Origin of the sequence: Paucibacter sp. KBW04, assembly GCF_003852425.1 — a bacterium.
Classification (GTDB): domain Bacteria; phylum Pseudomonadota; class Gammaproteobacteria; order Burkholderiales; family Burkholderiaceae_C; genus Paucibacter_A.
Map to the genome: position 1 here is coordinate 57,342 of NZ_QAJN01000002.1, position 56,246 is coordinate 113,587.

Annotated in this window: 53 protein-coding genes and 1 tRNA gene (2 of these 54 cut by a window edge); 14 read left to right on the forward strand and 40 right to left on the reverse strand. The window is 63.9% G+C overall.

The genetic code is table 11. The annotated features are described in order from the left end of the window. From DBR47_RS03810 to secA, 3 genes are all read right to left on the reverse strand, one after another. Nucleotides 1-368, reverse strand: partial view of a PEP-CTERM sorting domain-containing protein gene (locus tag DBR47_RS03810; RefSeq protein ID WP_231512119.1) — the 5' portion only. The gene continues 307 nt to the left of window position 1, outside the view; the window shows 368 of its 675 coding nt (coding positions 1-368); the start codon lies at nt 366-368; its stop codon lies off the left edge, out of view. A gap of 63 nt (nt 369-431) precedes the next feature. Beyond that, entirely contained in the window at nt 432-968 is a 537-nt protein-coding gene (locus DBR47_RS03815) for a hypothetical protein (protein ID WP_124447113.1), read from the reverse strand. 292 nt (nt 969-1,260) lie between these two features. After that, nucleotides 1,261-4,005, reverse strand: a complete 2,745-nt coding sequence (gene secA, locus DBR47_RS03820; RefSeq protein WP_124447115.1) for a preprotein translocase subunit SecA — start codon at nt 4,003-4,005, stop codon at nt 1,261-1,263. A 424-nt stretch (nt 4,006-4,429) separates the two neighbouring features. Here secA and DBR47_RS03825 point away from each other — a divergent pair, with 424 nt between their 5' ends. Then, on the forward strand, nt 4,430-4,717 hold the full coding sequence (locus DBR47_RS03825) for a hypothetical protein (RefSeq protein WP_124447117.1): 288 nt from the start codon (nt 4,430-4,432) through the stop codon (nt 4,715-4,717). A 67-nt stretch (nt 4,718-4,784) separates the two neighbouring features. On the opposite strand, the gene DBR47_RS03830 is transcribed toward DBR47_RS03825, so the two are convergent. From DBR47_RS03830 to petA, 6 genes are all read right to left on the reverse strand, one after another. Next, nucleotides 4,785-4,860 (reverse strand) — tRNA-Thr (locus tag DBR47_RS03830). 40 nt (nt 4,861-4,900) lie between these two features. Beyond that, nucleotides 4,901-5,542, reverse strand: coding sequence for a ClpXP protease specificity-enhancing factor (locus DBR47_RS03835; protein WP_124447119.1), 642 nt, complete (start codon nt 5,540-5,542; stop codon nt 4,901-4,903). A 10-nt stretch (nt 5,543-5,552) separates the two neighbouring features. Continuing rightward, on the reverse strand, nt 5,553-6,170 hold the full coding sequence (locus tag DBR47_RS03840; protein ID WP_124447121.1) for a glutathione S-transferase N-terminal domain-containing protein: 618 nt from the start codon (nt 6,168-6,170) through the stop codon (nt 5,553-5,555). Between the two features lie 154 nt (nt 6,171-6,324). Further along, nucleotides 6,325-7,095, reverse strand: a complete 771-nt coding sequence (locus tag DBR47_RS03845) for a cytochrome c1 (protein WP_124447123.1) — start codon at nt 7,093-7,095, stop codon at nt 6,325-6,327. Nucleotides 7,096-7,115: 20 nt separating this feature from the next. Beyond that, nucleotides 7,116-8,525, reverse strand: coding sequence for a cytochrome bc complex cytochrome b subunit (locus DBR47_RS03850; protein ID WP_124447125.1), 1,410 nt, complete (start codon nt 8,523-8,525; stop codon nt 7,116-7,118). Nucleotides 8,526-8,586: 61 nt separating this feature from the next. Continuing rightward, nucleotides 8,587-9,183: a ubiquinol-cytochrome c reductase iron-sulfur subunit gene (petA, locus tag DBR47_RS03855; protein ID WP_124447127.1), complete on the reverse strand. Its 597-nt coding sequence runs from the start codon at nt 9,181-9,183 to the stop codon at nt 8,587-8,589. A gap of 227 nt (nt 9,184-9,410) precedes the next feature. On the opposite strand from petA, the gene mscL reads away from it, so the two are divergent. Together mscL and DBR47_RS03865 are read left to right on the forward strand one after the other, a co-directional pair. Next, on the forward strand, nt 9,411-9,848 hold the full coding sequence (gene mscL / locus DBR47_RS03860; protein ID WP_124447129.1) for a large conductance mechanosensitive channel protein MscL: 438 nt from the start codon (nt 9,411-9,413) through the stop codon (nt 9,846-9,848). A gap of 226 nt (nt 9,849-10,074) precedes the next feature. Continuing rightward, a complete protein-coding gene (locus DBR47_RS03865; RefSeq protein WP_124447131.1) occupies nt 10,075-12,522 on the forward strand; it encodes a DUF1631 family protein in 2,448 nt (815 codons plus the stop codon). On the opposite strand, the gene pdxA is transcribed toward DBR47_RS03865, so the two are convergent. Next, on the reverse strand, nt 12,519-13,544 hold the full coding sequence (pdxA, locus tag DBR47_RS03870; RefSeq protein WP_124447133.1) for a 4-hydroxythreonine-4-phosphate dehydrogenase PdxA: 1,026 nt from the start codon (nt 13,542-13,544) through the stop codon (nt 12,519-12,521). The two genes, DBR47_RS03865 and pdxA, sit on opposite strands and share 4 nt — an antisense overlap. After that, nucleotides 13,541-14,290, reverse strand: coding sequence for a Nif3-like dinuclear metal center hexameric protein (locus tag DBR47_RS03875; protein ID WP_124447135.1), 750 nt, complete (start codon nt 14,288-14,290; stop codon nt 13,541-13,543). The genes pdxA and DBR47_RS03875 overlap by 4 nt, the downstream gene beginning before the upstream one ends. A gap of 44 nt (nt 14,291-14,334) precedes the next feature. On the opposite strand from DBR47_RS03875, the gene DBR47_RS03880 reads away from it, so the two are divergent. Further along, on the forward strand, nt 14,335-15,528 hold the full coding sequence (locus DBR47_RS03880) for a trypsin-like peptidase domain-containing protein (protein WP_124447137.1): 1,194 nt from the start codon (nt 14,335-14,337) through the stop codon (nt 15,526-15,528). Nucleotides 15,529-15,586: 58 nt separating this feature from the next. On the opposite strand, the gene tatC is transcribed toward DBR47_RS03880, so the two are convergent. The 13 genes from tatC to argB form a co-directional block, all read right to left on the reverse strand. After that, complete coding sequence (gene tatC / locus DBR47_RS03885; protein WP_124447139.1) at nt 15,587-16,384, reverse strand: twin-arginine translocase subunit TatC; 798 nt, start codon at nt 16,382-16,384, stop codon at nt 15,587-15,589. A 6-nt stretch (nt 16,385-16,390) separates the two neighbouring features. Then, nucleotides 16,391-16,900 carry a Sec-independent protein translocase protein TatB gene (gene tatB / locus DBR47_RS03890; protein WP_124447141.1) on the reverse strand — a complete coding sequence of 170 codons (510 nt, stop codon included), beginning with the start codon at nt 16,898-16,900 and terminating at the stop codon, nt 16,391-16,393. Between the two features lie 51 nt (nt 16,901-16,951). Continuing rightward, complete coding sequence (gene tatA, locus DBR47_RS03895; RefSeq protein WP_124447143.1) at nt 16,952-17,182, reverse strand: Sec-independent protein translocase subunit TatA; 231 nt, start codon at nt 17,180-17,182, stop codon at nt 16,952-16,954. Between the two features lie 101 nt (nt 17,183-17,283). Next, nucleotides 17,284-17,634, reverse strand: a complete 351-nt coding sequence (locus DBR47_RS03900; RefSeq protein WP_124447145.1) for a histidine triad nucleotide-binding protein — start codon at nt 17,632-17,634, stop codon at nt 17,284-17,286. A 36-nt stretch (nt 17,635-17,670) separates the two neighbouring features. Next, entirely contained in the window at nt 17,671-18,060 is a 390-nt protein-coding gene (locus DBR47_RS03905; RefSeq protein WP_124447147.1) for a hypothetical protein, read from the reverse strand. Continuing rightward, entirely contained in the window at nt 18,053-18,421 is a 369-nt protein-coding gene (locus tag DBR47_RS03910; protein WP_124447149.1) for a phosphoribosyl-ATP diphosphatase, read from the reverse strand. Before DBR47_RS03910 ends, DBR47_RS03905 begins: the two co-directional genes overlap by 8 nt. 13 nt (nt 18,422-18,434) lie before the next feature. Then, nucleotides 18,435-18,824: a phosphoribosyl-AMP cyclohydrolase gene (gene hisI, locus DBR47_RS03915; RefSeq protein ID WP_124447151.1), complete on the reverse strand. Its 390-nt coding sequence runs from the start codon at nt 18,822-18,824 to the stop codon at nt 18,435-18,437. A gap of 30 nt (nt 18,825-18,854) precedes the next feature. Further along, complete coding sequence (locus tag DBR47_RS03920) at nt 18,855-19,349, reverse strand: NUDIX domain-containing protein (RefSeq protein WP_124447153.1); 495 nt, start codon at nt 19,347-19,349, stop codon at nt 18,855-18,857. Beyond that, the gene (locus DBR47_RS03925) at nt 19,342-20,277 is read right to left on the reverse strand and encodes an ATP-binding protein (protein WP_124447155.1); all 936 of its coding nucleotides are present in this window, start codon (nt 20,275-20,277) and stop codon (nt 19,342-19,344) included. Before DBR47_RS03925 ends, DBR47_RS03920 begins: the two co-directional genes overlap by 8 nt. 76 nt (nt 20,278-20,353) lie before the next feature. Further along, the gene (gene slmA / locus DBR47_RS03930) at nt 20,354-21,040 is read right to left on the reverse strand and encodes a nucleoid occlusion factor SlmA (RefSeq protein WP_124447698.1); all 687 of its coding nucleotides are present in this window, start codon (nt 21,038-21,040) and stop codon (nt 20,354-20,356) included. A 165-nt stretch (nt 21,041-21,205) separates the two neighbouring features. Next, the gene (locus DBR47_RS03935) at nt 21,206-21,895 is read right to left on the reverse strand and encodes a response regulator transcription factor (protein WP_124447157.1); all 690 of its coding nucleotides are present in this window, start codon (nt 21,893-21,895) and stop codon (nt 21,206-21,208) included. Nucleotides 21,896-22,118: 223 nt separating this feature from the next. Further along, nucleotides 22,119-22,802 (reverse strand): pyrimidine 5'-nucleotidase, encoded by a 684-nt coding sequence (locus tag DBR47_RS03940; protein ID WP_124447159.1) that lies wholly within the window; start codon nt 22,800-22,802, stop codon nt 22,119-22,121. A gap of 73 nt (nt 22,803-22,875) precedes the next feature. Beyond that, nucleotides 22,876-23,796 carry an acetylglutamate kinase gene (argB, locus tag DBR47_RS03945; RefSeq protein ID WP_124447161.1) on the reverse strand — a complete coding sequence of 307 codons (921 nt, stop codon included), beginning with the start codon at nt 23,794-23,796 and terminating at the stop codon, nt 22,876-22,878. Between the two features lie 110 nt (nt 23,797-23,906). On the opposite strand from argB, the gene dtd reads away from it, so the two are divergent. Then, nucleotides 23,907-24,347, forward strand: a complete 441-nt coding sequence (gene dtd, locus DBR47_RS03950; RefSeq protein WP_124447163.1) for a D-aminoacyl-tRNA deacylase — start codon at nt 23,907-23,909, stop codon at nt 24,345-24,347. Between the two features lie 11 nt (nt 24,348-24,358). Here dtd and DBR47_RS03955 read toward each other — a convergent pair whose 3' ends face one another. The 9 genes from DBR47_RS03955 to DBR47_RS03995 form a co-directional block, all read right to left on the reverse strand. After that, on the reverse strand, nt 24,359-25,363 hold the full coding sequence (locus tag DBR47_RS03955; protein ID WP_370454862.1) for a tripartite tricarboxylate transporter substrate-binding protein: 1,005 nt from the start codon (nt 25,361-25,363) through the stop codon (nt 24,359-24,361). 124 nt (nt 25,364-25,487) lie between these two features. After that, entirely contained in the window at nt 25,488-26,762 is a 1,275-nt protein-coding gene (locus tag DBR47_RS03960) for a phenylacetate--CoA ligase family protein (protein ID WP_124447165.1), read from the reverse strand. Next, complete coding sequence (locus DBR47_RS03965; protein WP_124447168.1) at nt 26,759-27,061, reverse strand: hypothetical protein; 303 nt, start codon at nt 27,059-27,061, stop codon at nt 26,759-26,761. Before DBR47_RS03965 ends, DBR47_RS03960 begins: the two co-directional genes overlap by 4 nt. Next, nucleotides 27,058-27,870 carry an ABC transporter ATP-binding protein gene (locus DBR47_RS03970; RefSeq protein ID WP_124447170.1) on the reverse strand — a complete coding sequence of 271 codons (813 nt, stop codon included), beginning with the start codon at nt 27,868-27,870 and terminating at the stop codon, nt 27,058-27,060. Before DBR47_RS03970 ends, DBR47_RS03965 begins: the two co-directional genes overlap by 4 nt. 124 nt (nt 27,871-27,994) lie before the next feature. Next, nucleotides 27,995-29,320, reverse strand: coding sequence for an ABC transporter substrate-binding protein (locus DBR47_RS03975; RefSeq protein ID WP_124447172.1), 1,326 nt, complete (start codon nt 29,318-29,320; stop codon nt 27,995-27,997). A 68-nt stretch (nt 29,321-29,388) separates the two neighbouring features. Continuing rightward, nucleotides 29,389-30,453, reverse strand: coding sequence for a branched-chain amino acid ABC transporter permease (locus DBR47_RS03980; RefSeq protein ID WP_124447174.1), 1,065 nt, complete (start codon nt 30,451-30,453; stop codon nt 29,389-29,391). A 98-nt stretch (nt 30,454-30,551) separates the two neighbouring features. Further along, complete coding sequence (locus tag DBR47_RS03985) at nt 30,552-31,481, reverse strand: branched-chain amino acid ABC transporter permease (protein WP_124447176.1); 930 nt, start codon at nt 31,479-31,481, stop codon at nt 30,552-30,554. Between the two features lie 10 nt (nt 31,482-31,491). Then, nucleotides 31,492-32,277 (reverse strand): ABC transporter ATP-binding protein, encoded by a 786-nt coding sequence (locus tag DBR47_RS03990; RefSeq protein ID WP_124447178.1) that lies wholly within the window; start codon nt 32,275-32,277, stop codon nt 31,492-31,494. Further along, a complete protein-coding gene (locus tag DBR47_RS03995; RefSeq protein ID WP_124447180.1) occupies nt 32,274-34,283 on the reverse strand; it encodes a long-chain fatty acid--CoA ligase in 2,010 nt (669 codons plus the stop codon). The genes DBR47_RS03990 and DBR47_RS03995 overlap by 4 nt, the downstream gene beginning before the upstream one ends. A gap of 165 nt (nt 34,284-34,448) precedes the next feature. Between DBR47_RS03995 and DBR47_RS04000 the strand changes: the two genes are divergently transcribed. The 3 genes from DBR47_RS04000 (at nt 34,449) to DBR47_RS04010 (ending at nt 39,861) form a co-directional block, all read left to right on the forward strand. Further along, entirely contained in the window at nt 34,449-35,174 is a 726-nt protein-coding gene (locus tag DBR47_RS04000) for a Crp/Fnr family transcriptional regulator (protein ID WP_124447182.1), read from the forward strand. Between the two features lie 116 nt (nt 35,175-35,290). Then, nucleotides 35,291-36,382, forward strand: a complete 1,092-nt coding sequence (locus DBR47_RS04005; RefSeq protein ID WP_124447184.1) for a tripartite tricarboxylate transporter substrate binding protein — start codon at nt 35,291-35,293, stop codon at nt 36,380-36,382. A gap of 80 nt (nt 36,383-36,462) precedes the next feature. Further along, entirely contained in the window at nt 36,463-39,861 is a 3,399-nt protein-coding gene (locus DBR47_RS04010; protein WP_124447186.1) for a response regulator, read from the forward strand. Nucleotides 39,862-39,897: 36 nt separating this feature from the next. On the opposite strand, the gene DBR47_RS04015 is transcribed toward DBR47_RS04010, so the two are convergent. Both DBR47_RS04015 and DBR47_RS04020 read right to left on the reverse strand, forming a co-directional pair. Then, the gene (locus DBR47_RS04015; protein WP_124447188.1) at nt 39,898-41,274 is read right to left on the reverse strand and encodes an amidohydrolase family protein; all 1,377 of its coding nucleotides are present in this window, start codon (nt 41,272-41,274) and stop codon (nt 39,898-39,900) included. An 84-nt stretch (nt 41,275-41,358) separates the two neighbouring features. Further along, nucleotides 41,359-41,946: a GNAT family N-acetyltransferase gene (locus DBR47_RS04020; protein WP_124447190.1), complete on the reverse strand. Its 588-nt coding sequence runs from the start codon at nt 41,944-41,946 to the stop codon at nt 41,359-41,361. Between the two features lie 210 nt (nt 41,947-42,156). Here DBR47_RS04020 and imuA point away from each other — a divergent pair, with 210 nt between their 5' ends. The 3 genes from imuA to DBR47_RS04035 are packed head-to-tail and all read left to right on the forward strand — an operon-like array spanning nt 42,157 to nt 47,415. After that, nucleotides 42,157-42,966: a translesion DNA synthesis-associated protein ImuA gene (gene imuA / locus DBR47_RS04025; RefSeq protein ID WP_124447192.1), complete on the forward strand. Its 810-nt coding sequence runs from the start codon at nt 42,157-42,159 to the stop codon at nt 42,964-42,966. Beyond that, the gene (locus DBR47_RS04030; protein WP_124447194.1) at nt 42,920-44,251 is read left to right on the forward strand and encodes a DNA polymerase Y family protein; all 1,332 of its coding nucleotides are present in this window, start codon (nt 42,920-42,922) and stop codon (nt 44,249-44,251) included. Before imuA ends, DBR47_RS04030 begins: the two co-directional genes overlap by 47 nt. Further along, nucleotides 44,248-47,415 (forward strand): error-prone DNA polymerase, encoded by a 3,168-nt coding sequence (locus tag DBR47_RS04035; protein ID WP_124447196.1) that lies wholly within the window; start codon nt 44,248-44,250, stop codon nt 47,413-47,415. The genes DBR47_RS04030 and DBR47_RS04035 overlap by 4 nt, the downstream gene beginning before the upstream one ends. 13 nt (nt 47,416-47,428) lie before the next feature. On the opposite strand, the gene DBR47_RS04040 is transcribed toward DBR47_RS04035, so the two are convergent. Beyond that, on the reverse strand, nt 47,429-48,211 hold the full coding sequence (locus DBR47_RS04040) for a hypothetical protein (RefSeq protein ID WP_124447198.1): 783 nt from the start codon (nt 48,209-48,211) through the stop codon (nt 47,429-47,431). 98 nt (nt 48,212-48,309) lie between these two features. Beyond that, nucleotides 48,310-49,044 (reverse strand): HTH-type transcriptional repressor FabR, encoded by a 735-nt coding sequence (fabR, locus tag DBR47_RS04045; protein ID WP_124447200.1) that lies wholly within the window; start codon nt 49,042-49,044, stop codon nt 48,310-48,312. Between the two features lie 134 nt (nt 49,045-49,178). Here fabR and DBR47_RS04050 point away from each other — a divergent pair, with 134 nt between their 5' ends. After that, nucleotides 49,179-50,282, forward strand: a complete 1,104-nt coding sequence (locus DBR47_RS04050) for a ferredoxin reductase (RefSeq protein WP_124447202.1) — start codon at nt 49,179-49,181, stop codon at nt 50,280-50,282. A 3-nt stretch (nt 50,283-50,285) separates the two neighbouring features. Further along, entirely contained in the window at nt 50,286-51,395 is a 1,110-nt protein-coding gene (locus tag DBR47_RS04055; RefSeq protein ID WP_124447204.1) for an acyl-CoA desaturase, read from the forward strand. A 100-nt stretch (nt 51,396-51,495) separates the two neighbouring features. Here DBR47_RS04055 and DBR47_RS04060 read toward each other — a convergent pair whose 3' ends face one another. The 3 genes from DBR47_RS04060 to DBR47_RS04070 all read right to left on the reverse strand — a co-directional run bounded on the left by DBR47_RS04060 (nt 51,496) and on the right by DBR47_RS04070 (nt 55,779). Beyond that, nucleotides 51,496-53,889, reverse strand: coding sequence for a M4 family metallopeptidase (locus tag DBR47_RS04060; protein ID WP_197046857.1), 2,394 nt, complete (start codon nt 53,887-53,889; stop codon nt 51,496-51,498). 81 nt (nt 53,890-53,970) lie between these two features. After that, on the reverse strand, nt 53,971-54,585 hold the full coding sequence (locus DBR47_RS04065; protein WP_124447208.1) for a PEP-CTERM sorting domain-containing protein: 615 nt from the start codon (nt 54,583-54,585) through the stop codon (nt 53,971-53,973). Between the two features lie 219 nt (nt 54,586-54,804). After that, a complete protein-coding gene (locus DBR47_RS04070; RefSeq protein WP_124447210.1) occupies nt 54,805-55,779 on the reverse strand; it encodes a helix-turn-helix domain-containing protein in 975 nt (324 codons plus the stop codon). Between the two features lie 101 nt (nt 55,780-55,880). Between DBR47_RS04070 and DBR47_RS04075 the strand changes: the two genes are divergently transcribed. Beyond that, nucleotides 55,881-56,246, forward strand: the 5' portion of a protein-coding gene (locus DBR47_RS04075) for a cysteine hydrolase family protein (RefSeq protein WP_124447212.1). It continues 159 nt past the right edge of the window; 366 of the gene's 525 nt are visible here — the first part of the coding sequence; its start codon is at nt 55,881-55,883; the stop codon falls past the right edge of the window.

Genomic DNA, 56,246 nt, shown 5'->3' on the forward strand with positions numbered 1-56,246 from the left:
CAGACCGCAGTTTGGAAAGCTGCCTGCTGGAAGGCATTGCTCAGCCCGGCATAGCTGGTGGAAAACAAACCCTGCAAGGCCGAAGCCTGGCTGCCGCTGAAGCTGCCGGGCGTATAGGTCTGAAAGCCCAGAAAATTAGGGGCGAACTCCTGCTGCAATTCCACGCAATAAGCGACGAAGCTGCGTCCCGCGCGGTCGACATAGTGCAGGCGGCCGGTGCTGTAGTCCTGCGTGTCGCTGGTGCTCATTACCAAGGCATCCGCGTCTTCCTGGACAAACTTGATGTCCAAGGTTTGTGCTGCCTGGGCGACACCGGTCGCCAAACCGGCCAGCAAGAGACCGGCGATGATGGATGTCGTTTTGTTCATGGCTGCTTTCTCCCAATCTTTGGCGTCTTGCCGCTTTGAGGGCCCGCGGCGAAAAACAAGGCCTCAGGCCTTGCGGCGCTTGCGCAGCACCAGACCCATGGCGGCCAGCGCCGTCAGGCTCAGCACGGCCATCTGAGGCTCTGGAACCTTATTGCTATTGGAAATGGGAACCAGGCTCAGCCCGCCTTGGTAGGCGCTGTAATGCTTGCTGCCCCAGCCCTGCTCCACCACGACCAGGGTCCAATCACCGGCGCTGAGGCTGACGGGCGCCAAGCTCCACTGCTCCACCCAATTCAAGCCACTGTTCCAGTTGCCCGCCTTGGACTCGGTGAAGTCCACACGCGTGACGCCATCAGACTTGAGCAGGTAGGCGCTAGAGATATCGATGGACGGCAAGGCAGTGCCGGTGCCCAAAGTCTGCAGGGTGCCCGAGACCAAGCCGGCCTGCTCCAGATGCAAGCTATAGCTGTCCTGCGTCTGTGCGGTGAATTTGATATTGTCCTTGCCGAACTGAGCCGGCGCGCTGGCGCTCAAGGTGATCGGCCCGGCCATGGCTTGGCCGGCAGCCGCAAGCAGCAAACCCGCCAATGCGACGTTCATCGTTTTCTTGTTTCTCATGGCTTCACCCCCTGTGTTTTGAAAGCGACCTTCGCCTGTGATTCTGGGCGGACGTCTATCCCTAGTTTCTTGTTTGGAATGCTAGTGGATCAGGCAGGGTGTTCACCCCCGCAGGCGAGGGAGACTTGGGCGATAGGCGTGGAAAACGCACGAGTTCTCTTTGCAGATCGCACGGCTGAGCAAACCAGGTGGAGCCCAGCCAGAAACAACAAAGCCGCCCGGCTTGCACCGGGCGGCTTTGAATTATTCCCTGGCCAAGGCCAGTTTGAGTCGATCAGGCCAGCTTGCCGTGGCAAGCCTTGTACTTCTTGCCGCTGCCGCAAGGGCAAGGATCGTTGCGGCCCACATGGCCGAACTGTGCCAGTTGGGTCTCGGGCGCCGCTTCCTGTGACACCGAGCCATCCTCGTTGGGGTGGGTGTAGGTCACATTGCTGACCGCTTCCGCGCGTTGCTCGATGGCCTCGGCGGCGCGGGTCGCTTCTTCCTGCGACTGGATGCGCACATTCATCAGGGTGCGGGTGACTTCCATTTTCACCACATCCAGCATCTGCGAGAACAGCTCGAAGGCCTCGCGCTTGTACTCTTGCTTGGGGTTCTTCTGGGCGTAGCCGCGCAGATGGATGCCCTGGCGCAGATAGTCCAGCGCGGCCAGATGCTCGCGCCAATGCTGGTCAATGCTCTGCAGCAAGACCATGCGCATAAAGGGCGTGAACTGCTCGATACCCACCCGCTCGATCTTCTCGGCGAAGACGGCGTTGGCGGCCTTGACCACCTCTTCCACGATCTCTTCGTCGGTGATGGAGTTGCTCTTCTCCACCATGGCCGTCAGGGGCACTTCCAGCTGCCATTCATCCTTGAGCACGCGCTCCAGGCCGACCAGGTCCCACTGCTCTTCCAGGCTCTCGACCGGCACAAAAGTGCGTACCACATCGTTCATGGTGCTGGCGCGCAGATTGGCGATTTGCTCGGTCAGGCTTTCGGCCTCCAAGATGTCGTTGCGCTGCTCGTAGATCACCTTGCGCTGATCGTTGGAGACGTCGTCGTACTCCAGCAACTGCTTGCGGATGTCGAAGTTACGGGCCTCAACCTTGCGCTGCGCGCTCTCGATCGAGCGGCTGACGATGCCGGCCTCGATCGCCTCGCCCTCGGGCATCTTCAGGCGATCCATGATGGCGCGCACGCGGTCACCCGCGAAGATGCGCATCAGCTGATCATCCAGCGACAGATAGAAGCGCGAAGCGCCCGGGTCACCCTGGCGACCGGCACGACCGCGCAGCTGGTTGTCGATGCGGCGGCTCTCATGGCGCTCGGTGGCGATGATGCGCAGGCCACCTGCGGCCTTGACGGCGTCGTGCAGACCTTGCCACTCGTCCTTCAGCTTCTGGATGCGCACAGCCTTCTCGGCTTCGGGGATGGAGGCGTCGGCTTCCAAGACCTTGATCTGATTCTCAACATTGCCGCCCAGCACGATGTCGGTACCCCGACCGGCCATATTCGTGGCAATGGTGATCACGCCCGGGCGACCGGCCTGGGCCACGATCTCGGCTTCCTTGGCGTGCTGCTTGGCGTTCAAAACCGCGTGCGGCAACTTGGCCTTGGTCAACAGGGCCGAGATCAGCTCGGAGTTCTCGATCGAGGTCGTGCCCACCAGCACCGGCTGGCCGCGCTCGTGGCAGCTGCGGATGTCGGCCGTGACGGCGTCGAACTTTTCCTTATTGGTCTTGTAGACCAAGTCCTGCTCGTCCTTGCGCTGACGCGGACGGTTAGGCGGGATCACCACGGTCTCCAGACCGTAGATCTCCTGGAATTCATAGGCCTCGGTATCGGCCGTGCCGGTCATGCCGGCCAGCTTGCCGTACATGCGGAAGTAGTTTTGGAAGGTGATCGAGGCCAGGGTCTGGTTCTCGCTCTGCACCGCCACGCCTTCCTTGGCTTCCACCGCCTGGTGAAGGCCATCGCTCCAGCGGCGGCCGGTCATCAGGCGGCCGGTGAACTCGTCCACGATGGTGACTTCGCCGTTTTGCACCACATAGTGCTGGTCACGGTGATACACATGGTGCGCGCGCAGAGCGGCGTACAGGTGGTGCATCAGGGTGATATTGGCGGCGTCGTAGAGGCTGGCGCCTTCGGCCAGCAGACCGGCCTCGGCCAGCAGGCGCTCGGCGTTGTCGTGCCCGTCTTCGGTCAGATAGATCTGGTGCGACTTTTCATCGACGGTGAAGTCGCCCGGCTCGATCACGCCTTCACCGGTGCGAATGTCCAACTCGCCGATTTGCTTCTTCAGCTTGGGCGCGACCTGGTTGATGGCCAGATAAACATCGGTCTGGTCATCGGCCTGGCCGGAGATGATCAGCGGGGTGCGCGCCTCGTCGATCAGGATGGAGTCCACCTCGTCGACGATGGCATAGGCCAGCGGACGCTGCACCCGGTCACGCACCTCGTGGACCATATTGTCACGAAGGTAGTCGAAGCCGTACTCGTTATTGGTGCCGTAGGTCACGTCGGCGGCATAGGCGGCCTGCTTTTGCTCACGCGGCATCTGCGGCAGGTTTACTCCCACGGTCAAGCCGAGGAAGTTATAGAGCTTGGACATCCACTCGGCGTCGCGCTGCACCAAATAGTCGTTGACCGTCACCAGATGCACGCCCTTGCCGGTCAGCGCATTCAGGTAGACAGGCAAAGTCGCCGTCAGCGTCTTGCCCTCGCCCGTACCCATTTCGGGGATCTTGCCATCGTGCAAAACCATGCCACCGATCAGCTGCACATCGAAGTGGCGCATCTTGAAGACACGCTTGCCGGCCTCACGGACCACGGCAAACGCCTCGGGCAAGAGTGCATCCAGCGATTCGCCCTTGGCGACCCTAGCCTTGAACTCATCGGTCTTGGCCCGCAGAGCAGCGTCGTCGAGCTGCTCGTACTGAGGCTCCATCGCGTTGATTTGCTGAACGACGCGGCGATAACCTTTAAGCAGGCGCTCGTTACGGCTACCGAATATCTGGGTGAGAAGCTTGGGCAACATGCAGCGTGATGGTTTTATCAATGGACGGGGACGGCAGATGCTTGTGGTCACGCACCATCCCTCGCTGAGATCCTCATCGCCGGCATCGCTGATGCCAGGCAGGAGGTCCGATTTTGTTTTCTAAATAGTCTGTCTTCTGGACGCCGGGTTCATATGGGGCGGCCGTGACGCTATGCAATAGCTGCTGTGCAGCTTTCGCGTTCTAGCGACGCCAGCCTTGGCTTACCAAATCCACCGAGGTGCAAAACCTTGGCAGTTTAGCATCCGGGTATGTGGGACTTTTCTGCGCCAAGCCGGGAACGAGTTGCGCTCTCCGCACCCGGCCCGCAGCCAAGCACGGCGGACTACACTGCGGGCCATGCGATCCAGCTTCAGACCTCGCTCTTCGCCGCCCTCGCAAGGTGGGCGGCAAGTACCCGACCCCATGCCGATTGCCAATGCCTTGGCTCAGAACGAAGGCCTGGCCAGGCTGGGCATTTTGCTGCGCGAATCGAACCGAAGAATGGACATCATCAAGCCTGCCCTGCCCGGTGCGCTCACGCGCTTCGTCAAGCCCGGGCCGGTGGACGAGGAGGGCTGGACCTTGTTGGCAGCGAACGCCGCCATTGCGGCCAAGCTGCGCCATCTGCAGCCACGCCTGGAGGCCATGCTGGCTGAAATGGGCATGGTGCCCGCCAAGGTTCGAGTCAAGGTTCAGCAACAGGGAATTTGAGAGCCGAAAAGCAAAACGGCCGCTGTGATTGCCTGTGAGGGCTTTCACAACGACCGTTGCTTGATTCTGGTGCCGGCTATCGGATTCGAACTGATGACCTACCGCTTACAAGGCGGTTGCTCTACCAACTGAGCTAAGCCGGCACAAGCCAAAGATTATAGGGGCATTTTCCGCCCCTCAAATTCATTTGACGCGTTTTAGTGCGGGACGGCCGGCACCGGGGGCGGGGCCGTTAGGTTCGTCGTCGCCATCGCCAGGCGTTTGCGCAGCCGCAGGTGCAGCGGTGGCGGCGCCCTGCTCGGGCTTGGCCACCTCCTCATCGCCCTTGCTGGCTGGAGTCGGGGCCAGGCGCAGACCGGGCTTGGCCTGCGCAGGCGCCGAAGCGGGCGGCTGCGCCGCTTCGCTTGCAGGCGCCAGGCTGGCAGCGGTCACGCCGATGGCGCTGCTGCCGCCTTGCGCGTTGGCAGCCGTGGTATCTGGCGGCGGGAAGGCCATGCCCTGCCCGTTCTCACGCGCATAGATGGCCACCACATGATCGACCGGCACAATGATCTCGCGTGCCGTGCCGCCGAAGCGCGCCTTGAACTGGATGAACTCGTTGCCAAGGTCCAGGCTGCTGGTCGCTTCGAAGCCAACGTTGAGAACAATCTCGTTATTGCTGACGTACTCCATCGGCACCTGCACAAACTTGTCCACATGCACCGCGATATAGGGCGTGAAGCCGTTGTCGGTACACCAGTCGTGCAGGGCGCGAATCAGGTACGGCCGCGTCGAGCTGCTCGCTCCTCCGCCTGCCCCTGCGCCTTTGTCGCTGCTTTGATCCATGAGGCTGGCTTTACTTGCGCATGACCTTTTCGGAGGGCGTCAGCGCTTCGATATAGGCCGGACGCGAGAAGATGCGCTCGGCGTACTTCAGCAGCGGCAGCGCGTTCTTGGACAGGTCGATGCCGTAGTAATCCAGACGCCACAGCAGCGGGGCGATCGCCACATCCAGCATCGAGAAGTCGTCACCCAACATGTACTTGTTCTTCAAGAAGATGGGGGCGAGCTGGGTCAGGCGGTCACGGATCTGAGCGCGCGCCTTTTCCAACTGCTTGTCAGCAGCCTTGACGGCTTGGCTGCGGCCTTCCAGCACATTGACGTGGGCGAACAGCTCCTTCTCGAAATTCAAGAGGAACAGACGCACACGAGCGCGTGCCACCGGGTCGCCGGGCATCAGCTGGGGATGCGGGAAGCGCTCGTCGATGTACTCATTGATGATGTGCGACTCATACAGAATCAGGTCGCGCTCAACGAGGATGGGCACCTCGTTGTAGGGGTTCATCAAGGCGATGTCTTCGGGCTTGGCGAACAGATCAACGTCGCGGATTTCGAAGTCCATGCCCTTTTCAAACAGCACGAAGCGGCAGCGATGCGAGTAAGGGCAGGTGGTTCCAGAATAAAGCACCATCATGGCGGCAGGCTCCGAAGGGTCAGGTAGAAAAATTCGCGGTCCATCACAGAGGATCCGCACAAAAGGCAAACGCAGTGGGTCGCTACAAGAGCAATCCACTGCGCTTTGTGGCCCGTCACCTGGCGCAAAAAGCGCCAGCTCGAGCCTCCCAGCTTTACTTCACGTCTTTCCAGTACGCGGCATTCAAACGCCAGGCAAACAAGGTCAGCACACCCAAGAACAGCAGCACGACCACACCCAGACGGAAGCGCTGCGCCTGAGCCGGCTCACCCATCCACTGCAGATAGGCCACCAGATCGCCGACCGCGCTGTCGTATTGATGAGCGTCCAGCTGGCCGGGCGTCAACTGCTCAAAGCCCTTGAACTCGTGCACGGTCTTGCTGTGGTCATGTGGATCTTGCACTTCCTCAAACTTGGCTGCGCGCTGACCTTGCAATTCCCACAGCACATGCGGCATCGCAACGCTGGGGAAGGCGAGATTATTCCATCCCGTGGCCTTGCTGTCGTCGCGGTAGAAAGTCCGCATATAGGTGTAGAGGTAATCAGCCCCCGAACCCTTGGATCCATCGGCGCGCGAACGGGCGATCACGGTCAGGTCGGGCGGGGTCGCGCCAAACCAGTCCTTGGCCTGCTTGGGGTCCATGGAAATCTTCATCTGGTCACCCACCTTGTCGGCGGCGAACATCAGATTGCTCTTGATCTGCGCTTCAGTCAGACCCAGATCGCGCAAGCGGTTGTAGCGGTTATAGGCCGCCGAGTGGCAGTTCAGGCAGTAGTTGACGAACAGCTTGGCGCCGTTTTGCAGCGCCGCCACATCCTGCATCTTTTCCTTGGGGAACTTGTCCCACTGGATGCCACCGCCGGCAGCAAAGGCGCCGGAGACCAGGCCAAAGCAGGTCAGCAGCGTAGCGATGAGTTTCTTCATTCTTTGGACTCCGTTGCTTTTCAGTGGGCGTGGAAGGTCACACGATCGGGCACTTGCTTGAACTGCCCCAACTTGCTCCACCAGGGCATCAAGAGGAAGAAGCCAAAGTAGAAGATCGTGCCGATTTGCGACACCAGGGTGCCCAGATCGGTCGGAGGCTGAATGCCCAGATAGCCCAGCACCAGGAAGAACACCACGAACACGGCATAGACATAGCTATGCCAGCCCGGACGGTAACGGATGGACTTGACCGGGCTGTGATCCAGCCAAGGCAGGAAGAACAAGATCACGACCGCGCCGCCCATCACCACCACGCCCCAGAACTTGGCGTCGAAGATCTTCAGCAAGAAGCAGGCTGCCGCAGCAATCACCAGCACGGCCAGCTTGGCCTTGGCGTTGAAGCTGCCCTTGAGCACCGCCAGCAGCGCCGACAGGCCGATGATGCCCACCAGCACATTGACCATGGTGTCGGTCGTAGCGCGCAGCATCGAATAGAAAGGCGTGAAGTACCAGACCGGGGCGATGTGAGCCGGCGTCTTCAGCGGATCGGCGGGGATGAAGTTGTTGTACTCCAGGAAGTAGCCACCCAACTCCGGCGCGAAGAAGATGATGCCGGTGAACACCATCAGGAACAGGCAGACGCCGTAGATGTCATGCACCGAGTAGTAGGGATGGAAAGGCACGCCGTCCAGCGGGTGACCATTCGCATCCTTGGGCGCCTTGGGGCCCTTGATCTCGACGCCATCGGGGTTGTTGGAGCCCACTTCATGCAGCGCGATGATGTGCGCCACCACCAGGCCCAGCAGCACCAGCGGCACAGCGATGACGTGGAAGCTGAAGAAGCGATTCAGGGTGGCGTCGCCGACGACGAAGTCACCGCGAATCAGCAGGGCCAGGTCGTTGCCCACAAAGGGAACGGCGGCAAACAGATTCACGATCACCTGGGCACCCCAGTAAGACATCTGGCCCCAGGGCAGCAGATAGCCCATGAAGGCCTCGGCCATCAGGCACAGGAAGATGCCGCAACCGAAGATCCAGACCAGTTCACGCGGCTTGCGATAAGAACCGTAGAGCAGGCCACGGAACATATGCAGATACACGACGACGAAGAAGGCCGAAGCGCCCGTCGAGTGCATATAGCGGATCAACCAGCCCCAGGGCACATCGCGCATGATGTACTCAACCGAGGCGAAGGCCAGGGCCGCATCCGGCTTGTAGTGCATCACCAGGAAAATACCGGTGACGATCTGGATCACCAGCACCAGCAGTGCCAGCGAGCCGAAGATGTACCACCAGTTGAAGTTCTTCGGAGCGTAGTACTCCGACATATGCTCTTTGAAGAGCTTGCTCGCCGGGAAGCGGTTGTCTACCCAAGTCATGAGCTGTTCGCCCATGGGTGCGCCAGCGGGAGCTTCTTTGAATTCAGCCATTTTGACCTCTGTCCTTTAACCTGTTTTGGCTTGCCTTGGCCAGTCTTGGCCTGCCTGGGTTTTAAGCCGCCTTGTCTTCGCCAATCAGCAGCTTGGCGTCGGACAGGTACATATGGGGAGGCACTTCGAGGTTATCCGGCGCGGGCTTGTTCTTGAACACGCGGCCTGCCAGATCGAAAGTCGAGCCATGGCAAGGGCAGAGGAAGCCACCATGCCAGTCATCCGGCAGCGAGGGCTGAGGGCCCATCTGGAATTTGTCGCTGGGCGAGCAACCCAGATGCGAGCAGATTCCCACGACCACCAGGAATTCGGGCTTGATCGAGCGCGCAGCGTTCTTGGCATAGGCCGGCGTCGGGTAGGCCGTGCGCGCCGAATTCGGATCTGCCAGCTCGTTGTCGAATTTAGACAGCGCTGCCAGCTGCTCGGGCGTGCGTCGCACGATCCAAACCGGCTTGCCACGCCATTCCACGGTCAATTTTTCACCCGGCTTGATGCCGCTGATGTCCACTTCCACCGGTGCCCCGGCGGCCTTGGCGCGCTCAGAAGGCGTGAAAGTACTGACGAAAGGCACGGCGGTGGCTACACCGCCAACGGCGCCTGCGCAACTTGTGGCGATGAGCCAGGTACGCTTGCCGTGGTCCACTTGCTGGTCACTCATGAGGATCCTCAAACGAGACTTCTGATCGGGGGCAACCCGGGATTCTAACGGACTGTAGGACCCCCTAGCCTATCAGGCTGAGGCCCACTGGTATCCACACCACAATATCAGTGTTTTACCGCTGGCGAAGCTGTCAATCCGCCCTCCATCATGCACCGAGGCATGAAACACAGTCTTGCTTTTCAACAACAAATACGGGCTTAGCCCTCTCTATTTTGGAGTTTTCCATGGGTTTCTTTTCCGAGTTCAAAGAGTTTGCCGTCAAAGGCAATGTGGTCGATCTGGCCGTCGGCGTCATCATTGGCGGAGCTTTTGGCAAGATCGTGGACTCGATCGTCAAGGACCTCATCATGCCCATCGTTGGCAAGATTTTTGGTGGCCTAGATTTCTCAAATTACTTCATCCTGCTGGCCAACCCGCCGGTGGACTTCAAGGGCCCAATGACTTACGAAGCCCTCAGCAAGGCCGGTGTACCCCTGTTTGCCTATGGCGCCTTCCTGACCGTGCTGGTCAACTTCCTCATCCTGGCCTTCATCATTTTTCTGATGATCAGGCAGATCAATCGCCTCAAGCGCGCCGAGGCACCGGCCGCTCCCGCCGAAGCGCCCGCCACGCCGGAAGACATCCAGCTGCTGCGCGAAATCCGCGACTCGCTCAAGCGCTAAGCCCTCAGACGGCCCGTGCAAGACACCCACGGTTTTGCACGAGCCGACTCAGGCAAGGCCTACACGCTCAAGGCCTGTAAGCAAAGGTTTCAGTGACCGCAGGTGTTAGCTAGTTGACACGAAGGCGGCCCACAAAACACCCGGCAGCCCTTGCCGGCATGAATTCGGCGCGATACTTCGGGCAAACACTGTAGCGAGAACACTACAGCCCAGGTCCTCCGCGCTCATGAATCCCTCCGAATCCCGTCTCAACCCTCATTTGGAGGCTGCCCTCCAACGCATTCGCACGGCCGTCGAACAGGCGGCCGAGCGCTGCGCCGAGGGCTTGGGCCTGTCGGCCCTGTCGGCCGGCATGATCAAGCGCCGCGACGCCTTGCTCGCCGCCCAGTTCCAGTTCCGCAAGCAGCAAGGCCTTTTTGCCCAAGCCTTCGGTCAAAGCCTGCGCAAGCAGATCAGCGAAACCCGGCAGGAAAGCCTGGCCGCTGCCAGCCCCCGCAAGGAATGGGCCGAACTCTCCCTGATGGACGACGAGCAGGTGGACGCCCTGGTGGCCGCCGACCGCATTGGCCTGGCGATTGGCCACCAAAGCGAGTGGGAACTGCGCGAGGTGGAGTCTTACGTCGCCAGCCTGCAACTGGGTGAACGCCACCCGCTGCGCCCCGAGGCCATAGGCCAGGCGCTGCTGAGCGCGGTACACGCCGTCAGCGAAGAGGCCGAGACCCGACAAATCCTGGTCGATGAGCTGACCCGGGCCATGGCCCAGGAAATGCGCGCCTGCTACGCCGATATCGCCGCACTTTTCCGCAGCCGGGGCCTGCGGCCTCAAGATTTGCGGGTGCGCGGGGTGGAGTCGGCTGGCGGCGCTGGGCAATCCACCCGTTCTCCTTCGCTTCACTCCATCAGCGGCCAAGCGCTGGACTTTCGACGCTCCGAAGCCGGGCAGTTGCCGGGAGCTGGCCCTGGCGGCGGTGGATCGGGCTGGGGCCCCTCCGGCGGCGGCATGGGCAACTACCCCAGCACGGGCATGGCTGCCAGCGGCGGGAGTGGCGCTGGCGGCAGCGTAGCCTCCGGCGGCGGGCTGGGCCAGATCGACCCTCAGTTGATGGACCTGCTGCGCCGCTTGGCCCAGGCCAGCCAAGCTCAGCCCAGCATTCCCGGCGCCTTGTCGACCGGCTCAGGCGGCGGCAGCGCCGGCTTGGATCCGACCCATTGGCCTAGCGAGGCCAGCACCCTGGCCGGCGGCCTGCCCGCCAATCTGATCCAGCTGCACCGCGAAGAACTGCGCCAGGCAGCCACCGGCCGCCTGGACCATATGGTCATCGACGTGGTCAGCAGTTTGTTCGACCAGGTGCTGTCCGACCCCAAGGTGCCGCCGCAGATGGCGCGCCTGCTGGCCCGCCTGCAACTGCCTGTCTTGCGCGCCGCCCTGGGCGACCCCAGCTTCTTCTCCACCCGCCGCCATCCGGTGCGACTCTTCGTCAACCGCATGGCCTCGCTGGCCTGCGCGTTTGAAGATTTCAGCGAAGACCCAGGCCGCGCCTTTCTGAGTCGCGTGCGCGAGTTGGTCGAGGAGCTGGTGGCCGGTGACTTCGAGCATATGGCGGTCTACACCGCCAAGCTGGACGCGCTTGAGCATTTCATAGCCGAGCAGATCAGCACTGGCCTGCAATCGCAAGGCGAGCTGACCAAGCTACTGGCCCGCAAGGAAATTGATCTGCGCCTGCAGCAGCGCTATGCCAAGCACTTGGCGGCCGCCTTGCAAGCGGTCAGCATGCCGGACTTTCTGCGCGACTTCTTGGCCCAAGTCTGGAGCCAGGCCATCATGCGCGCCAGCCGCGACCTGGGCGGCGCGCCGGAGCGCATCCAGCGCTTCCGCCTGCTGGGCCGGGATTTGGTGATGAGTGTGCAGCCCAAGGGCCGCACCGCCCAGCGCCAGGTCTTTCTGGGCCAACTGCCCAGCCTGATGGCCACCTTGGGCGAAGGCTTGGACCTGATCGCCTGGCCAGAGGCCGCGCGCAAAAAGTTTTACGGCGACTTGCTGCCCGCCCATGCCGAGTCCTTGAAAGGCCAGGCGCCCAGCCCGCTGGAAGCCAATTTGCTGAGTCGGCAGCTGGACACGATTTTTGCCGTCGCCACGCCCGACGAGCAAAGCCTGGCTCAGGACCCATCCAGCGACGAGGCCACGACCCAGCCGGCCGCGCTGGGCGAGCTGGATCTGGACCTCAATCTGGGCCTCAGTCATGCCGAGGCCAGCCAGGTCGGTCTGATTCAAGAAACCAGCGTGGACTGGCAGGGTGCGCTGGACATCGACCTCAGCGCCGAAGCGCCGCTGCAGGCGCTAGACATCAGCATCAACGGCCTGCCGGCCGCCAGCGAAGCGCCCGAACCCAGCAGCGGAGAGCTGCTGATCGAGCATCTGCACGTGGGCTTTTCCTACCAGATGCGCACCGGCGAGCAGTGGCAAAAGGTGCGCCTGGCCCATGTCAGCGCGGGCCGCAGCTTTTTCATCTTCACCCACGGTGCCAAGCACCAGCAGACGGTCACCATGACGGCCCGCATGCTCAGGCGCTTGTGCGAGTCCAAGCGTCTGCGCGCCTTCGAGAACGCCTATTTGCTGGAGCGCGCCATGGCCCGCACCCGCAAGCAGTTGGCAGCCATCGGCAGCAAGCCCTAAGCGCTCAGTCGGCGCGCGATGCGAATGGCCGCCAGCAAACTGGCCGCATCGGCCAGGCCTTGGCCAGCAATGTCGAAGGCCGTGCCGTGATCGGGGCTGGTGCGCACAAAAGGCAGACCCAGGGTCACATTGACGCCCTGCTCCACCCCCAGATACTTGACCGGAATCAGGCCATGGTCATGGGTCATGGCCACCACCAGATCGAACTCGCCGGGGTGCTCGGCCGTGTCGCGGGCGCGCATAAAGACCGTGTCCGGCGCATAGGGGCCGCTGGCATCCAGGGCCAGGCTGCGCGCGCGGGCGATGGCCGGGGCAATGTGATCGATCTCCTCGCGCCCGAACAAGCCGCCCTCGCCCGCATGCGGATTCAGGCCGGCGACCGCGATGCGCGGCTGCTTGAAGCCAAAACGCAGCAAGGCCGCATGGCTGATGCGAATCGTCTCCAGCACCGAGGCCTCGCTGATGCGCTCAATCGCCTCGCGCAGGGCGCAGTGAATGGTCACCAGCACCGTGCGCAATTCCTCATTGGCCAGCATCATGCGCACCGGCGGCATCTGCCCGTCAATTGCAGCTAGGGCCTGCAGCATCTCGGTATGGCCGGGGTAGTCCACGCCGGCGGCATGCAAGGCTTCCTTGTGGATGGGCGCGGTGACGATGGCGCTGCCCTGCCCTGCTTGCAGCGCCTGCACCGCAGCGCGTATGCACTGGGCCGCAGCCGCACCTGCCTTGGCCTCAATGCGGCCCTGCGGCAAATCGATCAATCCCGCCTCCAGGCCCGGCGGCTGCCAAACCGGCAAGGTGCCCGGCGGCACCGGCTCGTCCACCGAATCCAGCTGCAAGACCGGCAGGCTGGCGCCGACTTGGCGCAGAGCCCGGCGCAGCACCGCCACATCACCCACGACCCGGCAGTCGGCCGCCTGGCCTTGGGCAAAGGCCCGCGCAATGATCTCCGGGCCTATGCCGCAAACATCGCCTTGGGTGATCAGCAAGGGGGAAGGCTTGGCGCTCGTGCTAGTGCTCATGCGGGATTGGCGATGTCGATGAATTGCTGGCTCAGGCCGAACTGCTGGGCCAGATGCTGGCCCAGGGCCTGCACGCCGTAACGCTCGGTGGCGTGATGGCCGGCGGCCATAAAGGCCACGCCCATCTCGGCGGCGTAGTGTGCTTGCGGCTCGGAGATCTCGCCGGTCACGAAAACATCGGCCCCGGCCGCAATCGCCGCCTCGAAATAGCCTTGCGCGCCGCCCGTGCACCAGGCCACGCGGCGGAGGGGGCGGCCGTCCCCTGCTGCCTGCACCGTGCTGCGGCCCAGCGTCCTTGCGATCTGGGAGGCCAGATCGTCCAGACTGATGGGCTCGGGCAGCAAGCCCAGCCAGCCCAGATCCTGCTCACCAAAACGGGACTCGGCCGTCCAGCCCAGAACCCGACCGAGCTGCGCGTTATTGCCAAGCTCGGCATGCGCATCAAGGGGCAGGTGATAGGCAAACAAATTGATGTCATGCGCCAGCAGCTTGGCCAGGCGCTGCTTCATCCAACCGGTGACGCGGCCGTCCTGCCCGCGCCAGAACAGGCCGTGGTGCACCAGGATGGCATCGGCCTTGGCGGCGATGGCCGCATCGATCAAGGCGGCACTGGCGGTCACGCCGCAGACCAGATGGCCAATCGCCTCCCGGCCCTCGACCTGCAAACCATTCGGCCCATAATCCTTGAAGCGAGCGACTTCCAACAAGGAAAGCAGATGGCGGTCGATCTCGTTTCTATGCGTCATGGCGTGTGGTGTGAAAGTACACGGTTAGAAAAAAGGATTGGGGTGTGCGCAGACTTTGGTTGATTTTCGCTCAGGCCACCACCGTGGCCCTGGCGCTCTTGTTCGTGCTCAGCACACTCAAGCCCGAATGGATGGGCAGGAGCGGCCCCGCTGCGAGCCGGCCCATTGTGCTTGGGGCCAGCGCGCCCGAGGACAAAGCACGGACCGACACGCCCGGCGTCGACATCCACCGCGGCGGCTACAGCCTCGCGGCCAAACGGGCCGCGCCTGCGGTCGTCAGCATCATGGCCAGCAAGGCACCCAGCCGCAACTCGGCCTCGGAGGCCGAGGATCCCTGGTATCGCTTTCACTTCGGTCAGCGTGGCCAGAAGGGGAACAGGACACCCCAAGATCGGCGCCCTCAAACCGGCTTGGGCTCGGGCGTGATCGTCTCCGAACAAGGCTATCTGCTCACCAACAGCCATGTGGTGGAAGGTGCCTCGGACATCGAGGTCATGCTGACCGACGGCCGCCAGACCCACGCCACCCTGGTCGGCACCGACCCCGAGACCGATATCGCGGTGCTCAAAATCGATCTGCCCGGCCTGCCCGTCATTCAGCTGGGTCAGGTCGAGAGTTTGCAGGTGGGCGATGTGGTGCTGGCCATAGGCAACCCCTTCAATGTGGGCCAGACCGTCACCTCCGGCATCGTCAGCGCGCTGGAGCGCGATCAGCTGGGCATCAACACCTTTGAGAACTTCATCCAAACCGATGCGGCCATCAACCCCGGCAACTCCGGCGGCGCCCTGGTGGATGAGGCTGGCCGCCTGGTCGGCATCAACACCGCCATCTACTCCCGCAGCGGCGGCAGCCTAGGCATAGGCTTTGCCATCCCCATCAGCACGGCTCGCCAGGTGATGGAAAGCCTGTTGCGTGACGGCCAGGTGCAACGCGGCTGGATAGGCGTGCAGCTGCGCGAGCTCACGCCGGAGTTCGCCGAGGCCTTCAAGCTGCCGATTCACGAGGGCGTGCTGATCAGCGGCGTGCTGGCCGAAGGCCCCGCGGCCAAAGCCGGCGTTAAACCGGGCGATGTGATCGTGCAGGTAGGCAAGACGGTGGTGCATAGCCCCGCCCAGCTGCTGACGGCCATCTCCGCCGTGCCCCCCAAGAGCGCCACCACCTTGAGCCTGCTACGCGGTCAGCAAAAGATGGAGATTGCCCTGACCGTGGCGCAACGCCCCAAACCCAAGCCGCAGTGAGCCTGACCCGGTAACAAAAAGGCCCGCTTTTGCGGGCCTTTGCGTTTGTGCAAGCGGATCAGACCTTGGTCTGCGCCTCGCTGGCCTCTTCCTCCGGTGCTTTGGAATAGCGAATGAAGTAGGAGGCCGCAAACACCCCCAGCTCGTACAAGATGCACATGGGGATGGCCAGGGCCAGCTGCGAGACCACATCGGGCGGCGTGATGATGGCCGCGATCACAAAGGCCACGACGATGAAATAGCCGCGCCACTCGCGCAGCTTGGCCACCGTCACCAAGCCCATGCGCGCCGCCACCACCACCACCACCGGCACCTCAAATGCGGCGCCAAAGGCGATGAACATGGACATCACAAAGCTCAGATAGGCCTCGATATCGGGCGCCGCCATGATGCTCTTGGGCGCGAAACCCTGGATGAACTTGAACACCTGACCGAAGACGAAGAAATAGCAAAAGGCCACGCCGACGAAAAACAGCAAGGTGCTGGAGATCACCAAGGGCATGACCAGGCGCTTTTCATGCGAATACAGGCCCGGCGCCACAAAAGCCCAGACCTGATACAGCACGAAGGGCAAGGCCAGGAAAAAGGCCGCCAAGAGCGTGATTTTCAGCGGCACCAAAAAGGGCGAGATCACATTGGTGGCGATCATGGTCGAGCCCTTGGGCAGATGCGCCACCAGGGGCGAAGCCAAGAGGTCGTAGAGCGCCGAGGGGCCGGGGAAGACGGCCAGAATGCCGAACATTACCGCCACCGCGATGCTGGCGCGGATCAAGCGGTCGCGCAGCTCGATCAGATGGGAGACAAAGGGCTGTTCGGTGCCGGCGAGTTCATCCTCGGGCTTGTGGGAATCGGTCATGGGGAATCAGGGGATCCGGTGCGAGGAGGCAGAAGAAGGTGGGCGGAAACGCGCCACCCGGGCGGCGCCCGACTGCACATACCGACGCACGCCTTGACGCTGCTTGTACCACTGCGGGGTGGCGCTGCGCTTGACCCGCCAATTCTTCTTGGGCGGCTGGTAGCCCGAGCCGCTTGAACCCAGCGGGCCACCCTCATAGGCATAGCTGCTGTTCGGATCCAGGCCGCTCGTCGCATCCTGCCAAGTCTGCTCAAAGACCTGGCTGGCGGAGTTGATCTCCTGCTGCACCGAGGCACCGATATCGCGCGCCGCCTCTTCGATGCCACCCTTCATCTTCTTGAGCTCTTCCAGCTCGATGGAGCGGTTCACCTCGGCCTTGACGTCGGCCACATAGCGCTGTGCCTTGCCCAGCAAATGGCCCACGGTGCGGGCCACGCGCGGCAGGCGCTCGGGCCCCAGCACGACCAGGGCCACGGCGCCGATCAGGGCAATCTTGTCAAAGCCGAAATCAAGCATGCCGGGGGCGCAGGGTGAAAAGCGTGGAAAGGCTCGAAGGCATCAAGAAGATCAAGACTTGGTCTTGGCTTCGACGTCGACGGTATTGCTGTCGCTGGCCTTGTTGGCCGTGACCTGCTGCGCCGGCGCCTCGGGCGTGGCGCTGCCGTCCTTCATGCCGTCCTTGAAACCCTTGACGGCCGAACCCAGGTCATTGCCCACGTTCTTCAGCTTCTTGGTTCCAAACACCAGCACCACGATCACAAGAACGATGAGCCAGTGCCAAATGCTGAATGAACCCATAATTTTTCTCCTACGGTAGATGGCCAGATTCTAGTGGGGCCGTATGACAGTTTTTACGAAAGGGTCAGGCGAGCCCACCCGACTTCGGCGCATGCCAGTCTCTAGCCTTTCAGCCAAGGCCGTGGGCCGCCCATCACATGCATATGCAGGTGGTAAATCTCTTGCCCGCCGTCAGGCCCGGTGTTGATGACAGTTCTGAAGCCATTCGTCACACCCAAGTCGCGCATCAGACGCGGCGCCAGCACCGACATCCGCCCCAGCAGCTCCGCATGCTCCTCGCCGATGTCGGCCATCGTGGCGATATGCAGCTTGGGGATGATCAAGACATGGACCGGCGCCCAAGGGTTGATGTCGTGAAAGGCCAGCAGATGCTCGTCTTCATAGGCCTTGCGGCTGGGGATCTGGCCCGCAACGATTTTGCAGAACAGGCAGTTGGGATCGGTGGCAGACATGGTGTGTTCCGTCAGGCAAATTGACGCGGGCAGGGTTCAAACAATCGCCCGGCCGGCATTCATGGTGGTCCAGCCCCGCACGATGCGGTAGAGGAACCAAATCGAGATCAGCGCCCAGGCAATCCAACCCGGCACCAAAAGCAAGAGCCACAGCGGCGCGGTGATCAGATACAGGCCGCCCGCCCACATCACGCTGCGCAAGCGCCAGCTGAAGTGCGAGGCCTGCCAGGAGCCGGCCGCCTCATCGCGTTTGACCAAATCCAGAATCACCGCCAGCAGCAGCAAGAACACGCTGGCCTGCACACCCGGCAGCACCGCGCCCACCGCCACCACCGTGTGCAGCAGATAGCTGATCAAACCCACCGTGCGCAGGGACTGCTCGCGCTGCGGATCCAGCAGCACCGTATCGGCGATTTCCTCAGTCATTGGGTTCCTCCTCCGTGATCTTGCTGCGGGCGGCAAACTCCTGCAGGCCCGACAGGCCTTCGCGACGCGCCAACTCGGCCAAGACCTGTTCGGGCTTGAGGCCGAAATGCGAGAGCGCGATCAGCGAGTGAAACCAGAGATCGGCCACCTCGTAAACGATTTTCTGGGCGTCGCCGTCCTTGGCCGCCATCACCGTCTCACATGCCTCCTCGCCGACCTTTTTCAAGATCGCGTCCAGGCCTTTGTCGAACAGCTTGGCCACGTAGCTGGTGCCGGGGTCGCCACCATTGCTGGGCTTGCGCGATTCGATCACCGCGGCGACCCGGTTCAAGATGTCATTGCCGTCCAAACGTGTTGTCATCGGAAGAAAACCGTCATTTGTAAATGCTGCCAGGGTCTTTGAGCACGGGCTCAACCGCCACCCAGGCGCCCGATTCAAAGCGCTGGTAGAAGCAGGAATGCCGGCCGGTGTGGCAAGCAATGCCAGGCTCATGCCCTTGTTGGGTGATGCGCAGCAAGATCACATCGTTGTCGCAGTCCAGGCGCATTTCATGCACCTTCTGAATATGGCCGGACTCCTCGCCCTTGTGCCACAGCTTGCCGCGCGAACGGCTCCAGTACACCGCCTCGCCTTTCTCCATGGTCAGTTGCAAGGCCTCGCGGTTCATCCAGGCAAACATCAGCACATCCCCCGTGCTGTGCTCCTGCGCGATCACCGGCACCAGGCCGGCGGCGTCCCATTTGATGTGATCCAAGCAGTTCATCGCTACGAGTGTAGTGGGGCAGGACGAAAGTCAGGTTTCAGCGACGCTCAGATAGGTGGGGCCAACAAAGCCACGTTCGGCGGCAAACCAGTCCAGCACGGGGATGGTGCCGGGCAAGACCGGCTGCACCTGCACCGGCAGTTCCTGCCAGGCCATGGCCTGCTGCTCGCGCATCTCAAACTCACCGCGCCACTCGTAGACCTTGCAGAAATGCAGGCGCACGCGCGCATGCTCATAGTCCATGGTCAGCTCCTGCCAGGCATGAGCCGGGCCGATGGTGATGCCTAGCTCTTCGTGCAACTCACGCGCCAAGGCCTGCTCCACGCTCTCGCCCGCCTCCAGCTTGCCGCCGGGGAATTCCCAGTAACCGGCATAGACCTTGCCGACCGGCCGCGAGGTCAGCAAAAAACGCCCTTCCCGGCCCTGCGCATCGCGCTCCACCAAAACACCCACGGCCACATCCACGGCCTTGCGCACGGTCGCTGCTTGTTCTTCTTGTACTTGCTTCAATTCACTCTCAGACATGGTCCAGACCTTCGGGAGGCGGCGTGTTCGCCGCTGCATTGCTCGGTGCTAGCGTGGCGTCCAGCCCGCCGCGCCCGGCCAGATCGCGGGCAAACTGGTAGGCCACCCGGCCCGAACGTGAGCCGCGCTCCAGCGCCCACACCAGAGCGGGCTGGCGGGCGGCGCTGATGTCTGCCTCACCAAGCCCCAAGGCGCGCAGCCACTGGGCACAGATGGCCAGGTATTCTTCCTGGCTGAAGGGATAAAAACTCAGCCAGAGGCCGAAGCGCTCCGACAGAGAAATCTTCTCCTCCACCGCCTCACCGGGATGGACCTCGCCGTTCTCGGTGTGCTTGTAGCCCAGGTTGTCGCGCATCTGCTCGGGCAGGAGGTGGCGACGATTGCTGGTGGCGTAGATCAGCAGGTTGTCGCTGGCAGCGGAAACCGAACCATCCAGCACCGACTTCAATGCCTTGTAGCCGGCCTCGCCTTCGTCAAAGCTGAGGTCGTCGCAAAAGATCACAAAGCGCTCAGGCCGCTCGGCCACCAGCTCGATCAGATCAGGCAACTCGACCAGATCGGCCTTGTCCACCTCGATCAGGCGCAGGCCTTGCGGCGCGAACTCATTCAAGCAGGCTTTGATCAAGGAGCTCTTACCCGTGCCACGCGCGCCGGTCAGCAAGACATTGTTGGCCGGGCGCCCGGCCACGAATTGGGCGGTGTTTTGCAGCAAGCGCTGCTTCTGCGGCTCGACCTCTTTGAGCTCCTGCAAGCGGATCTGCGCCACATGGCGCACCGGCTCCAGCACGCAGCGCCCACCCCGTTTGCGATAGCGAAAAGCCACCGAGGCAGACCAGTCGGGGGCGACCGGGGCGGGAGGCAGCAGCGCCTCCACACGGGCCAGCAGGCCCTCGGCACGGGTCAGGAATGCTTGCAAGGAATCAGTCATGACAAAGAGGTGAGGATTGAGAAGCAAGCAGGGCCCGCAGGACCGGCGCCGGGCTTGCCTGCAGCCCGCCAGCGCCTCAGGCCACCAACAATTTCAGCGAGAACTCCAGCTGCTCGGTGGGCAGGCGTTTGAAGCCCGAGCGGGCATAGCGCTGCAGGCGGCCGATCATGAAGCTCAAGAGCACCGAGGCCTGGGCATTGGCCTCCACCGTGGGCGTGGCCGAACCCCGTGCCTCAGCGGCATTGCGCAAAACCTGACGCAGGGTGGATTCGATGCGGTCGAAAAACTGGTTCATGCGCGCCACCAGGCGCTCGTTTTCGTAGACCAGGGCATCGCCCACCATCACCCGGGTCATGCCGGGATTGCGCTCGCCGAACTGCATCAGCACGGCGACGATTTTCTGCGCCTGGGCCTGGCCCGAGCCTTCGCGCTCCACGATCTGGTTCAACAGGGTGAAGATGCTGCCTTCGATGAACTCGATCAGGCCCTCAAACATCTGCGCCTTGCTGGCGAAATGGCGATACAGCGCCGCCTCGCTCACGGACAGCTTGGCCGCCAGTGCGGCGGTGGTGACGCGATCGGCGCCAGGCTGCTCCAGCATGCCGGCCAGGGTCTGCAAGATTTGCACGCGGCGCTCGCCGGGCCGGGGGCGTTTGCGAGCCGGCGCGGCCTCGGCGGACACGGCCTCCTCAGCAGCGCCCGGCACCGACTCCGGGCTTTGCTCCTGGGCCTGTTCCGAAGCTGGCAAATGGGCCGCGGCCATGGGAGCCGCCGCCCCTTCACTCAGGGTGGATTCGGACAAAGACAGATCGGGCAAGGAGGCGGGCATCGGCAAAAAATTCAGGGGAAGATTGCCGGGGATTCTGTCACAGCCGGCAAGCCCCTCGATCCACGCTGCGCGCAGCCCGCCGGGTGGACGCTGCAGCTCTTAGTCGCGCAGCCAGCCCAGGCGCCTGGCTTCGTAAATGGCCTCCACCTTGGAGCGCACATGCAGCTTGCGGTAGACCCGCTTCACATAGGTAGTCACCGTATGCGAAGACACACTCATGAACTGCGCGATTTCATCAAAGGTGAAACCCTTGGCGGCCAGATGCAGCACCCGTGATTCCTGCTCGGACAAGGCGATCGCATCCTCCTCCAGCAGCGCACCCATGGACGGGTCATGCACCGCGGGCATGGCCACGCCGGCGCTGGCAGGTGCCAGACGAATCAGCAGACGACGCGCGATGACTGGGCTGATGGGGCTGCCGCCAGCGCGCAGGCTGCGCAGCTGCCCAGGCAGGTCCAGAGCCAGGCTGTCTTTGAGCAGATAGCCGGTGGCGCCGGCCTCGATGCTGGAGAGCACATGCTGCTCATCCCCGAACACCGAGATCACCATCACCTCACAATCGGGTTTGACATGGGCGGCGTGACGAATCAGCTCGATGCCGCTGCCGCCGGGCAGGTCCAGATCGACCAGCAAGACATCGGGCCGGTACTGATCGAACAAACGCATGCCCTGCATCAGGTCGGGCGCGACACCCAGCAGCTGGATGTCGCGAACATTGGACAAGGAGTGCACAAAGGCGTCGCGAAACCGGGCCTGGTCTTCAACAATCAGCACGGAAAAAGTAGGCATGGATTTCACGGTAATGACATCGGTCTTCAAAAGGTCGGCCGGTGTTACAGGCTTATGACCACGCGACACCGGGATGTCACACCATAACGCGCCGACTCCTCAAAACTCACCCTACGATCATGGGATCAACACAGCTCAAAATGCCAACTATCACCGATATCTTCAGCTTTCATCTATGAAAGCCAAGGCGCCTCGGTGTTTAGACCGCGCTCCTTAATTCCTCTCAACGCAACAACTGGCGCAGGCTGCTGACGCGTCTATCCACGTAGGCGGGGCGGCTGCGCAGGCTTCGGCCGGTCTGCGGACTCTGGGTCTTAGCAGCCGCGCGCAACCAGCGCTGCATCCACACCGTCTGCATGCCCACACGGCGGGCGGATTTTTGATGAATCAAGGTGTCTTCGACCAAGATGCAATCGCTGGGCCGCAGACGCAATCTGGCCAGCAAATGGCGGAACATGCGGGCGTCGGGCTTGGGCCGCAACTCACCAAACATGGCCATCTGCTCCATCGCGATCACGGCCTCAAAACAGTCGTCCATCTTCAAGGCCCGCAGCACCCGCAAGGCATAGGCCAGGGGGGCGTTGGTCAGCAGGAATTTGCGCCCGGGCAACTCGCGCAGGGCGGCTAGATCATGGGCATGGCTGTGCACATGCGACTCCAGGCCCGGCAGGGCATGGGTCTCGTGCAAGAAGTGGGCGGCGCTCACACCGTGGTGCTTGACCAAGCCCAGCAAGGTGGCGCCGTAGCGCCGCCAGTAGTGGCCACGCAGACGGCTGGCCTCGGCGGCTTCCACTTGCAGATGGCGGACGATGTAGTCCGTCATGGCTTGCGAGAGCTCAGCAAACACCTGCGCAGACGCGTTGTGCAAGGTGTTGTCGAGGTCAAAGAACCAGACGGGCGCCCTCAATTTGGCAGTCTCAGTGAGATCGAATCATTGCAAGTCCTCGCTTCGCTCAGACGCGGAACAAGCCTTCGATCCCTTAGTGGGATCGAATCATCGTTCCGTACGCCTGGTCGCTCAAGATCTCCAGCAGCATGGCGTGAGGCACCCGGCCATCGATGATGTGAACGGCGTTGACGCCACTGCGGGCGGCGTCCAGGGCCGAGGCGATCTTGGGCAGCATGCCGCCAGACAAAGTGCCGTCGGCAAACAAGGCGTCGATCTCGCGCGCGCTCAGATCAGTCAGCAGATTGCCGGCCTTGTCCAGCACGCCGGGCGTGTTGGTCAGCAGCACCAGCTTCTCGGCCTTGAGCACCTCGGCCAGCTTGCCCGCCACCACATCGGCATTGATGTTGTAGCTCTCGTTTTGCTCGCCAAAGCCGATGGGGCTGATGACGGGGATGAACTGGTCATCTTGCAAGGCCTTGACCACGCTGGGGTCGATGCTGACGATATCGCCCACCTGGCCGATATCGTGTTCCTTGGCCGGGTCGTCCTTGTCCAGCATCTTGAGCTTTTTGGCGCGGATCATGCCGCCGTCGCGGCCGGTCAGGCCCACGGCCTTGCCGCCGGCCACATTGATCAGGCCCACGATGTCTTGCTGCACCTGGCCGGCCAACACCCACTCCACCACTTCCATGGTTTCTTCGTCGGTGACGCGCATGCCCTGGATGAAGTGCCCCTTCTTGCCCAGGCGACTCAGCGCGCCTTCGATCTGCGGGCCGCCGCCATGCACCACCACCGGGTTCAGGCCCACCAACTTCAGGAGCACCACGTCCTCGGCAAAATCCTGCTGCAGGGCCGGGTCGGTCATGGCATTGCCGCCGTACTTGATGACGATGGTCTTGCCGTGGAATTTACGGATATAGGGCAGCGCCTGGGAAAGAATCTCGGCCTTCTCGCGCGGGGCGATGTGGGAGACATCCGTGGAGACGGCAGGAGCGGCGGACTCAATTTTCATGGCGGCGATGAAAGAAGCAGGAATGAGGCCCAGATTGTAGGGCGCACCCCGGCAAAACCCGGAGAAGGCGAGGAGACAATGCGCCCCAGGAATTTCATCAAGGAGCCTCAGTGATCGCCCTGCTGCAAAGAGTCAAACATGCCAAGGTCGAGGTGGCCGGCCAGGTGGTGGGCGCCATCGGCCCAGGCCTTTTGATGCTGGTCTGCGCCGAGCCAACGGACACCGAGGCGCAGGCCGACAAGCTGATCAACAAGGTGCTGGGCCTGCGCATCTTCAGCGACGCGGCCGGCAAGATGAATCTGAGCGTGCAAGATGTGCAGGGCGGGCTCTTGATCGTGTCCCAATTCACCTTGGCCGCCGACACCAGCAGCGGCAAGCGCCCCAGCTTCACCGGCGCCGCCGGGCCCGACCTGGGCCGCCAGCTCTACGACTACTGCCTGGCCCAGGCGCGGCGCCTGCACCCCGAGGTGGCCTGCGGCGAGTTCGGCGCGGATATGCAGTTGAGCCTGCTCAACGACGGGCCGGTGACCATTCCCCTGCGCATCAACTGAGTCGGCCCTCTTCAGTCGGCGTAACTGCCCGCCGCCCGTATCACCGCCCCCCATTTGGCGATCTCGGCCTTGACGAACTTCTTGTGCTCGGGGCCTTGGCTGCGGCTGTCTTCGATCAAGGTGGCGCCCTGAGCGGCCAGCGCGGCGCGAAAGGCGGGGTCGGCTCTAACCTGCTGCAAGGCCGCCGCAATCTTGTCCAGCGCCGCTTTGGGCGTGCCGTGCGGGGCATAAAGCCCATGCCAGACCGAGACCGAAAAGCCCTTGAGCCCCAGCTCATCCAAGGTGGGCACGGCCGCCAGATTGGGCAGGGTCGTCAGGCGCTGGCCGCTGGCCACGGCATAGGCCTTGATCCGGCCCCGGGCGATCTGGGCGGCGGTGTCGCTGGTTTGGTCACACAAAAGGTCGACCTGATCGGCCAAGAGATCGGCCATGGCCGGTGAAGCGCCGCGGTAGCGCACCGTGCGCAAATCCAGATGGGTGACGCTGCGAAACAGCATGCCGCACAGATGCGAGGCCGAACCCTGGCCGGCATTGGCCAGATTGATCTTGCCGCGGTTGGCCACCATCCACTGGCTCAGCTCCGCATAGTTCTTGGCCGGCAAGCCGGGTCGGCCCACCAACACCATGGGCACCTCGTTGATCAGGCCCAGATAGTCAAAGTCCTCCAGCGGCTTGTAAGCCAGGGCCGGGTACAGGGCCGGCGCCGTGGCCATGCCGATGTGATGCAAAAGCAAGGTGTAGCCATCGGCCGGCGCGCGCGCCACCTTGGCCGCACCCACCGTGCCGCCACCGCCACCGATATTCTCGCGCTGCACCGCCACGCCCAGGCTTTTGCGCAAGGCCTCGGCCAGATCGCGGGCCAGCAGATCGCTGGGGCCGCCGGCCGGAAAGGGCACGACCAGGGTGATGGGGCGATCTGGGAACTCCGCCCGCGCGGCGTGCATGGCCGTCAGCCCCAGAGCTGCGCTCAAAACGCTTGTTAGCCAGCGCCTACCAAATCGCTTCTTGTTGTCCATCTCTCCCACCCGGCGCGAACGGTCGCGCAGCTGGGATGCTAGGCCGGGGAGAGGCCGGGCAACTAACGGGTATTACGTAGATCGCCCTGCCCTGATCAGCAAGACCTGACCCCAGGGCCTGGACTCACTGATAGCTGCGGGCGTCCTCGATCACCTTGCCGTCATTGGGCAGGCTTCCAGCCAGCACCAGCTGCACCTCGCAGCGCAGCTTGGTGATGTCTCGCATGGCCTGGGCCAAACCTTCGGCCAGGCCTTCGGGCGCCGCGCCGTCCAGCTCCACCTTCAGGCACATACGGTCTTGTGCCATCTCGCCCTCCACCACCAGGCGGGCCCGGCCCAGGCCAGTAAAACGCCGCAAGGCCTCGGCCACCTGGCCAGCGTGGACAAACATGCCGCGCACCTTGGCCGACTGATCGGCCCGGCCCATCCAGCCACGGATGCGGCGATTGCTGCGCCCCGTGGGGCAAGTGCCGGGCAAGATCGCCGAGAGATCGCCGGTGCCAAAGCGGATCAGCGGGTAGCCGGGCGTGAGCGTGGTCACCACCAACTCGCCCACCTCGCCGTCCGGCACGGGCTCACCCGTACCTGGGCGCACGATTTCGACGATCACGCCCTCGGCCAGCACCAGGCCCTCACGAGCGCTGGTCTCGTAGGCAATCAGCCCCAAATCGGCCGTGGCATAACACTGAAAACCCTGGACCCCACGCGCCGCGAACCAGTCGCGCAGCGAGGGCGTGAAAGCCTCGCCGCTGAACAAGGCCTTGTGCAGGCTGCTCACATCCACGCCGGTGTCGGCCGCCTTCTCCAAAAGAATCTTCAAGAAGCTGGGTGTGCCCACAAAACCGTGTGGACGCAGCTCGGCGATCGCCTGCAGCTGCAGCTCGGTATTGCCCACACCGCCGGGAAAAACGGTGCAGCCCAGGGCGCGGGCACCGCCCTCCATCATGGCGCCGGCAGGGGTCAGGTGATAGCTGAAGCCGTTGTGCAGCAAGTCGCCCGCCCGCATGCCGGCGGCGTACAGGGCGCGGGCCACGCGCCAGTAGTCGGGGCCCTCGCCCTCGGGCTCGTAAATCGTGCCGGGCGATTGGAAGACCCGGCGCGCGCCGCCTGAGCGCAGCAGACCGGACCAGCCAATGGCCGCAAAGCCACCGAAAGGATCTTGGCCTCGCTGCGCCTGTTGACGCGCCAGCAACTCGCTCTTGCGTATCACGGGCAGCCGAGCCAGGGCGGCGCGGCTGTTGATGGCGCTGGCCTCCACCCCGGCCAGGAGTTCGGCATAGGCGGTGGTGTGGGCCTGGGCATGGGCGATCTGCGCCGGCAAGGCAGCCAGCAAGGCCTGCTCGCGCAGCTGCGGGTCGCGGGCTTCCAGCACATCAAAAAAAATGTCTTGGCTCGTCATGGGCTTTCATCCGTCCAAAGCATCAGTCGGCGCTTGATCTCGTCTTGCAGCCTGCGCACATCGGCGCTGTTCTTGCAGAGCTTCAAATCCCACTCCGGCCTTTGCGCCGGGCGCTTGGCCAGGCGCGCGTGCAAGAGCCCGTCGGCAACACTGAGTTCCAGCAAGACCTGACCCCGCAGCGTGAAGCTGTCGCCCTGGTTCTGCAATGCGCGCAGATCACGCAGATTGCGTTTGAGCGTCAGCAAGGCCTCCTCAGGCTTGAAGGCCGGCGGGGCAAAGAAATCGTCTTCGCCACTCATGCCAGCCAACGCTTTCTGCGCTTGTAGCTCTTCACATCCTTGAAGCTCTTTCTATCGCCACCGCCGGTGCCGAGATAGAACTCCTTCACATCCTCGTTCTCGCGCAAGGCCTGGGCCTCGCCGTCCATCACGACCCGGCCGCTTTCCAGGATGTAGCCGTAGTCGGCATAACGCAGGGCCATGCTGGTGTTTTGCTCGGCCAGCAAAAAGGTCACGCCTTCCTTGGTGTTGAGGTCTTTGACGATCTCAAACACCTCCTCGACGATTTGCGGCGCCAGGCCCATGGAGGGCTCGTCCAGCAAGACCATCTTGGGATTGGCCATCAGAGCGCGGCCGATGGCGCACATCTGCTGCTCACCACCCGAGGTGTAGGCGGCTTGCGAGGCACGCCGGGTCTTCAGTCGAGGGAAGTAGTTATAGACCTTGTCCAGGGTCTGCTGCACCGCCGCCCGGCCGTCCTTGCGGGTGTAGGCACCGGTCATCAGGTTTTCTTCGATGCTGAGGTGGGCAAAGCAGTGCCGCCCCTCCATCACCTGGATCACGCCCCGGTTGACCATCTCGGAGGTGGACAGGTTTTCGATGCGCTCGCCGCGCAACTCAATCGAGCCCTTGGTCACCTCGCCGCGCTCGCCCGCCAGCAGATTGGAGACGGCCCGCAAGGTGGTCGTCTTGCCCGCCCCATTGCCGCCCAGCAAGGCCACGATGCCGCCCTCCTTGACCTGCAAGGACACGCCCTTGAGCACCAGGATCACATGGTTGTAGATGACCTCGATGCCGTTGACGTTCAGCAGAATATTCGGGTTGTTCATAGGCTACTCATCGCAGTGCAGAAAGACGCTTGACTCGCAGCAGCGTCGCACGCGGCGCTGCTGCGAGGGCTCCTCGTGGAGCCCTGCCCCCTACGCAGAGAGGGGGAGGCGGACTAAGCCAGGATCAGGATTGGCAATCGGCCGGGGCGCGGCGCTCCAGCTTCTTCTCACCCGCGTACTTATCCGCGGCGGACTTGACCATGGGTTTGATGATTTGCTCATCAGCCTGCAGCCAGTCGGAGCTGAAGTTCCACTTGGCGCCGTCCCAGGTGTGGACGCGGGCCCAGGTCGAGCCCATATGGTCTTGGCAGGAGGTGCTGATGGGGCGCAACACACCAGCAAAGCCCAGAGCGTCGAGGCGCTTCTGATCCAGGGCCAGGTTCTCCAGACCCCAGCGCACCTGCTCGGCCGTCATGACCTTGCCCTTGCCGAAGCGCTCCTGCGCGCGGCGCACGGCCTCGATGCCCAGCATTTGGATGATCAGCCCGCGGGTGTAGAGCACCGAGCCAACTTCGTCCTTGGGGCCTGTGCCCTCGCCCTTGCCGTGCACATACTTGAGGATGTCTTGGATCACCTTGGGGCTTTGGCCCGAGGTGTTCAGTGCCAGGGCGTTATAGCCCTTAGCGCCCTCGCCCACGTCCTTGACATCGGGCTCAGCACCTGCCCACCAGACGCCATACATCTTCTCGCGCGGGAAGCCGGTCGCCTGGGCTTCTTTCAGCGCGGTGGAGTTCATCACGCCCCAGCCCCACAGCAACACATAGTCGGGCCGCTGCTGGCGCACCTGCAGCCAGGCGGACTTTTGCTCGACACCCGGCGCGGTCACAGGGATCTTGATCAGCTCAAAGCCATGCATCTTCTGGCGCTCGTCCAACAAGGGCATGGGCTCTTTGCCAAAGGGCGAGTCGTGATAAACCAGGGCAATCTTCTTGCCCTTGAGCTTGTCGAAGCCCCCCTCTTTCTTGGCCAGATGCTGGATCAACATATCGGCCGCCGTCCAGTAGCTGCCCATCAGCGGGAAGTTCCACTTGAACACACCACCGTCCTGCGAGGCCGACAGGCCGTAGCCCAGGGTCACCAGGGGGATCTTGTCCTTGATGACCTTGTCGGTCAGGGCAAAGGTGATGCCGGTGGCCTGGGGGTCGAATAGCGAGGCACCCTTGCCTTTCAGGCGCTCATAGCATTCCACACCCTTGTCGGTGGCGTAGCCGGTTTCGCATTCTTCAAAAGTGATCTTGACGCCATTCACGCCGCCGTCGCGGGCGTTGATCATCTTGATGTAGTCCTGCTTGCCATTGGCCCAGGGCGTGCCATTGGGGGCGTAAGGGCCGGTGCGGTAGACCAGCAGGGGGAAGAACTGCTCCTTGGCTTGCGCCAGGGCCTCGCTCACCAGACCGGTCAGACCCAGGGCCGTCAGGGCTCCGGCGATTGCAAATGTCTTCAGTTTCATGATGCTTTTGTCTCCTGTAATCGGCGACCTTGGGGCCCGCCGTGGTATTGAACAAAACAATCAAACGCTCAGTGAGGGAAAGGCCAGAGGCGCAATTTCTCCTTGGCCGTGGACCACAGCCGCGCCAGGCCGTGAGGCTCTTTGATGAGGAAGAAAATGATCAAGGCGCCGAACACCATCAGCTCCAGATGAGAAGCCGTCTCGGTGCCGATATGAATGCCCAGCGCCTGCGGCAGCTGGTTCAGCACGATGGGCAAAAAGATGATGAAGGCCGCGCCGAAAAAGCTACCCATCACCGAACCCAGGCCGCCGATGATGACCATGAAGAGCAGCTGGAAGGAACGGTCGATGGAAAACGCCGCCGGCTCCCAGGAGCCCAGATGCACAAAGCCCCACAGGGCGCCCGCCACGCCGACGATAAAGCTGCTCACGGCGAACGCCGTCAGCTTGGCGTAGACGGGACGGATGCCGATGACTGCCGCCGCTACGTCCATATCCCGCATGGCCATCCACTCGCGGCCAATGGCGCCACGCACCAGGTTTTTGGTCAGCAGGGCAAAGACGCTGACGAAGCTCAGCACAAACAAATACTTCTGCACCGGCGCGTCCAGCGAGAAACCCAGCAGGTTCAAGTCCGACACCGAGACATTGCCCGAGGAGGAATTGTTGGTGAACCATTTGATGCGCAAAAAGGCCCAGTCGCAAAAGAACTGCGCCGCCAGCGTGGCCACCGCCAGATACAGGCCTTTGATGCGCAGCGAAGGGATGCCAAAGAGCACACCCACCGCGGTGGAACACAAGCCGCCCAGCAAGATGGACGCGATCAGCGGCATGCCTTCGATGCGGACCTGGAAGTTATAGGCCGCATAGGCCCCGACGGCCATGAAGGCCCCCGTGCCCAGCGAGATCTGCCCGCAATAGCCCACCAGCACATTCAGACCCAGGGCCGCAAGCGAAAGGATCAAAAACGGGATCAGGATGGCACTGAACAGGTAGTCCGAAGCCAGCAGCGGCATCAAGACAAAGGCGGCGATCAGCAAGGCCAGGATGGCGACGCGGTCCTGCCGGATCGCGAAGATCTGGCTGTCCGCGCGGTAAGAGGTTTTGAACTGGCCGTTCTCACGGTAAAGCATGGGCTGATTCCTCGATGATTTTTTGACTTTGGCCGCTCACTGCGTTCGCTTAACTTTGCTGCGCAAAGTTAGCCGGCGTCGAAAGATCATTGCCCGCGTCATACGCGGTCAATGATCTTTTCGCCGAACAAGCCTTGCGGCCTGACAAGCAAGAACAACAGCGCCAGCACATAGGCAAACCAGATCTCGATGCCGCCGCCCATCAAGGGGCCCAGGTACACCTCGGAGACCTTCTCGCCCACGCCTATCACCAGGCCGCCGATGATGGCGCCGGGCACCGAAGTCAACCCGCCCAGAATCACCACCGGCAAGGCTTTCAGTGCCACCAGGGAGAGCGAGAACTGCACGCCTAATTTGCTGCCCCAGATGACCCCGGCCACCAAGGCCACGATGCCGGCCACGGCCCAGACGATGACCCAGATGCGCGAGAGCGGGATGCCGATGGACTGGGCCGCTTGGTGGTCGTCGGCCACGGCGCGCAGCGCCCGGCCGGTCGAGGTCTTCTGAAAGAACAAGGCCAGCAGAACCACCATGGCCGCAGCGATCAAGGCGGCGTACAGGTCTTCCTTGTTGACCAGCACACCGCCTTCAAAAGTCTTCTCGAACAAAAAGATCGGGTCCTTGGGCATGCCCACATCGATCTTGTAGATGTCCGAGCCGAACAAGGTCTGGCCCAGGCCTTCCAGCAGATAGGTCACGCCGATGGTGGCCATCAAAAGCGTGATGCCTTCTTGGTTGACCAGCTTGCCCAGCACCAGGCGCTCGATGAGCCAAGCCACCGCCACCATCACCGCGCAGGCGGCGATAAAGCCCAGCACATTGACCAGCACCGGGTTGCTGATGCCCGTCCATTGCGGGATCCATTCGGTGAAGCGGGCCATGGCCAGGGCGGCGAACAGCACCATGGCCCCTTGCGCGAAATTGAACACCCCGCTGGCCTTGTAGATCAAGACAAAGCCCAGGGCGATCAGGCTGTACAGCATGCCCGTCATCAGGCCGCCGAAGATGGTTTCAATCAAAAATCCCATGGCCAACCCTTTAGTGCGTCGTGCCGAGATAGGCGCGGATCACGTCTTCGTTACCCCGAACTTCATCGGGCGCGCCGTCGCCGATCTTCTTGCCGTAGTCCAGCACGACGACCCGGTCCGAGATGTCCATCACCACGCCCATATCGTGCTCAATCAAGACGATGGTGGTGCCGAACTCGTCGTTCACGTCCAGGATGAAGCGGCACATATCCTGCTTCTCTTCCACATTCATGCCGGCCATGGGCTCGTCCAGCAGCAAGACCTGCGGCTCCATGGCCAAGGCGCGGCCCAGGTCCACCCGCTTTTGCAGGCCATAGGGCAGGCGACCCACGGGTGTTTTGCGATAGGCCTGGATCTCCAGAAAGTCGATGATGCGTTCGACCTTCTCGCGCTGGGCGCTCTCTTCGCGCTCGGCCGGGCCCCAGCGCAGGGCCTGCATCAAGAGGCCGGTCTTCATATGCAGGGTACGGCCGGTCATGATGTTGTCCAGCACGCTCATGCCCTTGAACAGGGCCAGGTTTTGAAAGGTGCGGGCCACGCCCATCTCGGCCACCTGGCGTGAGCTCAGGTGCTTGAAGGTCTTGCCACGGAAGGCGATGGAGCCCTGCTGCGGCTGATAGACACCGTTGATGCAATTGAGCATGGAGCTCTTGCCCGCGCCGTTGGGGCCGATGATGGCGCGGATCTCATGCTCGCGCACATTGAAGCTGATGTCCGTCAGCGCCTTCACGCCGCCGAAACTCAGGCTGATGTTTTGGATGTCGAGGATGACATCGCCAATCTTTTTAGCCATCAGGCGGCCCTCCTCGTCGCTGCGGGTGCGAAGGTTTTCGCATCACTGATCTTCAGGTCAGCCGAGACCGAGCCCGCCCGGCCGTCCTCAAAGCGCACCGCGGTCTCGATGAATTGCGAGCTTTTGCCCCCGTAGAATGCGTCGATCAAGACCGCGTACTTCTCTGCAATCGCGCCACGCCTGACCTTGCGGGTGCGGGTCAGCTCGCCGTCATCGGCATCCAACTCCTTGTGCAGGATCAGGAAGCGCGTGATCTGGCTGCCGGCCAGCAGCTCGTCCTCGGCCAGATCGGCGTTGACCTGCTCCACACAGTCGCGAATCAAGGCATAGACCTCGGGCTTTTGCGCCAGATCGGTATAGCCCGCGTAGGCGATATTGCGCCGCTCGGCCCAGTTGCCCACCGCATCGAAATCGATATTGATGAAGGCGCAGACCTTCTCGCGCCCATCGCCAAAGGCCACCGCCTCCTTAATGTGGGCAAAGAACTTGAGCTTGTTCTCCACATACTTGGGCGCGAACATGGCGGCGTCGAAAGCGCCGCCCTTGAGCCGGCCCACATCCTTGGCGCGGTCGATGATCTTCAAATGACCATGCGCGTCGATAAAGCCGGCGTCGCCGGTGTGGTACCAGCCTTCCGGCGTCAGCACCTCGGCGGTGGCCGCCTCGTTTTTGTAATAGCCCCTGAGCAATCCCGGCGATTTGACGAGGATCTCCCCGCTGTCGCTCAACTTGATTTCCACACCTTCGATGGGCACGCCCACCGTGTCGGCCCGTGCCTCGTGGTCCGGCTGCAGGCAGACGAACACCGCCGTCTCGGTCGAGCCATAAAGCTGCTTGAGATTGATGCCTATGCTGCGGTAGAAGCTGAACAGATCGGGGCCAATCGCCTCGCCCGCCGTGTAAGCCACCCGCACCCGACTGAAGCCCAGCGTGTTGCGCAGCGGGCCGTAAATGGCCAGATTGCCTAATGCGTATTTCAGGCGGTCCAGCAGCCCCACATCCTTGCCATCCATCAGGGCCGGGCCGACGCGGCGGGCCAGCTTCATGCAGGCCTGGAACAGCCAGCGCTTGGGTGCGGAGGCGTCTTCCATGCGGATCATCACACTGGTCAGCAGGCCCTCGAACACGCGCGGCGGGGCGAAGTAGTAGGTCGGCCCGATCTCCTTCAGATCGATGCTGACGGTGCTGGTGGACTCGGGGCAGTTCACCACGTAGCCGCAGGCGATCCACTGGGCGTAGCTGAAGATGTTCTGGCCAATCCAGGCGGGCGGCAGATAGGCCAACACCTCCTCGGAAGCGGTGAGCTTGTCAAAGCGCGCACCGGCCTGGGCGCGGTCGATCAGGCTGGCATGGGTGTGGACCACGCCCTTGGGGTTGCCCGTCGTGCCCGAGGTGAAGAACATGGCCGCCACATCGCTGGCGCGACCCTGGCCCACGGCCTGGGCGTAAAAGTCTTGGTGCAGCTCCGCATGGGCGCGGCCGGCCGCGCAGAGCTGGTCCAGCGAGGCCAGGCCGGCTTCAGCATAGCTACGCAGGCCGCGCGGATCGTCGAACCAGATGTGGCCCAGCTGCGGGCAGTGCTCACGCAGCTCCAGCATCTTGTCCACCTGCTCCTGGTCCTCCACCACCGCAAAAGCGATCTCTGCGTTATTGACCGGAAAAACAAATTCAGCCGCCACAGCGTCCTGATAAAGCGGCACGGGCACGGCCCCCAGGGACTGGGCGGCCAGCATGGCGGCCGACAGACGCGGCCGGTTCTCACCCACCACCAGCAAATGGTCGCCCCGGCGCAGGCCCGCATGCGCCAGGCCATGGGCCATCTCGCGGACCAGCGCGGCCAGCGCAGCCCAAGAGAGGGTCTGCCAGATGCCGTATTCCTTCTCGCGCAGGGCAGGAGCCTCGGGCCGCTGGGCCGCATGGGCCAGCAGAAGGCGTGGGAAGGTCGTCCCCTTGCTTGCTTCGTCGTCCACCGGAATTGTCTCCTTTGGGCTCGGCGGGCTTGTCGCCATGCGACAGGCCCACAGGCTTTGTTGTGGCCGGATAGTAGGCGCGACTTTGACGCCTGCCTGTCATTGCAACGACAATCCTAGGGAGACTCCGGGGGCGTGCTTTCCCGGAGGGATTTGACGGGCATTTGTAAGCCTCCTGTCACCCTCAGCGGAGAACACTGTGGGATGCACTCCGTCGATGTATCCAGTCATGTCGCCCTGCGCCAACGTGCCAGAACCGCCACCGCCGCCGAGCTCGACGCCATCCCCTGGCTGAGCTTGCTCAGCCCCGAGCAGCGCGAGCGCGCGATTGCGCGGCTGGAGGTGGCCGACGCCGAGGTGGGCGAGCGCATCTGCCGCATCGGCCGCAAGGCCAATTTCTGGTTCGGCGTCATCGACGGCCTGCTGAAGATGAGCAATGACGACTCATCCGGCCAGCCCATCACCTTCACCGGCGTGCCGCCGGGCGGCTGGTTTGGTGAGGGCACTTTGCTCAAGCGCGAGTGCTACCGCTACAACATCCAGGTGCTGCGGCCCAGCATCGTGGCCGGCCTGCCCATCGACAGCTTTCACGAGCTGCTGGAGAACAGCATCGCCTTCAACCGCTTCATGCTGAACCAATTGAATGAGCGGCTCGGGCAATTCATCGCCGCCCGCGAGATCGACCGCATCAGCGACCCCGATCTGCGCGTGGCCCGCAATCTGGCCGCACTCTTCCACCCCCAGCTCTACCCCGGTGTGGGCAGCATGTTGCGCATCACCCAGCAGGAGCTAGGCTATCTGGTGGGTTTGTCGCGCCAGCGCGTCAATCAAGCCCTCAACCGCCTGGCCCGAGATCAGCTGATCAGCATCGAGTACGGCGGCCTGCGGGTGCTCAATCTGGCGGGTTTGCAGAGCTTTCCCAAGGTCTGAGTGCGGGCCAGGCACTGTCGCGGCGCGGCTGTGGCGGTAAAAATAATGCCCTAATTACATGGCGCTTTGCAGTAGGCTTCTTGCTGGAACCAGCCTCACTCAGATGGAGTCGTCCGATGAGTTTTTCCTGCAGGCTCAAGGCCAGGATGGAGCAAAGCGTCGATCAGGGCCCGCCACCTCCTTTCGCTGCCGCAAGGCCCGCGCCTTATGCGAGACGCTGGGCACTGGGCCTGCTTGCCGCGCTGCTGCCCGGCTGGGCCTTGGCTGCCGGCACGGCGCGCACGCCTGAGCGCTACCCCGAGCGCGAAATCAAGCTCCTGATCCCCTACGCCCAGGGCGGCGACGCGGACGGCACGGCCCGCCGCCTGGCGCCGCTGGCCCAAAAGCATTTGCCGGGCGCCCAGTTCCTGCTGGAGAACCGGGTCGGCAACTCCGGCATGACGGCCGCCCAGGAACTGGCCTCCAGCCCCAAGGACGGCTACACCTTGATGCTGGGTCGGGTGGGCAATCTGGTGATCGCGCCGGCACTCAGCGCACAAGGCGGCTACGACTGGCAGGCCTTCAGCTTTCTGGCCGTGCTGGAGATCAGCCCCATGGTCTGCGCCGTGGGCAAGAATTCCAAGCTTTCGAACCCGCGCGAGTTGCTCAATGAGCTGCGCCGCAGCCCCGGCAAGCTCAAGTACGCCACCGCCGGCGCGGGCAGCATCCAGAACATGAGCGTCAGCTATATGCTCAAGCTCGGCGGCCTCAAGCCCACGGCGGCCAGCGCCCTGCACCTGAGCAGCTCGGGCGAGGTCTTGCAGGCGCTGGAGCGCGGCGAGGTGGACTTCATCTGCAGCAATGCCTCCACCGTCATTCCCAGGGTCAAGGAGGGCCGGCTGAACGCCTTGTTCAGCACCTCCAGCACCCGCATGTCGGAGTTCAGCCAGATCCCCACGGCCAGCGAGGTCGGCCTGCGCGATATGGTCAAGCTCTCGGGCTGGTCGGCCCTGGTGGCGCCACGCGGCCTGCCGGCTGCGGTGCTGGCCCAATGGCAGGACGCGCTCAAACGCGTGGCCCGCGACCCTGAATGGCTGAGTGCCACCCCTCAGTTCGGCAGCAGCGGCATCCAGTTCGACGCCAAGGCAGCGGAGCGCTTCGCGCGCGAGCAAGCCAGCTTGTTCGAGGAGCTGGCCGTGCTCAGCCGCATGCAGGGCAGTGCCCCATGAGTGCAGCGTGAGTCCGGCATGAGTGCAGCAGCAACACCCACCGGCCCAGGAGCCCAGGTCTGAGCAGGCCTCCTTCGCCCATGCCCAATAACGCCCTGCCCCAGCGTCACCGCCTGTTCTTTGCGGGCCCAAGCCGGCTGATCTGGCTGGCCCTGGGCGGCGCCCTGTTGGCGCTTTGTACCGGCCTGGCCATCACCTGGCAGCTCTACCGCACCACGCTGACGGCCGAGGAGCTGAAATCACATGAGCGCCTGGACGGCGCCTCCCGGGCGGTGTTGGACGCCTTTGACCTGGAGCTGACCCGTGCGGTCGAGGCCGTTTCCGCCGCCGGCCTGATGGTCAGCGCCCAAGAGCAGTTGCAGCGCGACAGCTGGCGCGACTATGTGCGTCAGGTCCGTCGTCGCTTGCCCCAGATCGACGCCATGGAGTGGCTGCCCAAGGTGGAGCATGCCCAGCTGCACGAATTTGAGACGCTGGCGCAAAACCTGGGCATGGACAATTTCGTCCTGATGGAGCAGCCCAAGAACGGCATGCTGCAACGCGCCCAGCATCGCGCCAGCTATCTGCCCCGGCTCTTCGTCGAGCCCCCGGATCAGGCCCTGATCGGTTTGGATGTGAGCCAGGACCCGGTGCGCACCGAGCCCGCCCTGCTGGCGCGCGACAGCGGGCGCAGCGTGGCCTCGGCCGCTTTCAGCGAGTTCTGCGGCCACAGCGCCGACAACGAGGCCGAGACCGAACACGACTCGCCCAATGTGCCCAGTGCGCAACATCGCTGCTTCGCCATCACCACCGCCGTGTTCGGCAAGAGCGAGCGCAACACCCTGTCCGAGCGCCGAGCCCATGTCAAAGGCTATGTCAGCGCCATCGTCGACATCGACCGCCTGTTCCAGGAAGCGGCCCAGCGCGCCCGGGCCGCGCATCTGGAGCTGCGGGTCTACGATGTTTCCGGCGAACGCGATTTGCTCTTCTCCACCTACAAGGTGGAGCTGGCGGCCAAGGCCGGTGGGGGCAGCGCCTCCCAAGCGACGGCGGCCGAAGCCGATAAAAACGATGCGGTGCTCTCGGTGCTATCGGCCGAGCGCTCCTGGGAGATCGTGCTTCGTCCACGCCCGCAGTTCTATGCCGAGCTGGGCCAGAGCAATGCCAACACCATCGCCGCGGCGGGTCTGGCCATGAGCTTGCTGCTGGTGCTGCTGGTGCTGGGCGTGGCGCGCAGCTTCCGCGCGACGGCCAGGGCGCAGGCCGCGGCCGAGGCGGCTGACCGCAGCAAGTCGGAGTTCCTGGCCAATATGAGCCACGAAATCCGCACCCCCATGAACGCCATCATCGGTCTGAGCCGTTTGCTCTTGCGCACCGATCTGCCCGCGCGCCCGCAGGAGTATGTGGAGAAGATCTACGCCTCCGGCCACCACCTGCTGGGCATCATCAACGACATCCTGGACTTCTCCAAGATCGAGGCCAATAAGCTGGACATCGAGTCCACCGAGTTCAGCCTGGAAGAGGTGCTGGACGGCCTGGCCACCCTGATCTCCGAGAAGGCCTATGCCAAGGGCCTGGAGCTGACCTTCGAGCTGGCCCCCGAGGTGCCGCTGCAGCTGGTGGGCGACCCGCTGCGCCTGGGCCAGATCCTGATCAACTTCTGCAATAACGCGATCAAATTCACCGAGCAGGGCGCGGTGCGCCTGATCATCAGCAGCCAGCCTGCGGCGGTAGACAAGATCAAGCTGCGCTTTGCCATCACCGACACCGGCATCGGCATGACGCCCAAGCAGCTGGCCAAGCTCTTCCGCCCCTTCACCCAGGCCGATGCCTCCACCTCGCGCCGCTTCGGCGGCACAGGCTTGGGCCTGGTGATCGCCAAAACCCTGGCCGAAAAGATGGGCGGCGATGTGGGCGTGGAAAGCGTCTTTGGCCAGGGCAGCAGCTTCTGGTTCACCGCCCAGTTCGGCAAGTCCAGCCAGCCCCGGCCGCAGAGCCACCCGCGCGAGTTGCAAGGCCTGCACGCCCTGGTGGTGGACGACAGCCCTTATGCGGTGGAGGTGCTCAGCGATCTGCTGAGCCGCCTGGGCTTGCGCGTCAGCAAGGCCCAGTCCGGCGCGGCCGCCTTGCAAATCCTGCAGAGCGCCGCCCAGGCCGGCCAGCCCGTACAGCTGGCCTTGGTGGACTGGATCATGCCGGAGATGGACGGCATTGCCTGGAGCCGCCAGGCCCGTGAACGCTGGCCCGAGCTGCCTGTCGTGCTGGTCTCGGCCGACCGCAGCGAGGAGGGCCTGCGCCAAGCCCATGCGGCTGGCATTCAGGACTTTCTGGCCAAGCCGGTCAGCAGCGGCGCGCTCGGCGAGGCCTTGCGCCGCTCGCTCAATAAGTCGACGGCGGACGCCCAGCCCAGCTTGAACCGGCACGGCCTGAGCAGCGGCAATGAGCATGAGGCGGCCATGAGCCGCTACCGCGGCCAGCGCATCCTGCTGGCCGAGGACAACGACATCAATCAGCTGGTCGCCAGCGAACTGCTCAGCGGCGTGGGCCTGCAGGTCGATGTGGCCGAGAACGGGGTGGAGGCCTTGCAATGCCTGGCCCGGCAAAGCTATGCCCTGGTGCTGATGGACATGCAAATGCCCTTGATGGATGGCCTGGTCGCCACCCAGGAGATCCGCAAACAAGCCCAGTTCGCCAAGCTGCCCATCATCGCGATGACGGCCAATGCCCGCGAGAGCGACCGGCAGCGCTGCCTGAGCGCGGGCATGAATGATTTCGTGCCCAAGCCCATCGAGCCCGATCTGCTCTGGCAGACCCTGCTGCGCTGGCTGCCCGCGCCAAGCGCGGAGCCAGAGCCGGCCGCCAAGCCTCAGAGCCTGCCGCCCAACCCGGCCCGGCCCCAGCTGCCCGCGGCCATCGCCGGCCTGGATCTGGCCCAGGGCTTGGCCCATTCGGCCGGTAACAGCGAGCTTTACCTCAATATCCTGCGCCGCTACTGCGCCGGTCAGGCCCAGACCGCCAGCGCCCTGCGCGCCGCCTTGGCCGAAGGCGATCGCAATACCGCCGTACGTCTGGCCCACACGCTTAAAGGCGTCAGCGGCAATATCGGTGCCCATGGCCTGCAAGCCCTGGCCGGGCGGCTGGAGCATGGCCTCGAAGCCCAGGGCGATGGCCCCGAGGTCCAAGCTTTGCTGGCCGAGCTGGGGCCAAGCCTGCGGGCGCTGATCGAAGCGATTGAAACCGCCCTAGCCTCGAGCGCTGCCACGCCCCTTGCCCCCGCGCCCGTCCACGGCGCCAGCACGGCGGACTTGCAGGACGTGCTGGCCCAGCTCAGGACCAAGCTGCATGAGGGCGATAGCGATTGCGAGGATTTCTGGCTAGCCCACGCCAGCACGCTGAGCGGGCTGGATGCCGGCCTGGCCCAGGAGGTGCAGACCGCCATCCATCACTTCGACTTCGAGCAGGCCCTGCGCTGCCTGGACGCCACCGCTTCGGCGTCTTGATACCGCATCTCGAAGCGGGGGGGCTGGCTTGCGCGATCAGGATGGCAGCGCGTTTTTGTAGACCTTGCCGTCCTTCATGATCAGCAAGAAATTCTTGGCCGGGTCGGCGATCAGCTGGATGTTCTCCAGCGGATTGCCGTCCACCAGCAGCAGATCGGCCAGCGCGCCTTCCGCCACCACGCCCAGCTTGCCGCGATAAGGGCTGCGCGCACCGGCCAGGGCCAGCAGCTCGGCATTCACCGAGGTGCCCATCTTCAAGACCTCCACGGGGCTGAACCAGCGCGTCATCTTGGCCAGTTGCGCCCCCTGGGTGGCCGCGGCGCTGGCGTCGAACAAGGTGTCGGTGCCCCAGGCGGTCTTGATCTTGTATTTGCGGGCCAGGGCATAGGCGGTGTCGGTGCCGGCATACATCTCCAGCTGCTTCAGGCGATTGGGCGAGCCTTCCGGGAAGGGCGAAGGGCGGTCGTCCACAAAGGGCTGCAAGCTCCACCAAACACCTTTTTCGGCCATCAGCTTGGCGGTGGGCTCGTCCAGCAACTGGCCGTGGTCGATGCAGCGCACGCCGGCCTCGATGGCCTGGCGCACCGCCCGCGGCGTGTAGGCATGGACGGTGACGTAAGTGCCCCAGTTCTCGGCCGCCTCGACGGCGGCGCGCAGCTCGGGCACGGTGAACTGGGTGACGTCCAGCGGGTCGTAGCTGGAGGACACGCCACCACCGGCCATCAGCTTGAGCTGGGAGGCGCCCAGCGCCAGCAGCTCGCGGCTGCGTTGGCGCACGGTGTCGGCGCTGTCGGCGATGACGGCGGCGCCCACGCGCTCGCTAAAGCTGTACTCGCCGGGCCGCGCGGGCAACTCGTTAGGCAGGCGGAAGTCGCCATGGCCGCCGGTTTGCGAGATGAAGGCACCGGAAGGGAAGATGCGCGGCCCGTTGACCAGGCCTGCATCGATGCCGCGCTTGAGGCCGAACACCGGCCCGCCCAGATCGCGGATGGTGGTGAAGCCCCGCATCAGCATGTCGTTGGCCGCCTTCACCGCCGCCACATTGACGAAACCCACATCGCTGGTGAGGATGACCATCTGCGGCACGGTGGCAAACATGATGTGGGTGTGGGCGTCGATCAACCCTGGCATGAGGGTGCGGCCCTCGCCTTGCACCCGGCTCACCTCGGCGCCGGCCGGCACCGAAATGGGCGCGCTGGAAATCGTCTTCACCACATTGCCCATCACCAGCACATTGGCCGGGGCGCTGAGCTTGTCGGCCGTGCCGTTGAAGACGCGCACATTCTCGAACAGCACGCCGCTGGGCTTGGGCGCAGACGCAGTGGCTGCCGCTTGGGCGAGCGCCAAACCTTGGCTTGCAACACCGCCCAGCATCAGCAAGGCGCTCAGGATTTTTCTACGCTTGATTCGCATTCTCGGCAGTCCCAGTTTGAGATGGCGAAAGACCATCTTTACTGTCGATTCTGCGTCAGAACCAGCCTCGCGCCGAGCTCAGGATCAGGCGCCAAAAGGCGTGGGCAGGGGCAGGGTGTGGGGCGTGTTGGCGTAGTGCGCCGCGCTCATCTCGTAGAGCAGGCTGGGGGGCTGGCCGGGCACATCGGCGAGTGAGCCCTTGAGCCGCATGCCGATGCGCTCCAGCGTCTTGCGCGAGGGCATATTGGCCGGCCGCACCACGGCCAGCACGGCCGGGGCATAGAGCTGCTCAAAGGCCAGGGCCAGCGCGGCCAAGGCCATTTCGGAGGCATAGCCCTGACCCCAGGCCTGGGGCCGGAAGCGGAAGTACAGATTCAAGCCCGTCGGCCCCAGGCTGGGCTTGGCCATGATGCCGCCAAAGCCCAGCAATTGCTCGGGCTGCTCCCGCGAGGCAATCGCCCAGTAGCCAAAGCCCTGCGCCTGCCAATGCGCGAGCCAGCCCTGCAGCAAGGCCTCGGCCTCCTGTGTCGAGCGCATGGGGCCACCCGGATTGAAGCGGTTGGTGATGGGGTCGGCGTGGATCTCGAAGATCGCTGCCAAATCCGCTGCGGCCGGCTGGCGCAGCAGCAAACGGTTCGTCTCTATCGCCTCCAAAGACGCCTGCAATGTCATGTGTTCCGGCTCCACAAAGATGACGAACTGGTGAAAACCCTGATTCTGAACCGTAAAACGGCGTCGGGACCCAGAGCCCCCTCAAACAAAGGATGTTTGCGAGAAATCTTGCGGGCAAGCCACCTAGCGTGCCAAGAAACTTCCGGCCCCTGCCGCCTTGTCATATACTGTACAAACATACAGTAGTTAATCTGCCAAGCGCTTTTCTCCATGCCCTCCCCCGCCGTTTTTTGCCCCGCGCAGCCCTCGGCCAGTTCGCCGGGCCTGAGTGCGCAGGCCCTGCACGCCCAGCTCTGGCGCGCCAGCCATCTGGGCAGCAACCCCAAGCCCTGCGTGAGCAGCGGCTTTGCGGCGCTGGACGCGGAGCTGCCCGGCAAGGGCTGGCCCACCCACGGCCTGAGCGAAATCCTGCAAGACGCCACCGTGCATCTGGAGTGGCGCCTGCTGGCCCCGGCCTTGCAAGCCTTGTTGAGCGAGCCGGCACAAAGCCGGCCGCTCCTGCTGATCAACCCACCGCTAACCCCAAATTTACCCGGCCTACAAGCCAGCGGCCTGCCGCCGCGCCAGCTGGTCTGGATTCAAGCCTGCAGCCCTCAGCAGCAGCTCTGGGCCACCGAGCAAGCCATCAAGGCCAATGCGGCCGCCGCCGTGCTGGCCTGGCTGCCCCAGGCCAGGCCCGAGCAGATCCGGCGTTTGCAAAGCCATGCCCAGGCCTCAGCGGCGCCCGTTTTTCTGCTGCGCCCCTCCAGCGCCCGCAGCCAGTCCTCGGCCGCGCCGCTACGCCTGGCCCTGCGGCCGGGGCGCGACTGGTGCTTGCATCTGCACATCCTCAAACGCCGCGGCCCCTGCCATGAAGGCGAGCTGGCTCTACAAGCCCTGCCCGCCGGCCTGCAGCAGGTGCTGACGCCTCGCATGCTGAGCCATCCCTGGCCGCTGCGGCCCGACATCAGCACAACACCCAGCCTGCCTCACCATGCACTGGCTCGCCCTGCTCCTGCCGCCGCCCTCGGCATCGCCTGAGCCATCGGCACAACTCGCCCTGGCCTGGTGGGCCCTGCAGTTCACGCCGCGGGTGGCCTGCCTGGAGGAGGCGGTGGTGCTGGAGGTGCAGAGCAGCCTGCGCTTGTTCGGCGGCGCGCCGGCCCTGCACCGCAGCCTGCAGCCGCGCGCAGAGCAAGCCGGCCTGGCCCTGCACGCCGCCGCTTGGGCGCCCAGCAGCTTGGGCGCCTTGGCCTTGGCGCGCAGCCGCCCCGGTTTAGATGAAGCACTGCAATGGCCGGCCGAACAAGCTTTTAGCGAACAGCTGGACGCCCTGCCCCTGCCCACCCTGAGCGCCTGCCAGCCCCATCTGCCCATGCTGGCCCGCTTGGGCCTGCGCCGCTTAGGTGAGCTGCGCCGCCTGCCCCGCCCCGCCCTGGCGCGGCGCTTTGGCCAAGGCTTGCTGCTGGCCCTGGACCGCGCCTACGGCGACCTGGCCGAGGCCCATGCCTGGGTGGAGATCCCGGAGCAATTCCAGGCCCGGCTGGAACTGCCCCAGCGCAACGATAACGCCATGGCTCTGCGGCACCATGCCCAGCACCTGCTGCAGCAGCTCTGCGCCTGGTTAGCCGCCCGCCATGCCGGCGTGCAAGGCCTGAGCCTGCGCTGGGCCCACGACGCCATGCGGGCCCGCGAGATCGCCAGCCATGGCGAGCTGCGCCTGCAAACGGCCGAGATCAGCCGCGACTACCGCCACCTCAGCCGCTTGCTGAACGAGCATCTGCTGCGCCTGCAGCTGCCCGCCCCGGTGGGCGAGATCAGCCTGCATGCCGAACAGATCCTGCCCCTGCGCGAACACAGCGCCAAGCTGCTCGCACCGGGTGCTGGCGAGGGCGGCGAGCCGCAAGAATCCATCACCCAGCTGCTGGAACGCTTGGCCCTGCGCCTAGGCGCCGATCAGGTGCGCTGCGGCCAGCTGCGCGAGGACCACCGGCCCGAGCAAATGCAGCACTGGCAGGCCTGGCCGGGCAGCGCGCCGCAGTCAGCCGCCCGCCTGCCCAGCTGCCCCCAACCCAGCTGGCTGCTGCCCGAGCCTTTGCGCCTGGAGGTGCAGCGGGATCAGCCGCTCTACCAAGGCCCGCTGCAATTGCTGGCCGGCCCGCAGCGCGTCGAGGGTGGCTGGTGGCAAAACGAGGGCCAGCCCGCCCAGCGCGACTACTTCCTGGCGCTGAGCGAGACGGCCGGGGCGCTGTGGATTTTTCATGAGCGCCTGCCCAGCGGCCGCCTGGACGAGCAGGGTTGGTTTTTGCACGGGTTCTTTGCATGAGCAGCACAGCGAAACCCAAGGCCCTGCCCGCCTACGCCGAGCTGCACTGCCTCAGCCACTATTCCTTTTTGCGCGGCGCCTCCAGCCCGGGCGAGCTGGTGGAGCGCGCCCAGCATCAGGGTTATGCCGCCCTGGCCATCACCGACGAATGCTCGCTGGCTGGCGTGGTTCGCGCTCATGTGGCTGCCAAGACCTGCGGGCTCAAGCTCTTGATAGGCTCCGAGTTCGCCGTCCATACGGACGAAGCTGAGGAAGACGCCGCACCGCAATTCAAACTGGTGCTGATGGCCCGCAATCTGCAAGGCTATGGCGACCTTTGCCAGTTCATCACCGATCTGCGCCGCAACTCGCCCAAAGGAACTTACCGCCTGACGCTGGCGCAATTGCAGATCGAGGCCCCGCGCCTGGGCCGCGACTGCCTGGCCTTGCTGCTGCCCCTGCGCAGCAGCTCGGGCGCGCAACTACTAAACGATACCGCTTGGCTACAACGTCACTTCAGCGGCCCTATCTGGCTCGGGGTAGCGCTGCTGCGCGAGCTGGGCGATGAGCGCTGGCTGCAGCGCCTGCGCGAGCTCTCCACCGCCAGCGGCCTGCCCCTGCTGGCCGCAGGCGATGTACATATGCATGTGCGCTCGCGCAAGCCCTTGCAAGACGTGATGACGGCCACCCGCATGAACCGCCCCATCGCCGCCTGCGGCCTGGACCTGCAACCCAATGCCGAGCGCCATCTGCGCAGTCGCCTGCGCCTGGCCCAGCTCTACCCGCCCGAGCTGCTGAACGAGACCCTGGCGGTAGTGGCAGCCTGCGAGTTCTCGCTGGACGAGATCCGCTACCGCTACCCCACCGAGGTGATCCCCCCCGGCAGCACCCCGGCCCGCCATCTGCGGGTGCTGACCGAGACAGGCGCACGCAAGCGCTGGCCGGGCGGCGTGGATGCGCGCTGGCAAGCCTTGATTGAGCATGAGCTGGACCTGATCAACGAGCTGGGCTACGAGCATTACTTCCTCACCGTGGCCGATATCGTCAGCTTTGCCCGCGGGCGCGGCATCCTCTGCCAAGGCCGCGGCTCGGCCGCCAATAGCGTGGTGTGCTTTTGCCTGGGCATCACCGAGGTGGACCCGGGGCGCAGCAGCGTCTTGTTCGAGCGCTTCATCAGCCGCGAGCGCAAGGAGCCGCCCGATATCGATGTGGACTTCGAGCACGAGCGCCGCGAGGAGGTGATCCAGTACCTCTACCAAAAATACGGCCGCGAGCGCGCCGCGCTCACCGCTGTGCTGATCTGCTACCGCCCGCGCAGCGCCATCCGCGATGTGGGCCGTGCTCTGCAGCTGGACGAGGCCTTGATCGAGGCCCTGGCCAAGGACCACAGCGGCTGGAGCGAGGAGGTCTTGCCCGAGAGCCGCTTGCAAGAGCTGCGCCAAGAACTCAGGCTGGACCTCGACGCCCCCAGTCTGCGCCAGCTGCTCGTGCTGACCCGCCAGCTGATGGGCATGCCCCGGCACCTGAGCCAGCACCCCGGCGGCTTTGTGCTGACCGAGGGGCCGCTCTCGCGCCTGGTGCCGATCGAGAACGCCAGCATGGCCGAGCGCACCGTCATCCAATGGGACAAGGACGATATCGACGCGCTCAATCTGATGAAGGTGGATGTGCTGGCCTTAGGGATGCTCAGCGCCCTGCGGCGCAGCTTTGCGCTCATCTCTGAGCTGCGCGGCAGGCCTTTCGGCATGAGCGATGTACCGGCCGAAGACACAGCCACTTACGACATGATTTGCCGGGCCGACACCATCGGCGTGTTCCAGATCGAATCACGCGCCCAGATGTCCATGCTGCCGCGCCTGCAGCCGCGCTGTTTTTACGACCTGGTGGTCGAGGTCGCCATCGTGCGGCCCGGCCCCATCCAGGGCGGCATGGTCCATCCCTATCTGACGAATCGGGCCAAGCCGGAGGGCTCCATCACTTACCCGAAGAAGGAACTGGAGGCCGCACTCAAACGCACCTTTGGCGTGCCGATTTTTCAGGAACAGGTGATGCAGGTGGCCATGATTGCCGCCGGCTTCACCGCCGGCGAGGCCGATCAGCTGCGCCGCGCCATGGCGGCCTGGAAGCGGCCCGGTGATCTGCAAAAGTTCTACGACAAAATCATCACGGGCATGGCCGAGCGCGGCTATACGCAGGACTTTGCCGAGGCCATCTTCCGCCAGATCAAGGGCTTTGCCTCCTACGGTTTTCCGGAGTCGCATGCGGCCAGTTTTGCCCTGCTGACCTATCAGTCTTGCTGGGTCAAAAAGCATGAGCCGGCGGCCTTTTTATGCGCCCTTTTGAACTCCCAACCCCTGGGCTTTTACACCCCCAGCCAGCTGGTTCAGGACGCCCGCCGCCACCAGGTCGAGGTGCGGGCCGCGGACGTCATGCACAGCGGGGTGGACAGTGAACTGGAGTTAATCCCCGGCCAGGACCAGCCCGCCGTTCGCCTGGGCCTGCGCCTGGTGTCCGGCCTGCCCAAGGCCGCCGCCCAGCGCATCGAAGCTGCCCGCAGCCAAGCCCCGTTCAGCGACACGCAAGACCTGGCCCTGCGCGCCGGCCTGGACCAGCAAGAGATGCAGCAACTCGCCGCTGCCGATGCATTGATGAGCCTGGCCGGCCACCGCCGCCAGCAAGTCTGGCAGGCCAGCGCCCAGCGCGCCCTGCCACCTCTGCTGCAAGGCTCCTTGCCGCTGGAGGACCCGCTTGAACTGCCGGCCGCCCGCGAAGGCGAAGAAGTGCTGTGGGACTACGCCTCGCTGGGCCTGACCCTGCGCAGCCACCCGCTCAAACTCCTGCGCCCGCAGCTGGCCAAACGCGGCCTGCTGACGGCCGAGCAATTGCAGGCCTGGCGCAGCGGCCGCCAAGCGCACGCCTGCGGCATCATCACCGTGCGCCAACGCCCGCAAACCGCCAAGGGCACACTCTTCATCAGCCTGGAAGACGAGACCGGCAGCGTGCAGGTCATCGTCTGGCCCGATGTCTACGCGGCGAATCGAACGCTGCTACGCAATGCCCGGCTCTTGGCCGCGCATGGCAAATGGCAGTTTGAAAACAAGGTGCGGCATCTGCTGGCGCAGCGCTTTGACGACTTGACGCCGATGCTGGGAAGGCTGGGGGTGGAGAGTCGGGATTTCCGCTGATGCCGCGCCCGCCTCAGTTCCCCTTGCCCCAAAAGAACTGCGTCGCCGTCTTGCTGCCGCTTGGGAAGCCGTGAATCGTGTAGCTGACGGGCGTCAGCTCAAAAACAAGCCCTTCACCGCAGACCGAGCTGCCGTAGGACTGGAGGGGCTTTTGCAGGCGGTACAGGACCTCGCCGCTCAACTCCTTGCTGGCGCCCTCGCCCAGCAGGGCCAGGGTCTCCTCGGGGCTGATCTTCAGGCGGCTGAGCTTTTCGCCAAACAGATGGGCGGCGAACACGCCCGGCGAGCCCAGGTCCACATCGGCCAGCTGGCCGCTGAGGTCCACGAACAGGCAGGCGGGAATGCTGAGCGGCCAGTAGGCGTAAGCGCTGATGGAGTTCTTGACCTGATAGGCCTCGCTCTTGAACACCGGGCCAATGATCAAGGCCTGATCATCGAAGGAATATGCCCGCCGGATGACGGGGAACTTGGCCTTGATCTTGAGCAGAGTCGGCAAGGGCAGCGGCTCGCCCAGGGCCTCACCGCGCTGCTTGGCGGCGGTCTTGATCTTGCTGGCAAAAGCATTCACCGAAAACGGGTCGCGAATCTTGACGCCAAAGCGCTCCAGGGTCATGGGCGAGCCCAGCACATAGTCGATCTGCTTCTTCAGCCTGGCCTCCAAGCGGGGGCCACCCACATAGGCCTCAGGCTGGGACAGCACGGCCTCAAGATCGGAGGCACTCGCAGCCGTGGGCTGCGCCAAGGCGGGCAAGGCCAGGGCCAGACCTGCGGCCAAGGCAAGGACGTTTCTTTGCATCATGGGAAGGGAGAAAAGAGAAGAGAGAGACAGCAAGCCGCAGTGTAAAAAGCCCGGCTAACACGCCGCTTGCGCGGCATCAAGCCGCTGTCAGAGGCTCAGCTGGCCAGCTTGTCCAAGCCCACATCCGGCGAGCCCACGATGGCCATGGTTTGCGTGCCGGTGACGATCATGCGCACCATGATGACCAATTGCTCGGTCAGCTCGGGCAGCTTGTCGTGCGGCAGGTCCATGGCGGTGGAGCCGATGGCGAAGACCAGGCGGGTGATGGCCTTGGCCGTCAGCGCGGGTTCATAGAGGCCGGTGCCGTTGGCCTCGGCGATGCGGATCAGATCCTGGCGCAGCTCTTCCTCGAAAAAACCCAGTTGCCGGTCCACCGCTTGCTTGAAGGCGTCAGAGCCCACCGTGCCTTCGCGCAGCAAGATGTGCAGCAGCAAATCGTCGGAGCGCAGCTGATCCATAAAAGCCTGCACGGCGCTGCGCACCACGCTGGAGCCGCCGTTGGAGCGCCGTCTGGCCTCGCCAATGATCTCGCGCAGGGACTGGCCGGCCAGGTCGATCAAGGCCACGGCCAACTCGTCCATATCGCGGAACTGGCGATAAAAGCTGTTCGGCGCGATGCCGGCCTCGCGGGCGACCTCGCGCAGGCTCAAAGACGAGACGCTGCGATGCGGCCCCACCAGCTTGAGCGCCGCCTGAATGATGTCGCCCCGGGTGATCAAGGCCTTGCGGCCAGGGCCGACCACAGCAGCGGCGGCGGCCTGCGACTCGGGCAGCAAGACCGGGTCGGCAAGATCATCAACAACAGAGGGCTGGGCGAGCAATGGAGTCATCGGCAAGGGGCAGAAGAGCCCGCATCATAGCCAAAAAATAATTAATATACAGGTGTATATATATTTGTATGCTCATGCATATAATCTCGCCAGTCCAGCGCTTTCCCCCTGGACGCCCTGTTTTTGTGAGTGCCATGACGACCGCTTTCGCCAGCCCCCCTGCCCCAGCCAAGCAGCCCGCGCCTAGCCTGCTGCGCCGCTGGGCCCAGCCCTTTGTGGACCCCGCCGTGTTTGACTACTGGCTGGGCCACATCAACCCCTTGTGGACCTGGGACCGCCCCTTGGCACGCGTGGTGCAGCGCCAGGAGGCGGCCGCCGGTGCCGTCACCTTGACGCTGCAGCCCAATCGACACTGGAAGGGCTTCACGCCCGGCCAACATCTGCACATTGGTGCCGAGATCCAGGGCCGCCGTGTCACACGCTCCTACAGCCTGAGCGATATTCCACGCGCCGATGGCCGCATCGCCATCACGGTGCAAAAAGTGAACGGTGGCCTCTTGTCCACCCATCTCTGCACCCAAACCCAGGTCGGCGATGTGCTGGAGTTGGCGCCCGCTTTTGGCGACCTGGTCTTGCCCAAGGCCCTGTCCGGCCGCTATCTGCTGCTGGCTGCCGGCAGCGGCATCACCCCGCTGATGAGCCTGACCCGTGCCCTGGCCGCGCAAAACATGCCCGTTCCCCTGACCCTGATCTACTGGGTCAAGACCGCCGCCCAAGCCTGCTTTGTGCCCGAGTTGCAGGCCCTGGCCCAGCGCTTCGCCAACTTCAAGTTTCAGCTGATCGCCACCCAAGAAGGCGGCCAGCGCATCAATGCTGAGGCGCTGGCGCCCAGTTTGGCGGCAGGCGCTGAAGATTTGCAGGCCTTCGCCTGCGGCCCCGGCGGCTTTGCGTTGACGGCGCGTGAGCTGCTGGGCGGCCAGGCCAAGAGCTTCAAGGCCGAGGCCTTCACGCCGGCCGTGCCGCTCAATACCGACAGCAAGCACCAGGTGAAGGTGGAGCTGCGCCGCTCCGGCCGCACGCTGGAAGTCGCCTCGGGCATTCCTCTGCTGGTGGCCCTGGAAGCGCAAGGCGTCAGACCCCAATCGGGTTGCCGCATGGGCATCTGCCACAGCTGCGTGTGCACCAAGCACGAAGGCTTGGCCGAAGACATCAACACCGGCGAGCGTTCAAGCGAGCCCGAGAGCGCCATCCGCATCTGCGTGAGCCGCGCCTGTACCGACATCAGCCTGGATCTCTAAGCGATGACTAAGTCACTCACCCGCAATCTGACCAGCCAGGAGCTGGAACAATTCGGCGCCGAAATCGACGCCTTGCGCGCCCGCACCGTGGCCGATCTGGGCGAGCGCGACGCGCGCTACATCCGCAATATCTTCAAGGCCGTGCGCTGGACCGAGTTGGCCGGCCGCGCGCTCTTGATGATTGGCGCCTTTTTGCCCACACCCTGGATGATTGGCTTTTGGGTCGTCGGTGCCCTAAGCCTGGGTCTGTCCAAGATTTTGGACAATATGGAGCTGGGCCATAACGTCATCCACGGTCAGTTCGACTGGATGGGCGACCCCAAGTTCCAGGGCAAGAGCTTTGAGTGGGACATCGTCGGCACCAGCGAGAACTGGCGCAAGACCCACAACTTCCGCCACCACACCTATACCAATATCCACGGCCTAGACGACGACATCGGCTACGGCCTGCTGCGCCTCTTCCCCGAGCAAAAGTGGAGCCCGATTGCCCTGATCCAGCCCGTCGTGGCCGTGCTCTTCGCGCTGCTGTTTCAGTGGGGCGTGGCGATCCAGAACCTGCCCAAGGGCGGCTATTTCGGCAAGCATGGCAAGGCCGCACGCAAGGAAGTGAAGCTGGCCGCCCGCAAAGTCTCACATCAGCTGATCAAGGACTATCTGATCTTCCCGCTGCTCGCCGGCCCTGGCTTCCTGGTCGTGCTGAGCGGCAATCTGGTCGCCAATATGCTGCGCAATATCTGGACCTACACCATCATCTTCTGTGGCCACTTCACCACCGAGGTCGAGACCTTCCACCGCAATGTGTTGAAGAACGAGACTCGCGCCCATTGGTACTGGCGCCAGATCCGCGGCTCCAGCAATCTGGCCGGCGGCTTTGTGCTGAACACGCTGTCGGGCAATCTGAGCCACCAGATCGAGCACCATCTCTTCCCCGATGTGCCGGCCAACCGCTATGTCGAGATGGCACCCGTGGTGCGCGATATCTGCCGCCGCTACGGTGTGCACTACAACACCGGCTCGCTGACCAAACAGTTCGGCCAGGTGATCTGGCGCATCCTGCGCCACAGCTTCCCCAGCCGACCCAGCCGCAGTCGGGTGGCCAGCTTGCAGAGCTAAGGCCTGGCAAACCCCAAACAAAAGGGCTTCCATTCGGAAGCCCTTTTTGCTTGCCTAAAGCTCCAGGCCTAGGCCTGGAAGCTCTTGGCTCAGATCGCGATCAGGGGGTGCAACGGTAGACCGTCACATCGTCCAGATACCAGCCGGTATTGCCGCCGCAGCCGTCATTGCCCAGCTCGAAGCGCAGCTTGACCTTGTCACCGCCCTTGGCGAAGCGAGACAGATTGACGATGGAACGACCCCAGGAGCCGCTCAGCGAGCCGCCGTCCGTGCCCGAGAAAGCGGGCTGACCGGCCAGCGGGTTGTCATTGCCAGCGCCGACGGTCTTCAAGGTCTTGTTGTAGGCGTTGTAGACAAAGTCGCTCGCCGCCAGCAACTGCCAGGCACCGCCGTTGACGCTGATCTTCAGATTGCCGCCATCCCAATCGGCCTCGGTCGCGACCCAGTGGTCGAAGCTGAGACGAGGGGTCGCGGCACCCACGGGGATCAAGATCTCGGGGCTTTCGATGCGCTGCAGACCGGCTTGGTTGCCGCCAGGCGCGCAGGTGCCGATATCGGCATCGGCCGCGAACAGGGCATAGCCGGTACGCGGTGTGGGCAGCTTGCTGACGACGCCGAAGTCACGCGGGGTGAACTCGGGGTTGTTGCCCGCATGGCTGACCACCCAACGCACGCCACCGCGCTTGCCGCCGTCGAAGTTATCGCTCAACAAAGGCGTGGGCGTGCCGCTGGGGCACAGAGGCGGGGGCGACTTGGCCAGCAGGGGGACGAAGTTGCACTGGCTCGGCGAGCTGCGCAGCTCCACCGCCAGCGCCGCCTTGGCCACTTGTGCGCAATCCTGGGCGTTGATGATCTCGCCCGAAGCGGCACCGGTCTTCAGATCGTTCAGGTTCACGCCGCTCAGGTCGGCGCAAGACTGCTGCAGCGCATCCGCATGATCGGCAAAGCCGCTGGTCGGGCCTTGGTACACGCTTTGGGCGCGGTAGTAGATGTGCGCCGCCTTGGTCAGGCCGATGCCGAACACGGTCTGGCCGTTGTAGCTGCCGCCGTCCACCAGCAGGGCATAGCCGTGGTTGGGCACGCCAGAGTTGCTGTGCACGCCGCCCTGGTCGGCGGTGCTGCAGCGGTACTGGCTGTCGCTGACCTTGCCTGGGTTGCCATAGCAAGTGGGGTTGTACATATCGCGAATGGCACCACCAAACACAGCGGCGTCTTCGCCCATCAGCCAGCGCACCGAGTTGTCGGTCCCCGGCACACCGCCCACCTTGGTGAAGACCGTGCAGGCGCCGTTGGAACGCGGCGCGTCGGGCGTGTCGGTGCCGCGGGTGTTCAGGCGGTCCACCGTCTCACCCCAGATGTCGGAGTAGGCCTCGTTCAGAGCACCCGGCTGCCATTGATAGATCAGACCGTGGGTGTACTCGGTGTAGGCATGACCCCACTCGTGCGCGGTCACGTCGTCGGTCGTCGTGCCGGGGCAGAAGGAGATGAAGCGACCGTTCCAGGAGGCATTGGGGCAGCTGTCCCCACGGTTGAAGATGGAGTCCATGGTGGCACCCTTGCCATCGAAGGAGTCGCGCCCGAATGCCCGCTTGAACAGATCGTGGATATCGGACGAGGCCGCGATCATATTGTCGGCTTCCACCGTGCCGGTGGGGAAGGCATTGCCTTCGACCCAGAAGGGATTGTTCGGATAGTTGGGGCCCGGTGCGGTGACGCCCTGGCCATTGAAAGCGCGGCGGTTTTTGGCATCGTGAATGCCGCTGATCTTCTCAATCACCTTGCCGGTGTGTGCGTCCACCAAGACGAACTCACGCACATCCACACGGTTGCCCACCTCGACATGCCAGGCCAGGTGGTTGGCGCCTTCCACGCCCTTGGCCAGGCCGGCGCGATAGACAAACAAGCTGGGGGTGCCGGCGGTGACGCGGCTTGCTACGCTGCGGCCCAGATCGGCATTCACCGCCGCCAAAGCGATCTTGCTGGCCTGCTCGGCCGTACGGCTGGGCGTGGCCTTGACATTGATGCCGGGCACGAAGGCGCCGTTCACCACCGTCAGATTGCCGGCCGCGTCGTAATGCGCGCGCAGTTCGGCGCCAAAAACCGGCACGCCTTGATACAGCTGCTGGTAACGCAGATGGCTGCCACCTTGCGGGTCCTTGGAGATCACGGCGGAGGCCAGTTCGGCACCGGCGTCCTTGATGCCGAACAGGGCCGCGTACTCATTCAGAAACTGGACGGCGCTGGCCTGCTTGGCGGCATCGCTTTGCAGCGCAGCACGCGCGGCGCTGAGCTTGCCACCGACGGGCAAACGCACAAAGCGAGCGGCACCGGTCGCCTCGCTGTACGAGACCTCGACAGGGCTGCCGGCATCGGCAGCGAGACGAGCCGCCGCCTCGCGTTGGCCCACCAAGCTGCTCTGAGCTTGCGCCTGAGCGGCCAGCACCATGCCGACGGAAAGGGCGACGCAGCTCAGCTGAAATTTACTTCTTGTCATATGCATTCCCTGATGCGGGCGAAGACCCGCATCGACAAATTTTGAAGAACGAAACCGTGATTGAGTGTGGCGTGGCGAGACTCAAGCCTTGCGGCGGCGTGCCAGGCCCAGGCCGGCCAGACCCAGGCCCATCAAGGCCCAAGTGCCAGGCTCGGGCACGGCGCTCACCGAACCGACGGTCAGGTTGTCCAGCGTGGCGTAAAGCGAGGTGCCGGGGCCGCTCAGGGTCAGCGAGCTGATGGCCAGGTTGGAGCTGAAGCCACGGAAGCTGTCCAACACCGAACCCGGTGTGAAGCTCGTGACCGTGCCATCGCTCAAGGTCAGCGTCAGCGCCACCGCTTGGAAGGCGTCCGACAAATTGACCGCATAGAAATTGCCGCCCACGGCATTGATAGGGCCGCCGGTGAAATTGATGGTGATGGCCAGGTCGGGCAAGCTGGTCGACAGGAATTCGCCCGATGCATAGAGATTGCCTGGCGCCGAGACCGTATAAGAAAAACCGTTGCCCGAGAAACCAGCGGCACCCGCGGGCAGCTCGGCCAAGCCATCAAAGCTCTCGGTGTAATGCCCACCCTTCAGGCTGGCAAGAAAGTCGGCGGAATTGGTAAAGGTGCTGGTCTCGGCCAGCGCAGGTGCGGCAATGGCCGCCATGGCGAGAGCGGCGGCGACCGTGTTCAAACGATGTTTCAGTTGCATTCAATTTCCCTTGAACTTGTGGAGGGGGTGGGCACGAAATGGAGATCGAACCCCAGCTTCTCACCCGTGCAAAAGTCACGTTAGAGGGGAAGCACCAGGGTTTGACCCAATCCCCCTAAGCCTAGGGAGCTAGCAAATCTCGGCCTGGGCTTGAGTTTTTTTGGCGAGATTGCTAACCAATACTTGACGCAGCATCTCAAGAGGTAGAAGGGAGGTGCCTCAGAACGCCTGAAAACTGCGCCGCCAGGCCGTGGGCGAGACGGCAAAAGCCCGCTGGAAATGCAGGCGCAAGGACGCGGCCGAACCAAAGCCCGCCAGGGCCGCGACGCGCTCGACCGAATGCTGGCTGCCCTCCAACAAGCTCTGGCTGAGGCGCAGGCGCTCATGCAGCAGCCACTCGCCCACCGTGCCGCCCGTGAGTTGGCGGAAGTGGCGGCTGAAGCTGCGCCGGCTCATCGAAGCGCGGGCCGCCAAGCTGTCCAGGCTGTGCGACTGCTCCAGCGTGGCGCGCACCTCGTCCAACAAGACGGCCAGCTTGGAGTCGCGACTGCGCTGCGGCAAGGCCTGCTCGATGTACTGGGCCTGGCCGCCCTGGCGATGCGGCTGCACCACCAGGCGGCGCGCCACCGAGTTGGCCACTTGGCTGCCGCAGCGGCGGCGCAAGAGATGCAGACAAGCATCGATGCCGGCGGCTGTGCCCGCCGAGGTCAAGACCTGACCCTCGTCCTCCTCGATATAGAGCACATCGGCCTCCACCTCGATCTGCGGATAGCGCTGCGCAAAGTCCTGGGCATAGGCCCAGTGGGTGGTGGCGCGGCGGCCGTCCAGCAAGCCGGCCTCGGCCAGCACATAAGCCCCCAGGCATAGCCCCACGATCAGGGCGCCGCGGCGATGCGCGGCCTGCAAGGCCCGCAGCAAGGGCGCAGGCACCGCCTCCTGCGGATCGCGCCAGCTGGGCACGATGACGATGGCGGCGCGGCGCAGCAGCTCCAGGCCATGGTCCAGGCCCAGGCCGAAGCCGGCCGTGCTGCGCAAAGGCCCGGGCTCGGCGGCGCAGACCCGCACATCAAAGGCGGGCGCGCCCGCTTGCGCCTCGCCAAACACCGCGCAAGGCACGGCCAGATGGAAGGCGCTGATCTGGTCAAAAGCCAGCACGGCGACGATGGGCAGGGCGGATCGGGCAGAGGAAGACATTGGCCCGATCTTAGCGATTGTTGTCACTTGGGCCACTCGTCGAAACAGACCTCGGGGCCAACAATGAAGTCCTCAATTCAGCCCAGCCGGAGATTCAAACCATGAGCAAAACCGCCCTCCTCCTCATCGACATCCAGATGGACTATTTCCCCGGCGGCCTGTTCCCGCTGTGGCAGCCCGAGGCGGCCCTGAGCCGCAGCCTGGCCGCCCTGCGGCGCGCCCGCGAGCTGGGCATGCCTGTCGTGCTGGTGCAGCATGTGGCCGACCCCGCCAAGGGCCCGGCCCCCTTTTTCAACCAAAGCAGCGCAGGTGTCGCTCTGCACCCGGACTTGCTGGCCGCCGCTGGCCCCGAACCCCTGATCGTGATCAAGCGCTTTGCCGACAGCTTCGAGGGCACAACGCTAGAGGCCACGCTGAGCGACCTGGGTGTTGAGGCGCTGCTGATCGGCGGCATGATGACGCAGAAC

Bases quoted from the DNA above. Each gene is read 5' to 3' on its own strand.
- DBR47_RS04015 (WP_124447188.1), bottom strand. From the start codon at position 41,274: ATGCGAATCAAGCGTAGAAAAATCCTGAGCGCCTTGCTGATGCTGGGC.
- tatB (WP_124447141.1), bottom strand. From the start codon at position 16,900: ATGCTTGATTTCGGCTTTGACAAGATTGCCCTGATCGGCGCCGTGGCC.
- pdxA (WP_124447133.1), bottom strand. From the start codon at position 13,544: ATGAGCACTAGCACGAGCGCCAAGCCTTCCCCCTTGCTGATCACCCAA.
- hisI (WP_124447151.1), bottom strand. From the start codon at position 18,824: ATGAACTGCTTGGATCACATCAAATGGGACGCCGCCGGCCTGGTGCCG.
- fabR (WP_124447200.1), bottom strand. From the start codon at position 49,044: ATGACTCCATTGCTCGCCCAGCCCTCTGTTGTTGATGATCTTGCCGAC.
- DBR47_RS03960 (WP_124447165.1), bottom strand. From the start codon at position 26,762: ATGACGAGCCAAGACATTTTTTTTGATGTGCTGGAAGCCCGCGACCCG.
- DBR47_RS04020 (WP_124447190.1), bottom strand. From the start codon at position 41,946: ATGACATTGCAGGCGTCTTTGGAGGCGATAGAGACGAACCGTTTGCTG.
- DBR47_RS03980 (WP_124447174.1), bottom strand. From the start codon at position 30,453: ATGCTTTACCGTGAGAACGGCCAGTTCAAAACCTCTTACCGCGCGGAC.
- DBR47_RS04000 (WP_124447182.1), top strand. From the start codon at position 34,449: ATGCACTCCGTCGATGTATCCAGTCATGTCGCCCTGCGCCAACGTGCC.
- DBR47_RS03840 (WP_124447121.1), bottom strand. From the start codon at position 6,170: ATGATGGTGCTTTATTCTGGAACCACCTGCCCTTACTCGCATCGCTGC.
- DBR47_RS03970 (WP_124447170.1), bottom strand. From the start codon at position 27,870: ATGAACAACCCGAATATTCTGCTGAACGTCAACGGCATCGAGGTCATC.
- mscL (WP_124447129.1), top strand. From the start codon at position 9,411: ATGGGTTTCTTTTCCGAGTTCAAAGAGTTTGCCGTCAAAGGCAATGTG.
- DBR47_RS03905 (WP_124447147.1), bottom strand. From the start codon at position 18,060: ATGACTGAGGAAATCGCCGATACGGTGCTGCTGGATCCGCAGCGCGAG.
- DBR47_RS03845 (WP_124447123.1), bottom strand. From the start codon at position 7,095: ATGAAGAAACTCATCGCTACGCTGCTGACCTGCTTTGGCCTGGTCTCC.
- DBR47_RS03995 (WP_124447180.1), bottom strand. From the start codon at position 34,283: ATGGCGACAAGCCCGCCGAGCCCAAAGGAGACAATTCCGGTGGACGAC.
- DBR47_RS04070 (WP_124447210.1), bottom strand. From the start codon at position 55,779: ATGTCTTCCTCTGCCCGATCCGCCCTGCCCATCGTCGCCGTGCTGGCT.
- DBR47_RS03835 (WP_124447119.1), bottom strand. From the start codon at position 5,542: ATGGATCAAAGCAGCGACAAAGGCGCAGGGGCAGGCGGAGGAGCGAGC.
- DBR47_RS04010 (WP_124447186.1), top strand. From the start codon at position 36,463: ATGCCCAATAACGCCCTGCCCCAGCGTCACCGCCTGTTCTTTGCGGGC.
- DBR47_RS03935 (WP_124447157.1), bottom strand. From the start codon at position 21,895: ATGCCTACTTTTTCCGTGCTGATTGTTGAAGACCAGGCCCGGTTTCGC.
- DBR47_RS04030 (WP_124447194.1), top strand. From the start codon at position 42,920: ATGCACTGGCTCGCCCTGCTCCTGCCGCCGCCCTCGGCATCGCCTGAG.
- DBR47_RS04065 (WP_124447208.1), bottom strand. From the start codon at position 54,585: ATGCAACTGAAACATCGTTTGAACACGGTCGCCGCCGCTCTCGCCATG.
- DBR47_RS03965 (WP_124447168.1), bottom strand. From the start codon at position 27,061: ATGAGTGGCGAAGACGATTTCTTTGCCCCGCCGGCCTTCAAGCCTGAG.
- DBR47_RS04005 (WP_124447184.1), top strand. From the start codon at position 35,291: ATGAGTTTTTCCTGCAGGCTCAAGGCCAGGATGGAGCAAAGCGTCGAT.
- DBR47_RS04055 (WP_124447204.1), top strand. From the start codon at position 50,286: ATGACTAAGTCACTCACCCGCAATCTGACCAGCCAGGAGCTGGAACAA.
- tatC (WP_124447139.1), bottom strand. From the start codon at position 16,384: ATGACCGATTCCCACAAGCCCGAGGATGAACTCGCCGGCACCGAACAG.
- DBR47_RS03900 (WP_124447145.1), bottom strand. From the start codon at position 17,634: ATGTCTGCCACCGATCCCAACTGCCTGTTCTGCAAAATCGTTGCGGGC.
- petA (WP_124447127.1), bottom strand. From the start codon at position 9,183: ATGAGTGACCAGCAAGTGGACCACGGCAAGCGTACCTGGCTCATCGCC.
- argB (WP_124447161.1), bottom strand. From the start codon at position 23,796: ATGAAAATTGAGTCCGCCGCTCCTGCCGTCTCCACGGATGTCTCCCAC.
- DBR47_RS03815 (WP_124447113.1), bottom strand. From the start codon at position 968: ATGAACGTCGCATTGGCGGGTTTGCTGCTTGCGGCTGCCGGCCAAGCC.
- DBR47_RS03985 (WP_124447176.1), bottom strand. From the start codon at position 31,481: ATGGGATTTTTGATTGAAACCATCTTCGGCGGCCTGATGACGGGCATG.
- DBR47_RS03955 (WP_370454862.1), bottom strand. From the start codon at position 25,363: ATGGACAACAAGAAGCGATTTGGTAGGCGCTGGCTAACAAGCGTTTTG.
- imuA (WP_124447192.1), top strand. From the start codon at position 42,157: ATGCCCTCCCCCGCCGTTTTTTGCCCCGCGCAGCCCTCGGCCAGTTCG.
- DBR47_RS03920 (WP_124447153.1), bottom strand. From the start codon at position 19,349: ATGTCTGAGAGTGAATTGAAGCAAGTACAAGAAGAACAAGCAGCGACC.
- slmA (WP_124447698.1), bottom strand. From the start codon at position 21,040: ATGGCCGCGGCCCATTTGCCAGCTTCGGAACAGGCCCAGGAGCAAAGC.
- DBR47_RS03975 (WP_124447172.1), bottom strand. From the start codon at position 29,320: ATGAAACTGAAGACATTTGCAATCGCCGGAGCCCTGACGGCCCTGGGT.
- DBR47_RS03850 (WP_124447125.1), bottom strand. From the start codon at position 8,525: ATGGCTGAATTCAAAGAAGCTCCCGCTGGCGCACCCATGGGCGAACAG.
- DBR47_RS04040 (WP_124447198.1), bottom strand. From the start codon at position 48,211: ATGCAAAGAAACGTCCTTGCCTTGGCCGCAGGTCTGGCCCTGGCCTTG.
- DBR47_RS04035 (WP_124447196.1), top strand. From the start codon at position 44,248: ATGAGCAGCACAGCGAAACCCAAGGCCCTGCCCGCCTACGCCGAGCTG.
- DBR47_RS04060 (WP_197046857.1), bottom strand. From the start codon at position 53,889: ATGACAAGAAGTAAATTTCAGCTGAGCTGCGTCGCCCTTTCCGTCGGC.
- DBR47_RS03825 (WP_124447117.1), top strand. From the start codon at position 4,430: ATGCCGATTGCCAATGCCTTGGCTCAGAACGAAGGCCTGGCCAGGCTG.
- DBR47_RS03925 (WP_124447155.1), bottom strand. From the start codon at position 20,277: ATGACTGATTCCTTGCAAGCATTCCTGACCCGTGCCGAGGGCCTGCTG.
- DBR47_RS04050 (WP_124447202.1), top strand. From the start codon at position 49,179: ATGACGACCGCTTTCGCCAGCCCCCCTGCCCCAGCCAAGCAGCCCGCG.
- DBR47_RS03875 (WP_124447135.1), bottom strand. From the start codon at position 14,290: ATGACGCATAGAAACGAGATCGACCGCCATCTGCTTTCCTTGTTGGAA.
- tatA (WP_124447143.1), bottom strand. From the start codon at position 17,182: ATGGGTTCATTCAGCATTTGGCACTGGCTCATCGTTCTTGTGATCGTG.
- secA (WP_124447115.1), bottom strand. From the start codon at position 4,005: ATGTTGCCCAAGCTTCTCACCCAGATATTCGGTAGCCGTAACGAGCGC.
- DBR47_RS03865 (WP_124447131.1), top strand. From the start codon at position 10,075: ATGAATCCCTCCGAATCCCGTCTCAACCCTCATTTGGAGGCTGCCCTC.
- DBR47_RS03910 (WP_124447149.1), bottom strand. From the start codon at position 18,421: ATGACAACACGTTTGGACGGCAATGACATCTTGAACCGGGTCGCCGCG.